This is a genomic window from Streptomyces sp. B93, from assembly GCF_018070565.1.
Lineage (GTDB): Bacteria > Actinomycetota > Actinomycetes > Streptomycetales > Streptomycetaceae > Streptomyces.
On the sequence record NZ_JAGPXL010000025.1, the window covers coordinates 1 to 57,000 of the forward strand.

Consider the following 57,000-nt stretch of genomic DNA (forward strand, 5'->3'; position numbering starts at 1 on the left):
CACCCAGGCTCTGCTGTCGCTTGCCCGTCGCCGGGTCGACGTGCTGTGGGCGATGCTGCGTGACAAGAGGCTGTTCACCTCCGCCCCGCCGCTCACGCAGACGGCTTGACACGATCATTGAGATTCCTCTCCCCGTGGTCCTGACGACCAGCACTTGCCTCTGACGTCAACGTCAGGTTTTAGCGTACGGGACATGGAGATCAACGACTCAGTTGCCCTTGTCACCGGAGCCAACCGCGGCCTGGGCCGCGCCTTCGCCCAGCGCCTGCTCGAGCGGGGAGCCCGCAAGGTCTACGCGACGGCCCGCCGACCGGAGACCGTCGACCTGGCCGGGGTCGAGGTACTGCCCCTGGACATCGCCGATCCCGCATCCGTGAGGGCCGCCGCCCAGGCCGCCCCGGACGTCTCGCTGCTCGTCAACAACGCCGGGATCCAGACGGGGACCGACCTGGTGGCCGGTTCGCTGGACGCGGTGCGGCGTGAGCTGGAGACCAACGTGCTAGGTCACCTGGGCGTGATCCGGGAGTTCGCGCCGGCGCTCGCCAGGAACGGCGGGGGCGCGGTCGTGAACGTCCTGTCCGCCATGTCGTGGTTCGGGGCGAAGGGCGCGGGTGCCTACCACCTGTCCAAGGCCGCCGCGTGGGCCATGACCAACGGTGTCCGCCTGGAGCTGGCGGAGCAGGGCACGCTCGTGACGGCCGTGCACCTCGGCCTGGCCGACACCGACATGTCCGCGGCCTGGCCGGTGGCCAAGCTCGCCCCGTCGGACCTGGCCGACGCGGCGCTGGACGGTGTTCAGGCAGACTCCGCCGAGGTCCTCGCCGACCAGTGGAGCCGGGACGTCAAGTCCCGGCTACCGCTGACGCCGGAAGAGTTCGACGCCGCGATGGACCGCGCTCTGGCAGCACTCATGACGGCCTGAACAGCGGCCCCGACCGCCGCCAGCGTGCTGGACGAGGTCGTGCGCGCGGCCGAGGCGGCGCCGGCAGGCCGATTGGCCGGGCTAGCGGACCCGCTCCCGTCAGCAGGTGGCTGTGCCGCATCGTGGGTCGCCGCGGCCCGTGCCCCGCGGCCGGGGCAGGACCGCCAGCGTGGTGTCCGCGATGCCTTGCAGGGTTTTCGAGGGCAGGCCGGCTTTGCCCACCGCCTCGATGCCGCGGAGCACTGTCAGCAGCAGTGCCGCCAGTTGCTCCGGGTCAGCATCGTCGTCGAGGTCGCCGTTGCGCTGAGCGGCGGCGATCTCCGTCCGCAGCAGCGCCAGGAGCGCCGCCATGGTTTCGGCGGACCGGTCGGCGACCGTCGGGTCGTGCTGGGCCAGTTCGGCCACGCCCTTGGCGAGCAGACATCCGCGGCGGTCCGTGTCGGCGACGGTGTTCGCGGCGACGAACTGCACGTAGGCCGACAGCCGGGTGAAGGCCTCGCTGTCCGGACCGCAGGTCAGTCTCTGCTTGGCCAGTTCGACGATCGCGGTGCACCACTCGTCGAACACGCGGTGGAACATCGCGCTCTTGTCGCCGAAAGCGCCGTAGAGGCTGCCCTTCCCAAGGCCGGTCGCCGTGGCGATGTCGTCCATCCGCGTACCCGCGTAGCCGGTGTCCCAGAACCGCTCACGGGCCAGTTCGAGGACACGGCGTTCATCGAATTTGCGTGGTCGTGCCATGGGTTGAGCCTACCTGTTCTTGACCAGGCCGTCCATAATCCTCTACGTTATGGACGTTCCATTCCATAACCGAGGGGCTCTGCCATGTCAGGTGTGCTGAACGAGAAGGTCGCCGTGATCACCGGAGGAAGCAGCGGGATCGGGCTGGCCATCGCCCGCCGCTTCACCCAGGAAGGGGCGCGGGTCTTCATCACCGGCCGCGACACCGACCGCCTCGAAGCGGCGGTGAAGGAGATCGGGACGGCCGCCACCGGGATACGGGCCGACGTCGCGGACCTGTCAGACATGGACGCGCTCTACGCGCAGGTGCGCGAGCAGGCCGGGCGCATCGACGTGCTGGTGGCCAACGCCGGAGTCGCCGCCGACGCCAGGCTCGGCGCACACACGGAGGAGAACGTCGACCTCACCCTGGCCGTCAACGTCAAGGGACCACTGTTCACGGTGCAGAAGGCCCTCCCCCTGCTGACAGAGGGCGCTTCGGTCGTGGTCATCGGTTCGAGCAACAGCGCACGCCCCGGCCAAGGCCTCGAGGTCTACAGCGCGTCGAAGGCGGCGGTCCGCAACCTGGTACAGAACTGGTCACACCAGTCGCGGGAGCGCAAGTTCCGGGTGAACGTCCTCAGCCCGGGACCCACGCGGACACCCGGCTTGATGGGCGCCGCGGGACCGGTGATCGACCAGGTCGTCGACGCCGTGCACCTGGGCCGGCTGGCCGATCCCGAGGAAATCGCCTCGGCAGCCCTGTTCCTGGCCTCGGACGCCGCGTCGTTCATCACCGGCGCGGAACTCTTCGCCGATGGTGGCCACTCCCACGTCTGAGCCACTCGACGAAGGCGGCGACTACGCTCGGCGACCCCGTCGCGGGCAATGCCACCCGCCATCCGTGCGCGGCGGCCACACGGACCCGGCGTTCTCCCGCCGCGGGGGCAAGGACGTGCTCGGGGACCACCCCGGCCCAGCCCCTGACCGCTGGCCACCGCGGTCGGCGAACTCGCGCGACCGGTGCGGGCGTTCTGACGTCCGGTACCACCTCGTTCGCCGCTTGGTGTCAGGTCCGCTGCCCGCGCCACCGGCGGTCGTTGCCGCTCTCCTCGTGGCCGCCGCGGTGGCGCGGGCGCGGGAGACATCCGTGACGGGCTCCGGTCCGGTGCACAGATCCGCGACCGTCGCTGGGGCGAACTGCGCCGCTTCACGGCGGACGAGGCGGAGTACGGGGCGGCGGTGCGGGCCCTGGAGTTCGGCGCGGACCACACGGAGGTGGACGCGGCCGTCCTGGCGGAGTTCACCGAGGAGCTGCTGGTGCTCCGGGTGGGCGACGTGGCGTGGTGGCTGCCGTACCGGGTGAACCGGTGGTTGCAGGAGGCCATGGCGATCTGAGCCCGGGGCGAGGTCCTGGGCGTGCCGGCCGGCGCCGGTCACCGATGCCGGGACACGGCCCCGCACTGCTGGGGGGCGGTCCCGAGGCCGTCGGCCCGGCGCGGCATGACCTCGGTGTGGTCCGCCGCGGTGGACGGCTCGCCCGGCCCTGTCACGCGGCGGAGGCCGGCGGCGCTGCTCCGACGCCGCCCTCGGCCGGGTCCGAGGCGCGGAACGTGCGCCGGTACGTCGACGGGGCCACCCCCGCCTGCGCGGCCAGGTGCCGCCGCAGTGAGGTGGCGGTGGCGAAGCCGACCTCGTGGGCGACCCGTTCCACGGAAAGGTCACTGGATTCCAGCAGGTGACGGGCCCGCCGCACCCGCTGCTGGGTCAGCCAGCGGCCGGGGCTCAGACCGGTCTCCTCCCGGAAGCGCCGGGCGAAGGTGCGGGTGCTCATCGCCGCGTGCTCGGCCATCTCGTCCAGCGACAGCGGCAGATGCAGCCGCCGCAGCGCCCAGTCACGGGTGGGCCCGGTCCCGGCCTGGCTGGCCGGTGGCACCGGCCGCTCGATGTACTGCGCCTGCCCACCGTCGCGGTGCGGCGGCACGACGCACTGACGGGCCACCTGGTTGGCCACCTCGCTGCCGTGGTCCTGGCGCACCAGGTGCAGACAGACGTCGACACCGCTCACCGCGCCCGCGGAGGTCAGCAGGTCACCGTGGTCGACGAAGAGCACGTCGGCGTCGAGTTCGACCCGGGGGAACAGTTCCCGGAAGTAGTCGGTGAGCGCCCAGTGGGTGGTGGCCCGGCGCCCGTCCAGGAGACCGGCGGCGGCCAGCAGGAAGGCGCCCGTGCAGATGGACACCAGGCGGGTGCCGGGGCGGACCCGGGACAGGGCGGCCAGGGCCCGCGGGTCCGGGGCGGCGGCCGAGGCCGGGGAGAGCGCGTAGGGCGGGATGACCACGGTGTCCGCCTCCGCCAGTGCCTCGGGACCGTGCCCGGGGGTGACGGTCAGGTCGGCGTCGGTACGCACGGGCTGCCCGTCCACGCTCGCGGACAGCACCTCGTAGCGACCGCCGGCGGAGCCCAGGACCCGGTGCGGGATGCCGAGTTCGAAGGGGTAGACGCCGTCGAGTGCCAGGACGACGACCGTGTGGGCACCGGGCCGCGGGGCCGGATGCGTGAGGCAGCGCGGTCCGCTCTCGCGGTCGGCGCTCGCGCGCGGCCGGGCGGACGCGGCGGACGCGGGGCGGGTGGTGGGCGTGTCGAAGGGCATGGCAGGAATGTATCGGAAGCTGACCTTCTGGCCATCGCGCGGGGACCGGCCGTACGGCCAGGATCGACGCATGACTTCGTTGGACGACCTTGAAAACCCCCGCTCCTCCCGGGACGGTGCCCCCGTGATGCTCGCCCTGCACCAGACGGTCCTCGGCGGCCCCGAGGTGCTGAAGCTGACCGAGTTGCCGCGGCCGAAGCCCGGCCCCGGTGAGATCCTCGTCGCCGTGCACGCGGCCGGACTCAACCCCACGGACGTCAAGCACCGCGCCCTGAGCATCTTCCTGCCGCCCCCGCCGCTGACCCTCGGCTGGGACGTCTCCGGCACCGTGGTGGAGACCGGCTTCGGCGTCACCCTCTTCCACCCCGGTGACGAGGTGTTCGGCATGCTGCCCTACCCGCACGGGGCGGGCTCCCACGCCGAGTACGTGACCGGCCCCGCCCGTGCCTTCGTCGCCAAGCCCGCCGGGATCGACCACGTCCAGGCGGCCGCCGTGCCGCTGGCCGCGCTCACCGCCTGGCAGGCCCTCGTCGACACCGCGGACCTCCAGGCCGGGCAGCGGGTGCTGATCCACGCCGCGGCGGGCGGCGTCGGTCATCTCGCCGTACAGATCGCCAAGGAGCACGGCGCGCACGTCACCGGGACGGCGAGCGCCCCCAAGCACGACTTCCTGCGTGCGCTGGGCGCGGACGCCTGCGTGGACTACCGTTCCGCGGACTTCGCCGACACCGACGAGCGCTACGACGTCGTCCTCGACACCCTCGGCGGCGAGACCGCGACCCGGTCCGTGGGCGTACTGCGCCCCGGAGGTGTCCTCGTCTCCCTCCTCCCGGGCGCCGAGGACACCCAGGCAGCGGCGGAGAAGGCCCAGGTCCGCGCCGTCACCCTGCTCGTCGAGCACGACCAGGCCGGGATGCGCGCCATCGCCGGCCTCCTCGGCCAGGGCAGGCTCCGCGTCCACGTCTCCGGCACCTTCCCCCTCGCCGAGGGTGCCCGGGCCCACGCCATGGGGGAGACGGGCCGCACCACGGGCAAGCTGGTCATCACCGTGCGCTGACGCGGGACGGCTGACGGGCGCGGCAGACTATTCGCAGCCCACGCCGTCGCCGTCACGGTCGAGGTGACGGCCGTATCCGGGGTCGCCCGCCCGCACCGGCGCGGCCCCGGCTGCACGGGCGGCGTCGCAGTTGGCGTAGTAGGCGCTCCCGCCACTGTCACTGCCGCCGGTGCCGCCACTGGTGCCGCTGCCGTACGTGTCCGCCGCAGGCTCGGCGGTGACGGTTTCGGTGACCTCGACCTCGACGGTCTCCGTCACGGTCGGCGCGGGCTCGGCCTCGGCGGTGGCGGTGGCGGTGGCCGTCATGGTGACGGTGGCGGTGGGCCGGGGCGCCGCCCCCACGGGCTTGGCGTCGTCCTGGGACTTCTCCCCGTTCCCTCCCATGCCCACCCCGATGACGAAGGCGACACCGAGTGCGGGAAGGACGTACCTCTTGCGCGCCCACTTGGGTGCGGTGCGCGGGGCCGAGGGCGGCGGCGGTGGCATGTACGGGTTGGTCATGACGTCCCCCAGGGCGTTCGTGTTGGGACGCTGACGGTAATGACGGAACAGGACTCCTGTGGCTCCTTGGGCCCCTTGTCACCAGTTCGCAATGCAATGTCACCCACACGAGTGAGCATCGCCCATCACACAGAAGTGCGAGGCCTGGTGACGACATTTTGGGAGCGCTCCCAGTCGTGGCTGAGATTCGGGGCTCCAGCGACGGCCGGAGCCCCGTCGTCCTCTCAGCTGGTGGGGAAGTCGTCCGCGGTGCTGATCCGGCTCTTGATCAGGGCGCCGGACTCGGTCAGTACGCCGCTGCCGCTGTAGTCGGTGCCGTCGCAGGTGCCCGGCTTGAACGCCGCGCTGCCCTCGTTGGCGTCGGAGTACGTCCAGTTCGCGTAGCTGATCTTCAACTGGTCGAGCAGGTCCAGCCACGCGATGCTGCTCGCCCGGTCCACCGCGCCGCCGCCGGTGGCGCTGACCGTGCCGAACTCCGAAACGAAGAGCGGCAGTCGAGAGGCCGCCCGGCTGACCGTGGCACGGTAGTTGTCCTTGTGACTGGCCGCGTAGAAGTGAAACGCGTACATGATGTTGGTCGCGTTCACCGGGTTGTTGACGATCTCGCTCTCGTTGGAGCCGTCGGAGACGCCCAGCGAGGACCAGCCGCGGGTGCCGACGATGATCACGGCGTCCGGGTCGGCGGCGCGGATCACCGGAATGACCTGCTCGGCGTAGTCCTTGATGGCCGTCCAGCTCACACCGTTGGGCTCGTTGGCGATCTCGTAGATCACGTTCTTCTTGTCGGCATTGCGGGTGGCCACGGACCGGAAGAACGTCTTGGCGCGGTCGAGGTTGTGGTTCGGGTCGCCCGGTGTCAGGGTGTGGAAGTCGATCACCGCGTACATGCCGCGCGCCTCGGCCATGTCGACCAGGCTGTTCACCCGGCTGGTGAAGCCTGCCGGGTCGGTCTCATAACCCTGCTCCTGCACGTACATGGCGACGCGGAAGAGGTCCGACTTCCAGTCCGTGGCCAGCGCGTCCAGGGACGCGTTGTTGTAGCACTTGCTGAACCACTGGATGCCGTGCGTGCTCATGCCGCGCAGCTGGATGGGGCGGTTGTACTGGTTGCACAGGTTCACCCCGCAGACCTTCAGTTGCCCGTTGATCCCCACCGGCGTGCCGGTCGCGGGCGGGTCGGTCGGGGGGTCCGTCGGCGGGTCGGTGATGGAGCCGGTGCAGGTCACGCCGTTGAGGGTGAAGGACGTCGGCTTGGGGTTGGAGCCCGTGAAGGACCCCACGAAGCCCAGGTCGGCCGACGCGCCGGTAGCCAGCGTGCGGTTCCAGTCGAGGCCGGCGGCACTGACCGTGGAGCCGGACTGCGACCAGGTGGCGTTCCAGCCCTGGACGAGCTTCTGTCCGGCGTCCGGCATGGCCATGTTCAGCGTCCATCCGGAGACGGGGTCACCCAGGTTGGTGACCTTCACCCCGGCCTGGAAGCCGCCCTGCCACTGGCTGGTGACGGTGTAGTCGACCCGGCAGCCGGTGGCGGCCGCCGCTTGGGGGCTGGCCACGGCCGTGAGGCCGAGGCCCGTCGCGGCGGTCGCCAGTAAGGCCAAGAGGCGTTTCAAAGCGTTCCTCCTCGTGCGAAGCGGAAACACGGAATGGGAGCGCTCCCAAACGCTCACCGGTCCGAGACCGTACACCGGTGGGTGGAGGTGCGTACAGGCATGCGACGGACGCGTTCGACAGCCCGGGCGCGGCGGCGCGGGCCGGTTCGCGCCACACGGACGAAGGCCATCCGTGCCTCACCCCGCTGTGGCTCCGCCATCCGCGCCGGAACCTGCGATTAGCTCGTGATCACCGCTCCCGCCGTGCCGCACGCAACCGGACCCGCGGGGCGCTCGTGAAAGGAACCGGACAGTGCTCAAGGGCTTCAAGAGCTTCCTCATGCGGGGTGACCTGATCACCATCGCCGTCGGGCTGGTCATCGCGCTGGCCTTCTCGACCCTGGTCAAAGCGTTCACCGACTACGTGATCAATCCGATCGTCAGCCGCTTCCAGGGCGGCACGTCCGTGGGGCTCGGATGGCAGCTGGGCGAGGACGGGAACGATGCGACCTATCTCAACATCGGGCAGTTCATCTCCGCCCTGATCTACTTCATCATCTTCATGGCGGTCATCTACTTCCTGATCGTCGTGCCGTACAAGCACTACCAGGCCCGCCACGGCATGAAGGCGTTCGCCGAACCCGGCCCGGTCAAGACCTGCCCGGCCTGCCTGTCCGAGGACCTGCCCGCCGCCGCCAGCAAGTGCCTCCACTGCGCCACCGAGCAGCCCCCGACCACGGGCGCCAGAACGACGACCGTGTAACCGTCCGGGTGTGCCGGTCGGGCGGCTGCGAGCGGGTCCGCCGTTGGTCAGGCGGTCGGGGCCAGTTGGTCGTCCTCGGAGACGGGGTTCGCCGGGGTCTTCTCCTCCCGGCCGGTGCCGAGCCTGAGCAACAGGGAGGCGGCGACCAGGGCGGCCCCGAACCACAGCACGCTCGTGACGCCACCCATGTGGTCGACGAGGAGTCCGCCGCACAGCGCCCCGAGCGCGCTGCGGGTGTTGTACGCCATGGTGTTGAGCGACATCGCCGCCTCGAACGTCTCCGGCGCGGCGGCGAGCGTCATGTTGACCTGCGACAGCTGTACGGCGCCGAAGGACAGTTGAGTCGTCAGTGGCACCTGAGCGCACCACGCGCACCGCACCCCCCACCGGGTGGTGCGCCCGTGCACGACGTGCAGGCCACGACCGCTGTCCCCGAGCAGCCCGTCGCGGCCCAGCCGCGGCCTGCCGTTGCCGGTGTCACCCACCTCGCAGAGCAGTCCCTGCCCGGTCCTGATCAGCCGTACGGTGATGGGGCCGGTCGCGAAGCGGACCGCGTTGGCGACCAGCTCACTGACCGCCGCCCGCCAGTGCCTGGAGGCCGCCGAGCGCGCGGTCGTCGAGGTCGCCGCCGCCGTCGGGGAGGTCCGCGGACGGCTCTCGGTCGGTCTGATCCCGCCCGTCGCCGCCGTCGACATCCCGGGCGCGCTGCGCGACTGCCGGGAGCGTTATCCGCAGGTGCGCGTCAGCCTCCGCGTCGGCGGGAGCGACGACCTCGTCGAGCAGGTCAAGCGGGGAGCCGTCGAGGTCGCCTTCCTGGGCCTGCCGGCCACGATGCGGCCGGAAGGGGTCAGCTACCGCGAACTCGCCCGGGACCGGCTCGTCGCCGTCATCGCGCCCGATCACCCCTTGGCCGGGGAGTCGGCGGTCGACCTGCGGCGGCTGTCCTCGGAGGTGTTCGTCGACCTGCCGGCACAGACCGCCGGCCGCGCCCAGTCCGACCTGGCCTTCTCCGCCGCCGGGCTGACCCGCGACGTGGCCTATGAGGTGACCAACGCGGACTTCCTGGCCCGGCTGGTCGCGCAGGGCCTCGGCGTGGCGATGCTGCCCGCCGCGTACGTGGCCCAGCTCAGCGGCGTGACCACCATCGAGGTGGTCGACGCTCCGGCGCGCGTCGAGTACATCATCCGGAGCCCCGGCAGCCGCACCCCCGCGGCGACCGCCTTCCTGCGCCTCCTCGGCGTCCCGGAAGCAGAGGAGGCGTCCTGACGTACGAGCGCCGCGCGTCCCTGACCGGGTACTGGGCCTCACCGCTGACGCGGCCGACTGGCAGGCCACGCGGTCCGCCGTGACCCGGACCGTGGAGCACTTCGGCGCACTGGACGCGGCCGTGGCGAACGCCGGGTTCCTGTCCGTCGACTCCCCGCGCACCCAGGGGCGACCGTCGCGGACGGCGACCCCTCGCTGTGGGCGCCCATGGTTCTCACCAACGTCCTCGGCCCCGCCCTGCCGGCGAACGCCGCCCTGCCGCACCTCGAGGCCACCGGTGGGCGGCTGGTACTCATCGGCAGCGTCGCCGGGGTGAAGAGCGCCTCCGCCAACCTGTACTCGGCGACCAAGTGGGGTCACCGGCCTCGCCGAGAACCTGCGCCTGCAGGACGCCGGTGCTCCCCCGTTCGCCCTGCCTCCCCAGCCCATCGCCGAGGCCGTCTGCTTCGCCCTCGACCAGCCGACGGGCGTCGACCTCAACACCCTGACCATCCGGCCGATCGGGCAGCCCGTCTGACGGACTGTTCCCGGCGCACTGCCGGCGACGGCACGGCGACCACCGGAGCGACTCACCCGTCGGTGAGGTGCGCGAGCGTACCGTCACATGCGGCCGGCGACCTCGTCGCGCAGGCGCGGAAGCATGTCGTGGATGACACCGGGGCACAGGGTGTCGCCGAAGTCCTTGTGGCCGTAGATCTGCGCCGCTGGGATGCGGTACTGGGCACATACGTACGCGCACATCAGGACCAGGACCTCCCACTGGGCCGTGGGAGGCACCGCGCCCGCGTGGTAGGAGCCCTCGTTGGCGATGCCGACGGCCTGGTTGTTCTGGCCCGAGGTGTGTGCGCCCTGGACGAAGGCCGACCCGCCGGTGAGGGTGCGCAGGCTGCCGTGCCTGCCCTCGGTGATCCAGCCGCCCCGGCTGACCAGGAAGTGGTAACCGGTGTCCACCCAGCCGTTCTTGTCCATGTGCAGGTCCTGCACCCAGTGGGCGTGGGAATGCGCCTGGGCGCGGGAGAAATCGGAGGTGTTGGCGCTCACCGTGTGATGGACGACGATCTTGGTCGGCCGGTACTGGAGGGTGCTGACGGTCCCGCGGGGCGGGCGCGCGCCCCAGGTCGCGGTGGAGTCGATGTCCGGCTCCACCGCTTCGGCACCGCGGGCCTGTGCGCGCTGGGCCGTGCCCAGGCCGACGGTGCCGGTCACCAGTCCGGCCGTGGCGGCGAGCAACAAGCGGCGGGGCAGGGCGTTCTCGGGTGTCACGATCACTCCTCGGAAGAGGGTGGGGAGGGTGGGGGGACGCGGTGGAGCCGCGCACGGGGCGGCTCCACCGTGTGATCGCGTGCTGGGCGGCGGCACGAGGGGACGACACCGCCGGGGTGTGTCAGGTGTTGTTGGCGAGTGCCAGGAGCCGGTCGCGGCTGCCGTTGAACTTGTTCCGGTCCACGTTGCCGGAGACACCGCTGACCGAGCCGGTGCTCGTGTACTGCCACACCGTCCAGGTCGGGAAGCCGCTCGGGATCGTCGGGGACGACGCGCTGGTCCAGTGCGCCACCCACAGCGGGCTCTTGCCGGACATGCCGGTCCAGTTGCCGGTGCAGGTGTTCCACCAGCTCGCCGTCGTGTAGATGACCACGTCACGGCTGGTGCGCGACTTGTAGGTGTTGTAGAAGTCGTTGATCCAGCTGCGCATCTGCGTCGTGGACAGGCCGTAGCACATCGCCCCGTAGGGGTTGTGCTCGATGTCCAGCACGCCGGGGAGGGTCAGGTTGTCGCGCGACCAGGCGCCGCCGTTCGAGGCGAAGTAGTTGGCCTGGACGGCCCCGCTGGAGATGTTGGGCCGGGCGAAGTGGTACGCGCCCCGGATGACGCCCGCGTAGTAGGCGTTGGTGTAGTTCGTGTTGAACCGGTCGTCCTTGTAGCTGGTGCCCTCGGTCGCCTTGATCCAGGCGAACTGGATGCCCGCGTTGCGTACGGAGGTCCAGTTGATGGCTCCCTGCCAGTGCGAGACGTCGATGCCCTGGACGCCGTCGGTCGGGGCCATGATGCCCATGGAGGGCTCGGTGGCGGCGGCACGGTCGCCCTCGTGGATGAGGGCGCCCACACCCATGTAGGCCTCGCCCTCGCGGATCTGGGGGCGGCCCTTGCCGGGGTCGGGGGCGGCGAAGGCGCCCGAGGTGGTGGCGGCGGTCAGCGCGAGGGCGGCGCCGAGCACGGTGAGGGCCGTGGCTAACCGTCTGCGGAGGGAGGCCGCGGGGCGTCGGAGCGAGAGCATGGCTGTCTCCTGGCATGTAGGGGATGCAGGGAACGAGGTGAGGTGACGTCGGCCGGGTGCCACCGGGACAGGTGCTGGGAGGGTCCCGAGAGTTGACGTGCGCGCGTCATTAGTTACGCACGTAGATTCAGCGGGTGTAAAGGGCCTCCAGAGGCCTCTGGTGGTCTGGCCCAATGTAAAAGCAGATGTGCAGGAAACTCGGCAACCGGCGGACGAAAACTTTCACGGGTGTGAAAGATGAGCCGGGCTCGGCTTCGTCCTGTGGGCCGGCCGGTCAACGCGTGTGCGCCTCGACTATCGCGTGGTGGCCCGACACGTCCAGCGCCGGAGCGGGCAGCGGAATCCGTACCGGCCTGGCGGCCCCTTTCGAGGTGCCGGGGTGCCCGGCGAGCGCCGCCGTGCCCGAGCCCCAGGCCCACAGTCCACCGTCGGTGTCGATGGCGTACCCCGTGAACCGGGAGGCGGAGATCCGGCGGATCCCGGGCAGCCCGGTCACCCGGACCGGCTTCGCGGAGACGTGGTCCGAGGTGTCGCCGTCGCCCAGCGCGCCGCTCACGCCCCGGCCCCAGGCCCAGACGGCGCCGTGCCGGTCCAGGGCGTACGCCACGTCCGAACCGCCCGCCACCTGTACGACGTTCTCCAGTCCCCGCACATGGACCGGGCGCGCGGACTGCCCACCGGTCGGCTCGACCGCCAGCAGGCCGTGCGCGTTGTTCCCCCACGCGCACACCGTCCCGTCCGCCTTCACCGCCACCACGGCCCCGCCCGCCGAGGCCACGTCGACGACACCCGAGACGCCCGGCACCGTGCCGATCCGGGTACCGTCCCGCTCGCCCAGCACGTCGGTGAGGTTGATCCCCCAGCCGAGGACCCTCCCGTCCGAGCGCAACGCGAAGGCGTTCGGGAGGTTCGGCCCCATCGAGACCACGTCCTCCGCGCGCTGAACCCGCTCCGGGACGGTCACCCCGTCGTGGCCCTCCCGCTTCCCTCCCCCGACCAGGAACCTGTCCGACCCCCAGGCCATCACGGAGCCGTCCCGCAGGACGACGTAGAACGTCGCCCCACCGCCGTACACCGCGTGCGCCGGGCCGATCCCCGTGACCTGCCGGGGCTCGGCCTCGTAGACCCGCTCGCGGGAGCCGTGCCCGAGGGAGCCGTCGACGTTGGTGCCGTAGGACCACACGGTGCCGTCGGAGCGGACGGCCACGACGGTGTGACCGCTGTCCGCGACCGACACGACACCGGTCAGGCCCGGCACCGGTCCTTCCCCGAAGTCACCGGCCGGGGCGTCGTACGGCGCCCCGAAGGCCCACGCCGTGCCCGGCGGCAGCTCTCGTTGCGCCGGGCGAGCGGAAGGTCCCTCGGGACACTCCGGCGCGAACATCACCGCACGGTCCGCCGCGCTGCACCCGGCCAGCGCGAGAACCGCGGCACCGGCGACCAGCCCGCACAGCAAGGACCTCGTGGTCATGCGACACTCCCCCCGAGAAGGGCCCCGCCGCACACCGCGACGGCCGGGGCCAGGCACACCGTCCGGCCCCAACCCTGCTCCTCACGGAGCCGTCCGCCCAGCGCGTAGCTGCTCGGACCCAGCGGGGCGAAGGGCGGGGTGCGGGTGAGTACGCGTACTCATGCGCCGCTTCGACGCTCGCCGGTCGGCGCCCCTGTGTCTCGAGCGGCAACAGCGTCGGACGTCTTGGCGCCCTTCACGTTCACACACTTGCCGGAGGCGGCCGCCGGCGCCGTACTCGGATCGGGTGAGGCGGTTCCGTCGGGGGCGCGGTGGCACGTCGTGGCGGCGTGGCCTGGGAGTGGGCCGGTGCTTTGCTGGCCGCGCCGGTCGCACCCCGTGACCGGCCTCGGTCGGAAGGGACACCGTGACGGCACAGGGCGAAGTGAACGAAGTCGGCGAACTCGACGAGGCGAAGGTCGAGGCCTTCATGGAGAAGGCGCTCGGCGACATCAGCGGGACGATGACCGTCGGCCTGTGCCACCTGGGCGACCGGCTCGGCCTGTTCAAGGACCTCGCGGAACGGGGTCCCGCCGGCAGCCGGGAGTTGGCGGACCGGCTCGGCCTCGACGAGCGCTATGTGCGCGAGTGGCTGCGCGGTCTCACCGCCGCGGGCTACCTGGAGGAACCGGAGCCCGGCCGCTTCCTCCTGCCCGCCGAGCACGCCCCCGCCCTGGCCGACGAGTCCGGGCCCATGTTCCTCGGCGGCGTGCACCAGATGCTGCCCGCCGCCATGGCGCCGTACGAGCGACTGATCGAGGCGTTCCGGCGGGGCGGGGGCGTGCGGCAGAGCGACTACCCGGAGATCCTCTGGGACGGCATGAGCCGGTTCACGGGCAGCTGGTTCGAGACCGTGATGATCGACGACTGGCTGAGCACCTTCCCGCACGTCGTAGAGAAGCTGGACCGGGGCATCGACGTCGCGGACGTGGGATGCGGCGCGGGCCGGGCCCTGATCGTGCTCGCCGAGGCGTTTCCCCGCTCCCGCTTCACCGGGTACGACAACTTCCCCGGCCAGGTGGAACGCGCCCGTGCGAACGCGGAGCGGGCCGGTGTCGCCGACCGGGTGACCTTCCGTACCGCCGACGCCGCCCAGGGGCTGCCCGACCGCTACGACCTCGTCACCACCTTCGACGTCATCCATGACGCGGCCGATCCGAAGCGGCTGCTCGCCGCGATCCGGGGCGCCGTGAAGGACGACGGCGACTACCTGATGCTGGAGATCAACTGCGCGGACCGTCCCCAGGACAACACCGGCCCCGTCGCCTCGATGTTCTACGGGTTCAGCGTCTTCTACTGCATGACCACCTCCCTCGCGAACGACGGGGCCGCCCTGGGCACGTGCGGTATGCCCGAGTCCGTCGTACGCGAGCTGTGCACCGAGGCGGGCTTCGGCAGTGTGGCCCGGTCCACGGCGGACGACCCGTTCAACGTTCTGTACGACATCAGGCCGTAGGCGCGGAGCCGCGGCGGGTGTCGGCGGGGCCGATGAGTTCGCCGGTTGTCCGAGGTCTTCCTTGACGAGGGTGTGGCGAAGGAATGGAGGACAGGATGGGCAATCCGATTCGGCTGTACATGTCGATGTCGCTCGACGGGTATGTCGCGGGGCCGGACGACCGGCCCGGGCAGGAGCTGGGACGCGACGGAGGGCGGCTGTTCAACTGGCTCGACGACCGTGAGTCCGACGGTCCGAGCGGCCAGGTCTACCGCGAGGCGCTGGCGACCGGCGCGCTGATCTCCGGCCGTCGCACCTTCGAACTCGCCAGGCGCTGGCAGGGCGACCACCACGACGGCGTGCCGATCTTCGTCCTCACGCACCACGTGGATGACGGGGACGTGCCGCCCGGTCACGCACGTTTCGTCACCGACGTCGAGGACTGCGCCCGTCAGGCCCGCGCAGCCGCCGGGGACCGGCCGGTCATGGTCCATGGGGCGGGAGCGGCGCAGGCACTGCTCCGGGCGGGGCAGCTGGACGAGATGGAGATCCATCTGGTTCCGGTCCTGCTCGGGGGCGGTCGACGGCTGTTCGACCATCTGGGGAGTGAGCACATCGAACTGGAGCTGGTTCGGCGGCTGGAGGCTCGGGACGTCACGCATCTGCGCTACCGGGTGCGTCGTCGTGAGGAGGCCGGGTGGTGACGGAGTCGGCGTGCCCTCTGCCGGTCCTCCCCCGGGCGAAAACCCCTGTCGCCGAAGCCGGAAAGGGCGCAGACTCCTCCCATGGCAGACATGGGTTCCTTCCGGGACACGGTCACCGCGTGGGCGGCGGGTGGCCCCGGTGACCCGGCGCGCGAACTGGCCGAGCGGCTGTCGCTGCGGGCGGCTGTGCTGCTCGAAGGTCTGAGTGACCTCGCGGCGGTCGACGCGCTCGCGGCGGCACGCGGCCGGAACCTGGAGGCCGAGGGCGTGTGCGTCGTACCGATGGGCGGCGCGATGAACGTCGGCCGCTTCGCCCGACTGCTCGGCCCGACCGGCCTCGGCCTGCGCCTGACCGGCCTGTGCGACGTACGGGAGCACGGCTTCTACGTCCGTGGCTTCGAGCGGACCGGTGCGGCGCGCCACGACATCCACGTCTGTACGGCGGACCTGGAGGACGAACTCATCCGCGCCCTGGGTGTCGCCCGGGTGACGGACCTCGTGCGCGCGGAGGGGGACCTGCGCCCGCTCCAGACCTTCCTGCGCCAGCCCGCGCAGCAGGGCCGCCCCGCGCAGCAGCAGTTGCGACGCTTCCTCGGCACCAAGAAGGGGCGCAAGATCCATTACGGCCGGGTCCTCGTCGAGGCCCTTGCCGCCGATCAGGTACCCGCGCCGCTGGAGGATCTGTTCGCCGCGGTGTGAGCGCGGGTGGCGTGGCTGTCGGGCGTTGTTCCCGGAGGGCACCACATGCCGAGCCACTGCTCGGCGTCCCAGGCCTCGAACCGCTCCACCTCGGTGAAGCCCAGCCTCGCCGCGAGGCGCATCGAACCCGCGTTGGCGGTCTGGGTGGTGAGTACCACGGGCTCGCCGGGGAGCGCGCCGACGAGCCAGCCGAGCGCCGCAGCGCACGCCTCGGCGGCGTATCCGCATCCCCAGGCCCATGGCAGGAACAGGTAGCCGAGGTCCAGCTTGCCTGCCGCGGCCCGGCGCCGGTGCCCCGTGGCCCTCCTGAGCAGGATCCGGCCGATCATCGCGCCGTCGAGTTCGACGACGAAGCTCCCCGGCTGCCGCCCCGGCACCTCGGGCAGCTCGCGCTCGAGTTCGTCGCGTGGCCGGGGGCCGCCGAGGTAGGTGTGGACCTCCGGGGAGGCGTGCAGCTCGATGAACGCCGCACGGTCCCGGGCCTCGGGCCCACGGAGCACGAGCCGTTCGGTCGTGATGGGTTGGGGCGGCCAGGTCACGGCTCCCAGATCTTCCATCCGCGCACGCTAGCAGGTGGTAACCGACCGAGCGGAAGCCCCCACCCTCCTAACTCTTAATTTAGTAATTAATATTGACGAGCGTCGGTGACCCCTGCACCATCTGACGGGCCCAAGGACGACCCCGCCGCAGCGAAGGATCCGATGTGAAACGACATCTCACCGTCCTCCTGGCTCTCCTGACCGCCTTGCTGGTCGTACAGACACCCGCCCACGCCGCTCCCCCGGTCGGCGACTCCGCCGCGACGGCGCCAGCGACTCAGCAGGTGCTGAGCCCGACGCCGTACATGGGCTGGAACACCTACTACGCGCTGGGCGGCGATCCGACCGACGCGGAGGTCAGGTCCATCGCCGACTTCCTGGTCACCAGCGGTCTGCGCGACGCGGGTTACGAGTACGTCTGGATCGACGGCAACTGGGCGGCGCCGACCCCGCGCAGCTCCGCCGGGGACCTCGTCGCCAACCCCGAGCAGTTCCCCGACGGACTGAAGCCACTGGTCGACTACATCCACGCCAAGGGTCTGAAGGCGGGCATCTACACCGACGCCGGGCCCTACATCCCGGGCAAGTGCGGGCTCGGCAGCCACGGTTACTACCAGCGGGACGCGGACCAGTTCGCCGCCTGGGAGTTCGACGCGGTCAAGGTGGACTACCTCTGCGGAATCGCCGCTGACCTCGACCCGAAGACCGTGTACACCGAGTTCGCGCAGGCGCTGCGGAACAACGCCGGCGGACGCCCCATGCTCTTCAACCTCTGCAACCCGGTGACGTCCCCCGACTGGGGCGACTACCCGCAGGAGCAGCAGTCGACGTACTCCTGGTCCTACGCACCGGCGATCGCGCAGTCCTGGCGGACGTACACGGACGTCGGTTTCGTCGGCGAGATCAAGTTCAAGGACGTACTGCGGAACTACGACGCGAACGCCCGGCACCCGGAGGTCGCCGGGCCGGGCCACTTCAACGACCCGGACTACCTCGGGCCCGAACTGGGGATGAGCGACGAGGAGTTCCGTACGCAGATGACGCTCTGGTCGGTGGCCGCCGCGCCGTTGGTGATCGGCAGTGACGTCCGCGCGCTCAGCCGGACCTCGCTCGGCATCCTCGCGGACCGCGACGTCCTCGCGATCAACCAGGACACCGCGGGCGTCCAGGCCGTCCGCGTCGGTCCCGCCGGTACGACGGAGACCTGGGTGAAGCGTCTGGCCGACGGTGACCGTGCCGTGGTGCTGCTGAACCGGGGCGACAGCCCGGCGACGCTGACCACCACGGCCCAGTCGGTGGGGCTGTCCGGGGACCGGTTCACCCTGAAGGACGCCTGGACCGACCGGGTCACCGAGAGCGCGGGCACCATCAGTGCGGCCGTCCCGGCGCATGGCGCGGCCCTGTTCCGGGTGGGCCCGGCCGCGGGGGCGCCCGGTGTTCCGCATGTCGTCGCCGGTCTGCCGCGAGTGACGAAGGTCGGTGACGACGCGGTGCCCGCCGCCGTCGCGCCGGTGGCCGCCGGCGGTGACCGGGCCCGTGTCGAGGTGAACGTGCGCAACGACGGTGCGCGACCGGTGTTCGCGCCACGGGTCGAGCTGACGGTGCCCGACGGATGGACGGCCCGCCCGCTTGGCAAGGCGCCGAAGCTGCTGACGCCCGACCACACCGTGACCCAGGCCTTCACGATCAGCCTGCCGGCCGACGCCGCGCCGGGCAGCGCCACACTGACCGCCACCACCTCCTACGAGGTGACCGGCAAGGGACGACCGCGGCAGGAGACGTCCTCGCCGCTGGTGGTCGCACCGGCACCGCCGGACGGCGACATCGTGCTGTCGCACCACGACTGGATCAGCGCCACCAGTGGATGGATGAGCCCGACGGTCGACCGTAGCGTCGGCGGCTGGTCACCCATCAGCATGCTCGGCCAGGAGTACCCGACCGGCCTCGGCGTCGCCTCACCCTCCACGGTCCGGTACTACCTCGGCGACCGCTGCACCCGGCTCACCACCACCGTCGGCATCGACGACGCGGTGCGCAACGTCGGCCCGGAGGGCGGCACATCGACCTTCCAGGTGATCGGCGACGGCCAGGTCCTGTTCGACAGCGGCGTCCTGACCCGCGACGACATCCGCCGGGCCGACATCGACCTCACCGGCGTCCGGGTCCTCGACCTGGTGGTCGACGACGCCGGTGACGGCGGCTACAACGACCGCGCCGACTGGGCCGGTCTGGACACCACCTGCTGATCGCCCGCTGACCAGCCGCTGGGCCGCATCGGCCACACCCCGCGATGACTCAGCCGGGTGCGGCCGATGCGCCATGGCAGGGGCATCACGCCGCGACGGAACGCGACCGCTCCTCGGGACGGTCGTCGTTTCGGCCGCCGGCGGTGACGTGCCGCGGGCCGACGTGGCTCGGATGCCGCGCGTCCGGACCCTCCGGACGGCCGCCCTCGACGAACGCGTCCCGTGGGTGCTGGACCGAGGCGAGGGAGACGAGGTCCCTGCCGAACAGGGCGGCCGTCAGCCAGACGGTGAGGACGCGGATCTTGCGTTCCCAGGTGGGGACGGCCAGGACGTGGTAGCCGCGGTGCATGAGCCAGGCGGGGAATCCCTTGATGACGAGGCGCTTGTACTGGAAGATGCCGCGGCCGATGCCCAGGGTGGCCACCACGCCCAGACTGCTGTGGCGGTAGTCCCGCGCCCTCTTCCCGCGCAGCGAGGCGGCGATGTTGCGGGCCAGGCGCTTGCCCTGCCGGACGGCGTGCTGGGCGTTCGGCACCGTGCGCACGCCGGGTGCGGCGGCGAGGTCGGGTACGGCGGCGTCGTCCCCGGCGGCCCAGGCGTCCGCCACGAGCGCCCTGTCGGTGCCGACGCGGAGGTCGGGGCGTACGACGAGCAGGCCGCGTTCGTCGACGGGCAGGTCGGTGTGGTTGTGGACGACCGGGTTGGAGCCGTTGCCCGCGGTCCAGACGATCAGCTCGGAGTCGAACTCGGCACCGTCGGAAAGCACCACATGTCCGTCCTCGGCGGACCGGAGCTGGGTGTTCAGGTGGACGTGCGCGCCACGGCGTTCGAGGGAGCGGACCACCCATTCGCCGGGCCCGTCGCTCACCTCGGGGAGGATGCGGCCCCGTGCCTCGACCAGGTGGAAGGAGAGGTCGTCCGGGCCCAGTTCCCGGTAGCGCTTCAGCATGGCGGTCGCCAGCGACAGCAGTTCGCCGAAGCCCTCGACGCCGGAGAAGCCGCCGCCGACGAACGTGACGGTGAGCAGTCTGCGCCGCTGGGGCCCGGGCGGCAGGGAAGCCGCCTGGTCGAAGGCGGTCATCAGCCGGTCGCGGATGGCCACGGCCTCCTCGACGTGCTTGAGGCCGATGGCCTGCTGCGCCACCCCGGGGATCGGGAAGGTGCGGGTGACCGCACCGGCCGTGATCACGAGGGTGTCGTACCGGAGTTCGTAGTCGGAACCGTCCACGGGCCGCACCGTGACCGCCCGGTCGGCGTGGCGGATCTCGACGACCCGTCCCGCGATCAGCCGGGTCCGGCGCAGATGCCGCCGCAGCGACACCGCCGCGTGGCGTGCCTCGACCGAACCGGCCGTGACCTCGGGGAGGAAGGGCTGGTACGTCATGTAGGGGCAGGGATCGACCACAGTGACCCGTGCCTCGCCCGGACGCAGCTTCTTCTCCAGGCCCCAGGCCGTGTAGAAGCCCGCGTAGCCGCCGCCCACGATCAGAATCTCACGCATGTCGTCCTCTGTTTCCATCGCTCGACACTGCTTGGACCAGACAGGGCCGGGAAATGTGACAGCCTCGGCGGAGCGGGAGTGTACGTTCGTACGCTCTATCGGTACGCTCGTGCGTATGCCGATGGATGACTACTTCGCCGACGATCCCCGCACCAACCTGGAGCGCATGCTCGCGGGTGACCTCTACATCGCCGACGATCCGGAGATCGCCCGGCGGCAGCGGCGCGCCATGCGGCTGGCCGCGCGGTACCAGGCCGCCTTCCTCGAGGAACCCGAGGCGGCCGGTGCCGTACTGACCGAGCTGCTCGGTGCCGTCGGTGAAGGTGTCGAGGTGCGGCCTCCCCTGTCCGTCGACTACGGCAGCAACATCGCGATCGGGGCCCGCACCTTCGTGAACTACAACCTCACCGCGCTGGACGTGGCGCCCATCACCATCGGCGAGGACTGCCAGATCGGCCCGAACGTGCAACTGCTCACCCCCACCCATCCCGTGGAGCCGGGGCCCCGGCGCGACAAGCTCGAAGCCGCACGCCCCATCACCATCGGGGACAACGTCTGGCTGGGCGGCGGGGCCATCGTGTGCCCCGGTGTGAGCATCGGCGACAACGCCGTCATCGGCGCCGGTGCCGTGGTCACCAAGGACGTGCCCGCCCATGTCGTCGCCGTGGGGAACCCGGCCCGGCCCGTGCGTGACATCTGACGGGCGCACCGCGATGGCCACCGGACACACCGACCCCCGGCGGCGCGAACGGATCCTCGCCGCCACGCTCGACCTCATCGCCGACGAGGGGGTCGCGGGCGTCTCCCACCGGAAGGTCGCCACCCGCGCGGGCGTGCCGCTCGGGTCGATGACGTACCACTTCTCCGGAATCGACGATCTGCTGCGCCAGGCCTTCACCCTTTTCGCCGACCACATCGTGGCCGTCTTCGAGCAGCACCTCAGCCGGGCCGGCGGACCGGAAGAGGCCCGGGAGGCCGTCACCGACCTCGTCCACGCCCTCTCCGAGGGCCCGCGTCGCGATCTCGTCCTCGCCCAGGAGCTGTACACCCTGGCCGCCCGTCACCCCGAGTACCGGCAACTGACCCGGGAGTGGACGCACCGCAGCCGCCGTCTTCTGGAACAGCACTTCGACACCGACACCGCCCGCCAACTCGACGCGCTCATCGAGGGGTTGACCCTGCATCGCGCCCTCGACGACTTCCCGCACGACCGTGAGCTGACCCGTGCGGCGGTCGAGCGTGTCACCACCGCTCGGCAGGTGTGACTACACTGCGGCGCTACGTCGGCCGGGAAGGGCAACGACCATGTCGGACAACAGCACCGCCGCCAGTGACCTGGCATCGCAGTACACCGCTCAGGTGACCAACGACCTCGAACGCAACATCAAGGAACAGGAACGCATCAGCGCGGAGATCGCCGTTCTCCAGGAACAGTTGACCGCACTCCAGAAGGACCACACGGTGTTGGTCAGCGTGCGGCAGGCGCTGGGCATGACGGCGGAGCCGGGGCCCGCCGCGCCCGAGCCCGCGGCCGAGGCGCCGCTCGTGCCCGCGCCCCGCAAGAAGAACTCCGAGCGCCCGGCGGGCGGGACCCGCTCGAAGAAGGCCAAGGCAGCCGGTTCGCCGGGCCGCCGCGCCAAGCCCGCCCGGTCGGCCACCCGCAAGGGGACCGCCGCCCCCGATGAGCAGCCGGAGCAGGCCAAGCAGCCGAGTCTGATCGACCTCGTCCGCGACCACCTCGGCGCCCAGAGCGAACCGCGCTCCGCCGCCGAGATCGCCACCGCACTCGACCGGGCCCACCCCGGCCGGAACATCAAGACCACCGTCGTACGCGGCACCCTCGAAACACTCGTGTCCAAGAGCCAGGCCCAACGGACCGCACAGGGCCGTTCCATCTTCTACACCGCCGCCGACAGCTCGGGCCCCGCAACCGCTCCCGCAGAGCAGGAACAGTGACGGCCCCTTCTCTCAGCGCGCCAACAGGTCGATCACACCCGTCAGGTCCTCCGCGCCGTCACCCTCCGAGAGCCGACGGCGCATCAACTCGAAGTAGGGCGTGAGCAGTTCGGCGCTGACTCCCTGCTGCTGCGCGGTGCTCAGGAACGTCGGTGTTCCCGCCACCTGCATGGCGAGGGGGGACACCACGTCCTTGGTGTAGTCACCGCTCCGCAGCTGATCGGCGGTCCGGCGCACGGCCGGTGCCATGGCGGCGAGCCAGTCGGCGAGCAGCGGGGCGAACGCCACGGGGTCGATGTCCTCCCGCCGGATCAGGGCGAACGCGTGGGCCGCCCCGGCGAACATGCCGTACATGGCACTGAGCAGGGCCACGTCGTGCAGGGCGGCGAAGCCCGCGTCCTCGCCGACGTAGGTGGTTGCCGCGGGGACGGCCAGTGTGTCGCGGTGTCGCTCGAACAGCTCCGCCGAACCGCTGTAGAACACGTAGCCGCCCGCTTCGGGCACACCGATCATCGGTGGTACCGCCATGATCCCGCCGTCCAGGTACCGGGCGCCGCGCCCGCCCGCCCACTCGGCGCGGGCCCGGGCCTGGGCGGGCGTGCTGGTCGTCAGGTTGACCAGGTCCTTCCCGGCGAGGTCGACGCCGGTGAGCGCCTCGCCCACGGAGGCGTCGTCGAGCAAGCAGACAACGACCAGCTCGCTCGCCGCCACGGCCTCGGCGGCGCTGTCGGCGGCCCGGCCGCCCTCGGCGGCGAGGGAGGTGGCCCGGGCCGGGGTGCGGTTCCACACGGTGAGGGGATGACCCGCGGTGAGCCAGGCGCGGGCCAGCGCGCCGCCCATCACGCCGAGGCCCAGCAGTGTGACGGGGGTCTTCTCAACTGCGTTCGTTTCCATGCCGTTTAGGCTGGACACCGGCCCTGGGCGTGATCAAGTACGCACTTCGGAGTGGGTGGTTACCCCGGGGTGAGTCAGCAGGTGGGAAGGGTGGGGACATGGCGACACTGAACCGGCCGGGAGCGCCGCAAGGGCACGTCTGCGGGATCGACACCGCGATGGAGGTGATCGGTGGCAAGTGGAAGGTGCTGATCCTGTGGGCCCTGCACGAGCACCCGCGTCGCCGTTTCGGTGAGCTGCGGCGGCTGCTTCCGGGGATCACCGAGAAGGTGCTCGCCTCGCACCTGCGGGAGATGGAGGCGGACGGTGTCGTGCACCGTGCCTCCTACGACGAGGTGCCGCCCCGGGTCGAGTACGCGCTGACCGAGAGCGGCAGGCGTCTGAACGAGGCACTCGAGCCGCTGGCCGCCTGGGGACGTGAGTGGCAGCGGGACGCCACGGCGCACACCGGGTGAGACCGGCGGGCGGTGGTCGTTCAGGGTTCACCCTCACGTCGGCAGTTGGTTCGCAGACACCCTCGTCGTCGTACCGCGGTGGCGACTAGCATGCGGGTGCGTGCGCGGGCCGCACCGGGGGGAGTTCGGGGGAGGACCCAATGTTCGGCAGTGCTCGTGTCGGCGTATCACAGGATCCACGGCGGCTGCCCCGGGGTGTGCGGCTGTACCGGCTGCGGCCGGACGGCTCCGTGGTCCTGGCCGACCGGGACGGTGCGCGGGAACTCGGCCCGGAGCGGGACCTGTTGCGATTCATCGACGACGGGCAGTTCGCCCACTATCTCGTCGGTGACGCCGCCACGTCCCCCGAGCGCCCGTCCAACGCCACCGTCAAGCTCGGCATCGTCGGTCCGCGCAGCGCCTTCACCCCGCATGCGCACGGCGGCGAGCACTTCGTCCTCAGCATGGGCTACGCGTCGTGCGGACTGTACGACGGCGAGCGCGGCGGCGTCGTCGAAGTGCCGTTGCTCCCGGGCGAGTTGATACGCATTCCGGAGATGATGCCGCACTCGTTCGCCAACCGGGACACCGCTGTGCTGACGATCCTCGCCGCCAACACCGGTTACGGCATCGACCACGAGGACTACGCGATCACCGCCCCGGAGGCCGACCGCAGGGCGGCGGCCGGGGTGTCCGACGCTCTCGCGGCCCCGACCGGCACTCTCGCCCGTACCGACTACCTCGCTCTCGCCGCCGCCCTGCGGGACATCGAGCGGGTGCAGCGGACCCGGGGGCCAGGTGTCACCACCGCGCGTGAGCGACTGGCCGCCCGGCTGCGGCGGCTGGCGCACCGTTGGGAGGGCCACCGGTGATCTGTCCGCACTGCGAGAAGTCCCTGCTGCGCAGGGAGCGCCCGGGCAATGTGTGCGGCAAGTGCGGGCGGAGGTACGCCCTGGACCCCAAGACCAACCCGCTCCGCCTCAACGACCTCCGGGTCCGCCGTATCACCGGGAAGCTGACCGGCGAGGGTCACCTGCCCTGTACGGCTGGCCAGTTGTGGTACGCCGTGTCCCGCGGGTCGTTGCGGGACACCCGGGTCGACACCGGCTGCGCCATCGCGTTGGCGTTGTTCGGCATCGTCCTCCTGCTGGTCGGCCTGTCCACGGTCGGTGTCTTCGCCGTCGTGGGCGCCCTGTTGCTGGCCGGTGCCCTCGGCTTCGTGGTCGCCGAGGCGAGGGGCGTGGGCCGGGGTGTGCCCCGGATCGCCCGGGAGGCCTTCCGCAGTGGCCCCCTTGCGGACTGGACGAGCGTCTACGGCTCGCTGCCGCCCGGCGTGCTCGACGACAGCCGGTACCCGTCCCCGCCCACCGAGCCGTCGGACGGCCTGGTGCTGGTGTGCCCGGACCCCTCCATCGCCGTGTTCCTCGACGCCGCGGGCCTGACCACGCGGTACGGCCTCGTCCTCGCCGCCGACCCGGGCGCGATCCCCGCGACGGGCCCCGTGCTGGTGCTGCACGACGCGGACGCCGGGGGTCTGCTGCTCGCGCGCCGGGTGCGCGGCGCGTGGCCCGGACGGCCGGTCGTCGACATCGGGCTGCCGCTGGCCGCCGTGTACGGCCGTCCGCGCGCCGTACCGGTGCGGGGCAGGCCGCCGGAGGCGAGTGTCATGGCGGCGCTGGAGGAGAGCGGGGAGTACGGGCCCGAGCAGTTGCGGTGGCTCCGCAAGGGCTGGGGGTTCCCGCTGGTCGGGGTGGAGCCGACGAGACTGCTGGCCGTGGTGTCCCGGGCCGTGGAGCGGGCCGGTGCGGCGGCCGACCCGGAGCGGCGGCGCGCGGCCTCGGTGGGCTTTTTGACCTGGCCCGAGGGAGGCGGCCCGTGATCTGCCCGAACTGTCAGACCGACCTGCCGCGGCGCACGGACCGTGTCGGCAGCGTGTGCCCCCGCTGTACGCGACCGTTCGCCCTCGATCCCCAGGTGCACGGCCCGGGCATGAACGACACGCGGATCCGGCGTGTCGTCGCGCGGGCCACCGACGGAGGCCGCCTCCAGGTCACCGTCACCCAGCTGTGGTACCTGGCCCGCACCGGCAATCCCACGTGGGAGGCGTCGGCGGCGAGCGGTCGCGCGCCGTGGGTGGGGCGCACGGTGGGGGCGGTTCTGGTGGCCTGGCTCGTGGTGTTCGCGGTGCTGCTGCGCGGGGTCCGTCACGGTTCCTACCTGTGGTGGGCCGTGGCCGGACTGGCCGGGCTCCTGTACCTGGTGGCGAAGGGCAGGCCGCGCCGCGCCGCGCACCCGGCCGGTGGGTATGTGGTGCCCCCGCTGTCCAGCTTCCGGACGATGATCTGCCAGCGCTGGGTGCAGGTGTACGGGGGTCTGCCGCCGGGGGTCGTGGACGAGGAGTCGTACGGCGATACGCGCGACGGCGCAGGTGGGGCATCGGTCGCGCTGCTCTGCCCGGACCGGGCCGTACGTGTCTTCCTGGCCGCCAACGGCATACCGCGACGGCTGGACGTGGCGCTCGCCGCCGGTCCCACGGAACTGTCCGGCGAGAAGCCGGTGGTGGTGCTGCACGACGCGAGCGCGCGCGGCTTCGAGCTGGTCGCCGGCCTCCGCGCGGACCGGCGGGGCCCCGTGGTGGACGCGGGACTGCCGGTGCGGGCAGTGCGGGGCAACCGCAAGGCCGTCAGGCTCCATGAGGTGCCGCCCGCCCACCTGGCTCCCGCGCTGCCCGACGCGCCGGAGCGGCCCGAGTGGCTGGACCGCATGGCGGCGGGCGCTCCCGAGGACGCCGAGTGGCTGCTCCGGGGCTGGGTCGGTCCGGTCACCGCCGTCCCGCCCGTGCTGCTGGAGTCGGCCGTCGTCGACGCCGTGGAGCGGGCCCGGCGCGCCGCCGACCCGGAGCGCCAGGAGGCCGCCGCGGTCGGGTTCATGAGCTGGCCGACGTCCGCACGGCCCACGGCGGAGGGCGGGAACTGACATGCCGAGGTCCACGACAGCCCTGCGCGCCGTCACCCGGCTGCTGCTGGAGCGGGCGATCACGACGGCCGCCCGGCGCGCTGCCGCCCCCGGCGGCATCCGCTTCACCGAGCGGCAGTTGTACTACGAGACGTGCCGCGTCCTGCGCCCCACTCCCCCACCGCTCCGGCGCGTACCGCACAGCCCGGCCCCGCCGCTCCGGCTGTCCCGGTTCACCGAGGTGCTGCGCGGCCGGGAACCGGCCGGAATGCTGCCGACGCCGACCGGCCCGGTCCCGGCGCTCGGCGGGCCCTCGGCCGAACCCGACCTGTACGCGTACGGGCTGCCCCGGCTGCTGATCTGCCAGGACCGTGCGATCGCCCACATGCTGCTGGCCAACCACGTCCATCTGGAGGCGGCGTGTCCCGTGCTGAGCGCCGGGGACGACCTGCCGCTGGACCCGCGGACCGTGGCGGCGCTGGAGCGGGCGGAGGGTGCCACCGTGCACGTCCTGCACGACGCCGGCGCGGCCGGGGTCACCCTGCCCGGCCGGGTGCGCGCGGCACTCGGGCCGGTGCCCGGTGTGCGGGTGGTCTCGCTCGGTCTGGTGCCCCGGCACGCCCAGGCGCTGCGGCTGGTGTCCGGGCGTCGGCCCGGCCCACCGCCCCCGGTCGGTGCGCTGCCGCCGGGGCTCAGGCCCGCCGAGGCGGACTGGCTCGCGGCGGGCCGGTTCACGGAGGTGGCCGCGCTGCCGCCCGCCCGGCTGCTCCGTGCCGTACTGCGGCTCACCCGCGGCCCCCGGCCCACGCGCCACTCGGTCTGGACCGAGCTGCGCGGACTGCGCGGCGCGGGCTTCCTCACCTGGCCCGAACCGTGACCCGAGTCATAACCGGAGCCTTGAGCCCAGTCGTCACCCGAGTCGTCTTCCCGCCTCCGAGTCCCGCATCCGAGTCGTGCCGACCACCCAAGGACCGAAGAGTATGATCCGCCCCCGCGAAATCGGCTACACGGACGAACTCCTCGCCGACGGCAGCGTCCACCGAACCTACGAGGACGGCAGACAGGAGTGGCGCCGCCGCGGTCCGGGCGGTGTGGTGCACTGGCACGACGACCGGGGCGGCTCCGGCACCGACGAACCGCTGGGCCGCCGGATCGTCAAGCGCGCCCTCGCCGACGGAAGCGTGACCTATGGGCGGGACATCGGCTACGGCCGGACCCTGTGGGGTGCCCGCGGCGACGTCCTCATGGTCAACCGGACGTCCTTCGGCGGCCGGATGGGCGCCATGCTCGTCGGGCTCGGCGTGACCGGACTCGCCGTCACCGCCTCCCAGTTGCCGCCGCTGCACCTCACCCCGGAGGAGGAAGAGGAGCTGCGGCAGCAGGCACAGGCCTCGTCGTCGTCCTCGGGCGGAGGCGGCGACACCTCCTACGACGGCACGGTCGACGATGACGACTGGGGCGGCGGGGACTGGGGCGACGACGACGGTGCCTGGAGCGACGACGACTTCGGGTGACCGTGCCGAGCTGTCCCGCCCCGGCCCACCTCAGGAAAGGACGCTTCATGGCGCGCTTCTGCGTCTGCCTCGCCCCGCGAACCGGGCACCCCGACGGCCGAACCGGCGCGGCCGGTGAGCACCTCGCCCGGATGGACGCCGCGGCCGTCGCACCGGGACTGGCCCTCGTACCGGACGAGCCCGGGCCCGCCGACGGGCCGTTCGAGGCGCACGGGATGCGGGCCGTCGGTGAGGTCACGCTGCACAACCGCGCCGACCTCCTCGCCGCGCTCACCGCCGACGGCGCCCCCGCCCCGCCGGGCTGCCCCGACGGCGAGGTGCTGCTGCGCTGCTGGGCGCGGCTCGGCGCACCGGGGATCGCGCTGGCCGAGGGCATGTTCGCGCTCGCCGTCCTCGACGGCGCCGGCCTGGTGCTGATCCGCGACCACGTCGGCGCCCGCACCCTCTTCTACGCCCGCGCCGTCGGCACCTGGGCCGCCGCCAGCTCACTGCGCGCCCTGCGCCGCTGGCCCGCGCTGGACACCCGGATGAACCTGCCGGCCGTACGCTCCTTCCTCACGTTCGCCTATCTGCCGGGCGACGAGACCCTGTTGGAGGGGGTGCGCGAGGTGCTGCCCGGGCGGGTGCTGCGGCTGGCGGCGGACGGGACCGCGACGGAGACGGTGTACTGGGAACCGGTGGAACGCCTCGACGGCGAGCGGGGGCCCGGTGCCGACGACCGCGATGTGCTCACCCTGCGCGCCCTGCTCGAACAGGCCACGGCCCGGCGGCTGCCGGAGGCGGAGAGCGTGGGGGTGCTGCTGTCCGGCGGGATCGACAGCTCGCTCGTCACCGCGCTCGCCGCGAAGCTGCACGCCCACCCAGTGCACACGTACTCCATCAGCTTCGGCGACGAACTCCCCAACGAACTCGGCTACTCGGGTCTCGTCGCCGCCCACTGCCACACCCGGCACCGGGTGCTGACGGTCTCCGGCACCGCCGTGGCGGCCCGGCTCGCGGACACGGCGGCCCTGCTGGACAGTCCGGTCGGAGATCCGCTGACGGTGCCCAATCTGCTGCTCGCCGAGGCGGTCGCGGGCGACGGGCTGCGGACCGTGCTCAACGGGGAGGGCGGGGACCCGGTGTTCGGCGGGCCGAAGAACCTGCCGATGCTGGTCCAGGAGATGCACGCCGGAGCACCGGGGGCGCCCTGGTACGAGGACCGGGCGACCGCCTATCTGCGGTCCTACCGCAAGTGCTGGACCGATCTGCCGGAGCTGCTCACCTCCGAGGCGCTGTCCGCCCTGGCGTCCGCCCCGGCGCCGGAGCGCTTCGTGGCGCCGTACCTCACGGGCCCGGACCGGATGGGCCAGCTGCTCAACCAGTTGCTGCACTGCAATCTGCGGACCAAGGGCGCCCATCACATCCTCACCAAGGTGGAGCGCCTCACCGCTTCGCAGGGGCTTGAGGGCCGCGCGCCGCTGTTCGACCGGCGGGTGATCGACCACGCGTTCGCGGTGCCCACGGCGCTGAAGCTGCGGGGCACGGCGGAGAAGTGGGTGCTGAAGGAGGCCGTCCGGGATCTGCTGCCCGCCACGGTGGTGGACCGGCCCAAGAGCGGGATGCGGGTGCCGGTGCAGCAGTGGCTGCGCGGGCCGCTGCGGGAGCTGGCCGGTGATCTGCTCCTCGGGCGGGCCGCGCGGCGGCGTGGACTGTTCCGGCCGGAGACCGTGCGGACCTGGATGCGCGGCGAGGGCACCCTGCTGCCCCGGCAGGGCGGCAAGCTGTGGCTGCTGCTCACCCTGGAGCTGTGGCTGCGGGCGTACGACCTGTGAACCGGCCGCGGGACGGCGACCGTTCAGGTGTCCGCGACGTGAAGCCCTCCCTGACGACCAGCACCGTGAGGACCAGCCCGTGAAGACCACCCTTGTGGACCCCCGAACCGGTGCCGTCCGCGGCACCTCCCCCATCGCCCGTGAGAGCGAGGTCCGTTCCACGGTCGCCGCCGCCCGCGCGGCCTGGCCGGGCTGGCGTGGCCGCACGCCGAGGGAGCGCGCACGCGCGCTGGAGCGGCTGGCCGCGCTGGTGGAGGCGAACGCGGCGGCCTATGTCGCGCGGGAGGCGGCCGGGACCGGGAAGCCCGACAGCGAGACGGCGGGCGAGGTGGAGCAGGTCGCCGACCTGTTCCGGTTCTACGCCTGCGCCGTCCGCGCCCAGTCGGCACCGGCCGCCGGACGGCTCGTCGACGGGCACGAGAGCTGGGTGCGCTTCGAACCCCTCGGTGTCGTCGGTGTCGTCGTGCCCTGGAACTATCCGCTGATGATGGCCGCCTGGCGGTGCGCGCCCGCCCTGGCCGCCGGCAACACGGTGGTGGCCAAGCCCGCCGAGACCACACCCGACACACTGGAACTCCTCGCCGCGCACGCCGCCGAGGCGCTCGGCCCCGCGGTCCTGACCGTCGTATCCGGCGACCGGCGGACCGGGCGGCTGCTGGTGGAGTCCGGCGTCGACATGGTCGCGTTCACCGGCAGCGCGGCGGCCGGGGCCGATGTGGCGGCGCGGGCCGGCGGGCGCCGGGTCAGTCTGGAACTCGGCGGCAACTCCCCCGCGCTGGTGCTGCCCGACGCCCCCGACGACACCTGGACCCAGCTGGCCCGCGCCTGCACCTACAACGCGGGCCAGAGCTGCGCCGCGCCCGCCCGGGTCATCACCCTGCGCGAGAACTACGAGCGGACGGTGGAGAACCTGGCCGCGGCGGCCCGGGAGTGCCTGGCGGGACGCGACTTCGGCCCGCTCAACAACGCGGACCAGCTGGCCCGTTACGACGGTATCGTCGAACGCTCCGCCGCCCGGCGGCACTTCGTGGCGGACATCGCCCCACGGCCCGGTGAGGAGCACGGCCTCTGGCGTCCGGCGCGGATCCTGGCCGATCTGCCCGACGACGATCCGGCGGTGGTGGAGGAGGTCTTCGGTCCGCTGCTCACCGTGCAGTCGGCGGACGGTGTGGAGGCGGCCGTGGCGCTCGCCAACGGCGTTCCGCAGGCGCTGGCGGCGAGCGTGTGGACCCGCGACCTGGGCACGGGACTGGACCTCGCCGCGCGCCTGGACGCGGGCGAGGCCTGGATCAACTGTCATCTGGTGCAGACCGCGGAACTCCCGCACGGCGGCCGCGGCGCCTCGGGCCACGGCACCGACCTGAGCACGCTGGCCCTGCACGAGTACCAGCGCCCGAAGACGGTCACCGCACGTCTGGTCCGGGAAGGCTGACGTCGGCCGCGTCGTCCCGGAGGCCGGCCAGGGCGTCGCGCAGGGCGGGCGTGGGGGTGACCTCGTACGCGGCCCGCAGGGCGCCGGTGAGGAAGGTGACGAAGAAGCCGACGAGGGTGTCGATGTCCTCCCGGCGTCCCTCCCGCAGCCATTGGAGGGCCATCTCGTCGCAGGCCGCGGTGAATCCGCGCAGTGGCAGTGCGAGCGAGGGCGTCCCGGCGTCGAGGCCGAGCAACGCGCAGACGGTACGGCGGCCCTCCCGCCGGGCCGACTCGAAGGCCTCCCACGCCACGTCGGTGGCTTCCGCCCGGCGCAGTACGAGATTGACGGCGGCGTGCTCGTGGTCGGCGAGGAAGCGCAGGTGAGCGGCGAAGTGGTGGCGCAGGCGTTCGGCGGCCGAGCCTTCGGCGGGCACCCTGGTGGCGTCCCTGAGTTGTCGGTCCATCTCCCGCACGGCCTCCGCGAAGAGGCCGTCCTTGCCGTTGAAGTGGTGGGACAGCAGTCCGTGGGCGACCCCGGCCGACCGGGCGATGTCGCCCACAGTGACCTCGGCGTAGGGCCGCTCGGAGAAGCTGTCGAGGGCCGCCCTGAGCAGCTTCTGACGCGTCTGCTCGGCGGCCAGCTGCCGCCGGGTGGGCGGCCTGCCTGAAGCGGACTGTGGCACGTGGTGTCCTTCCCGGCGATCAAGACAGAGCGCGCACCAGGCTATGCGACGAGCCCTGTCGGAGGATTCGATGGGAAAGCGTGTCAGTCCGCCGGGGCCTGGTAGAGGCCCCGGCCGACGCGCCGTGCGCGTGAGGTGGCGACCAGCCGGTCCAGTGTGCTGCGGACCGCGTTGATGGTGCCCGACGTCTGGGCACGGCCGATGGCCTCGGCGACATCCCGGGCGCGCAGCGCGGTGCCGGGGTCACGGGCGAGGACGGCGATCACCTGGTCGGTGAAGCGGCTCCCGAGGACTTCGGTGGCCGTGGGGGTGGTGTCGGGCTGGTCTTCCGTGGCGCCCGCGGTGGTGGTGGCGGGCGGTACGGCGCGCAGCGCGGCCAGCGCGCCGCGGATCGACTCGATGCGACCGGCGAGGCCGGACAGTTCCCGCTTGACGGCCCGCTGCCGTTCCTGCAACGCCGCCTGCTGCTCCTCCAGTTGCGCCAGTTCCGTCTCCAGCAACGCCGCCGCCGTCTCGACACCGCTCGGGCCTGTGGCTGACGTTGACATGGGTGCTCCCTGCTCATGAGGCGGATCGACGGGACGGCTGAGGCGGCGCTCGGGTCCTGATGAGCAGGATAGGGGCGCTGCGTGGCGTCCGCCGACCGGCCGGACGCGGAGAGCCGCGGAGACGGTGCCCTTGCGGGCGTCTCCGCGGCTCTCCCGGTCGGCCGGGCCGGACTCAGCGTCCGGTGGGGTTGTGCGGTGGCACGGGGACGCCGTCCTCGGTGACGTACTTGGTGCCGTCGTCGTACTTGGTGATGGTGAAGGCGTCCAGAACCTCACCCACCTCCTTGTCGGTGGTCGACCTGTCGTCCCACTTCGCGGCCACCACTGCCTCGTAGCGGAGCTGGTCGTCGGTGACCTTGATGCCCTGGAAGGTGGAGGTGTGACCGGCGCGGACCACCTCGGTGGCGCCGTTGCGCTTCCACACGCTGTCGGACTCCGGGGCCAGCTCGTAGTACTTGGGTCCGGAGACGGTGACCGTGTACACGGGGCCGGTGGTCATCCCGGGGGTGGCGGTGGCGTCGTCGTTGACGTGGCCGCGGGAGTACACGTGGTCGTGGCCCATGAGGACGAGGTCGATGTCGTTGCGCTGGAACACCGGCAGCCAGGCGTCCCGTACCGGCTTCTCGTCGCGTCCCTCGGCGGCGGAGAACACCGGCTGGTGGAAGACGGCTACGGCCCACTTGTTGGGGTTGTCGGCGAGGACCTCGTCGAGCCAGCGTGCCTGGAGGTCCAGCCACAGCTTCTCGGGGTCGGGGCAGTCCTTGCTGCACGCGGGCAGGTGGGCCGGGGTCATCAGGGAGCGGGCGTCGCCCGTGCTGGCGTTGAGGGTGATGAAGCGGACGCCCTGGTAGTCGGTGTAGTAGGCGGTCTCCGTGAGGGCCTCGGCCATGTGCGCCTCGTAGGCGGCGCGCTGACGGTCGGCGGGGGTGTCGCCCTGGTGGGCGGTGGCGTGTGGTCCGTTGTCCGGGAATTCGAAGGTCGACTTCCAGGTGCGCAGGAAGGTGTCGCCGGAGTACTCGTGGTTGCCGGGGGCGGCGATGACGTTGGTGGTCTGGCGGTAGCCGTCCATGGCTCCGAACCAGTCGCGCCACTCGCTGTCGTTGCCGCTGGAGTTGACGAGGTCTCCGGCGTTGACACTGCCGACGGCGTCCGGGTAGCGCTCGTAGGCCTGCTTGACCACCGGGGCCCACTTGGACGACAGGTCGTTCTGGGCGTCGCCGAAGTACAGGAACGTGAAGTCCTCGCCGGGCGGTTCGGCGGTGGTGAAGGTGTGGACGGGGCTGAACCAGCTGCCGGTGCCCACCTGGTACTCGTAGGCCGTGCCGGGGCGCAGTCCGGTGAGGACCGCGGAGTGGGTGCGGGTCGGGACTCCGGCGCTGACGAGTTCCTCGTTGCCGCGGGCGGTGACGGTGCGCCACTTCTCGGTGCCCGCGACGCGGACGCGTGCCTCGCCCGCGGTGACCGAGGCGCCGGTGCGCCAGGTGACGGCCTGGGAGAGGTGCGCGGTGCCGGTGGGCGTGAGCACGATCCGTTCCGGTGTGGTGCCGGGGACGTCCAGGTCGGCCTTGGTGGTGAGGGCGACGTCGAAGATGTGCATGACGCCGCGGTCGGTGCCCTGCGGCAGGACGACGGCGGCGACCCGCTTGTCCGGGTCGAGCAGCCGGGGCACGGTGCCGAACACCTTGGTCTGGACGGTGTCGGTGCCGCCGTCGGCGCGGTTGCGGCCGGTGGTGGTCACCAGGGGCTGGTTTCCGAACTGGTGGTTCGTGCCCGGTGTCCAGTCGGTGAGCTGGACACCGACCTCCTGGGTGGAGCCGTCGGTGTACTCGACGACCGCGGTGCCCGAGGAGGGGCCGTTGGTGGCGAGGCCGAGGAAGGAGATGCCGGTGGCGCGGGCGCCGCCCATGTCGATGCGCTGGCCGTGCGGTATCCAGTTGTCCGGCTCGCCGGGCTCGGTGTCGGGCCAGGTGAAGCGGATGCCGGTGTCGCCCAGCGGCAGCCGTGCGCCCGGTGCGGCGCCCGCCTCGGCGAGCCGCTCGCGCGACAGGGAGTTGTCGCTGAGGTCGAGGGAGCCGGTGTTGCCCGCGCCGTTCGGTGTGACACCGACGTTGTTGCGGGCATCGGCGCCGTCCGTGTAGGACGGGGGCACGTCGGTGGGCCTGGTGCCCCAGGTGCCGGGGGTCGACGACATCGTCAGCCGGATCTCGCCGCCCGCGCGGGCGAAGCCCTCGCTGAGCCAGGAGCGGGTGACGGGCTTGCCGTCGACGGTCATGCCCTTGATGTAGGGCTTGCTGCCGGCGCCCCGCGCGGAGATCTCGATCCTGCGGTCGCCGCCCGCGCTGTCGATGACGACCTCGTCGAAGGCGGGCCCGCCGACGAGCAGGTTCGCGGTGCCGTACACGGCCGGGTACAGGCCGACGTTGGCCCACACGTACCAGGCGCTGAGCGAACCGAGGTCGTCGTTGCCGGGCAGCCCCGTGGGCGTGGTGCCGTACATCTCGCTGGCGGCGCGGCGCAGCACGTCGGTGGTGCGGTGCGGCTGGCGCAGCCAGTGGTGGACGTAGGGGGCGCCGAAGCTGGGCTGGTTGCTGAGGTAGGCGCCGCGGGTGTTGTAGACACCGGCGTCGAGTGCGCTGAGGTGTTCGTCCAGGGCCGCGGTGGCCGCCTTCACCCCGCCCCGCTTCTCGATGAGGGTGCCGAGGTTGTGCGGGACCATCCAGCCGTACTGGTAGCCGGTGGCCTGCTCGAACTGGTCGCCGCGCTCACCGAGGTTGAACCCGCGGTCGAAGCCGCCTCGGTCCCGTGGCCGGATGTGCTGGGACTGGACGTCGAAGACGTTCTGCCAGTTCTGCGCCCGCGCCATGAACCGGTCGTGGGTGGCGCGGTCGCCGAGCCTCCTGGCGAGCTGGGCGATGCCGAAGTCGTCGACGGCGTACTCGAGCGTCTTGGAGGTGGCGGAGTCGCCCTTGCGGTTCTCGATGAAGCCGACGCTGGTGTACTGGTAGGCGTGGCGCCTGAGGGTGCCGTCGGCGGGCAGCTTCTGGGTGTCCTTCATCGACTCCAGGGCGGCCCGCCGGTCGTAGGCGGTGCTGCCGAAGGCGTCGATCGAGGCGAGCACCGACTGGAGGGAGTCGCCGCTCATCTTCTGCTGGGGCTGGTTCAGGTGCGGCCAGTTGGGCCACTTCCCGGTCTGCGCGACCATGTCGACGAGGGACTGGTTGATGTCGCTGCCGACCTTCGGGAACAGCAGCGCCACGAGCTGGGCCTGGCTGCGGTAGGTGTCCCACCCGGCGTAGGTGACGTAGTGGTGGCGGCCCTTGGCGACCTTGTGGACCTTGCCGTCGTAGCCCTGGTACTCGCCGTTGACGTCCTCGAAGACGTTGGGGTGCAGCAGGGCGTGGTAGAGCGCCGTGTAGAACTTGGTCCGCTCGGCACGGGTGCCGCCCTCGGTGCGGACCGTGCGCAGGGCGTCCTGCCACGTCCGCTTCGCCGCCCTGCGTACGTCGTCGAAGTCGCGCCCGCCGGTCTCGTGGGCGGCGTTCTTCGCGGCGCCCGCGGTACTGACGTAGCTGAGGCCCACCTTGGCGGTCACCTTGGCACCCCGGTCGAAGACGAGGTAGGTGCCGATGCCGTGCTTGGCGTCGGCGCCGCGCGCGGTGGAGGCGCCGGGCTTGACGGTGCCGCCCTCCCAGGTGCCGTGGGAGCGGATGGGCTTGTCGAAGGTGGCGGAGAAGTGGGCGCGGTAGCGTCCGCCCTCGTCGCAGACGGACGCGGCCTCCACCCAGCCCTGGACGGTGTTGCCCTGGACGGTGACCTCGCTGCCGAAGACCCGGTTGTTGGACCCGGCGGTGTCGAGGATGAGCGTGGAGCTGCCCTTGTCGGGGAAGTCGAAGCTGCTCACGGCGGTGCGGGTGGTAGCCGTCAGCCGGACGTTGACATCGTTGTCAAGATCAACGGAGTAGTACCCGGGTTCCGCCTTCTCCTTGGCGTGGTCGAAGCCGAGGTAGTAGTCCTTGATGTCGCTGCCGGGGCTGGTGGGCAGCGCGCCGTCGGTGAGCGCGCCCGTGTAGGGCAGGACGGGGAAGTCGAAGCCGCTGAACCGGCCTTCGCAGCCGGTGCCGGACAGCCGGGTCATGCCGAAGCCGCGCAGCCGGTCGGCGGTGTACTCGTAGCCGCCCTTCTGGTCGCCGTCGCCGGTGCGGTAGGTGGTGGGGCTGGACTGCACCATGCCGAACGGGACGGTGGCGCCGGGCCAGGTGTTGCCGTAGGCGCTGTTGCCCTTGTTCTGGGAGGTGTCGAGCTGGGTTCCGATGAACTGGTCGACCGCCTGGAACGCGCCGATGTCGGAGGGCGCGTCCGCTCCCCGGGCGGGGGCGGGCGCTATGGCCAGGGCGCTGAGGGCCAGGGTGGCCGCGGTGACGCGGCGTCGGAGTGGGGATCTGGAAGGGGCGGCGGGCCGGCGTCGCCCGCGCGTGTGCCCGGTGGGAGTCCACATCAGGGATGCGGTGCCTTTCGGTGGGTGGGTGATGCGTCGCTCGCTTGGGCGACGTCACGACGGGGCCACCCTCACGGTGTCAGCGAGCTGACACAAGACGTGCGGGGGACATTGTGGTGAACAGCTGACCCGTCCTAGTCGTCGAGGAGCATGAACTCCCTCGGACTGAGGGCCCGTTCGACGAGGCGGGTGTCACCGATCCAGCCGTAGAAGCCCTGGCCGAACTTCTCGTCGAACTGGGTGCCGCCGATGACGAACGGCTTGCCCAGGGTCTCGATGCCGGTGGCGGGCTGGGACGGGTTGCGGGCGATCTTCGAGCCGTCCACGTACATCACCGTGCGCCGCCCGTCGTTGACGACGGCGATGTGGGTCCAGCGGCCGACCGGGAGGGCGTGGCTCCACGAGGTGGGGTCGGCGTCCTGGACATCCGGGTAGAGGACGAACTGGAGGAACCGCTCGGGGGTGACGTTCAGGCTGCACGTGGGCTCGTCCTTCGACCAGCCCGTGGTCTTCCCGGCGTCGCCGTTGCGGCCCTCCCAGCTGAGGATGCCCATCCAGGCGTGGTCGCCCTCGTAGGGGTCGGGGAGCTTGACGAACGTCTCGATGGTGAAGCCGTTGCGGAACTTCAGGCTGTTGAGCGGCGCCGTGGCGCTGGTGGTGAGCACCGCGCCGCGGTCGGGCTGCTTGCCGCCGTCGAAGCGCAGACTTGCGTGGGCGGGCTGGTCGGTGTGGTGGTCGGCGGACCAGGTCAGCACCTCGGCGGCGCTGCTGTGCAGCAGCCGTACCGTCAGGTCGTTGCCGTTGCCGGACAGGTCGCGGGCCACGGTCCCCGCGGGTACGGCGGTGCCCGGACGGCCGCCCGCGGCGAGGCCGTCGGCGTCGAAGCGCCAGTAGGCGACGGTGCCCCGGGGCATCACGCGGTGCGCCGGGCGCGGCTTCGGCGGGACGACCGGGGCGAACCCCTTGAAGCGGTCGGCGAAGTCGATGCCGAGGCTGAAGCGGTCCGTGGGCCCGGTCAGTTCGATGGTCTCCTCCTCCAGCGCAGTCCGCTTGGCGGGGTCGCGGTCGAGGAACCAGGGCGCGAAGGTCTGCACGTCGACGGTGTCGCGCGCCAGGTCGAAGGCGTAGAGCCGGATCATCCCGGCGCCGCCGTAGTAGCGGTCCTGGTAGTTGGTGATGTGGATGTGTACGTCGTTCCCCGCGTCGTTGGTGAGCACGGTGCGGCCGGGCGGCCAGTAGTGCCCGCCCAGGGCGAGGAAGACCTGGTCGTTGCCCCGGATGATCCGGTCCCACAGGCGCCGCCCGTTGTCGGACAGCCGTGCCTCGCCGTCGTCGTCGGCCCAGGCGAGGTCGTGCGTGGTGAGGACGGCGGGGAGGGTGGGGTGGGCGTCGAGTACGTCCTGCGCCCAGGCCAGGCCCTTGTCCGAGGCCCGCCAGTCGAGGGCGAGGACCAGCCAGTCCCGTCCGGCGGCCCGCAGCAGGTGGTAGCTGTTGTAGCCGTCCGGGGAGGCGCCGCCGAAGGTGGGCATGGAGCGGAACCGGCGGGGGCCGAAGGCCTTCAGGTAGGCGGTGTCGCCGCGCTGGTCGTCGGTGCCGCCGGAGATGTCGTGGTTGCCCGCGAGGACGCTGTAGGGGACCTTGCCGTGGATCGTGCGGAAGGTGTCCGCGGCGAGTTCGATCTCGTCCGGCGTGCCGTGTTCGGTGACATCGCCGAGGTGGGTCATGAAGGCGATGTTCGCCTCCCGGCGCTCGGAGACGAGGTACTTGAAGGTGGCTCTGAGCGGCTCGGGGTCGGAGCTGTCGGCGTCGAAGAGGTACTGGGTGTCGGGCAGCACGGCCAGGGCGAAGCGCGGTGACTCGGTGTCGAATCCGCCGTGTGCCGCGGCGCCGGAGGGGGGTGCCGCGGCGGCGGCCCCGGTGCCGAGCACGGTGGCGGCGGCTCCGACCGCGGGGACCGCGACGGCCGCCTGGAGCAGGCTGCGGCGGTCGGGCCCGGGGTCGGTGGACTTGCTCATGCGATCTCCTAGGGTGAGGAACAGTCCCCCCGTCAGCGGAGATCGTGGGCGCCGGTGGCGAGCACCGGGAGAATCAGCGCTGAACACCCGACGCCCCGTGCGGGTCGGGACCGCCAACTCGGCGCGTGGGGTGTGCGGGTGTGGGGCACTCGGCGTGTGGGTGTGCGGCGCACGAACGCCCTGGCCTCCCGGTCGTGACGACGGGGAGGCCAGGGCGTTCTGGTCGGACTGGGCCTCAGGCCCTGGAGCGGCCCCGGCCGCGGCGTGCGGCGCGTACCGGCCGCTGGGTGCCGGCGGGGTCGGCGGCCGTACGGTCCGCCAGCTCGCGTTCGAACGCGTCGGCCTGCCGGGCGAGGGTGAACAGCACATCGAGGAAGACCTGCCGTGACGTCTCGGGGACACCGGCGAGCAGCCGTCGCTCGACCTCCTCGACGCGGGAACTCAACTCGCCCCACAGTTCCTCCCCCTGAGGGGTGGCGAGAATGTGACGGCTCCTGCGGTCCGCGGGATCGGGCTTGCGCTCGACGAGACCGGCCTCTTCCAGGTCGTCCAGCAGATAGGTCATGACCGTCCGGTCGATGCCCATGCCGTCGGCGAGGGAGCGCTGGCTGCCCGCCTCCCCGCGCACGGCGGCCGTCAGGATGAAGTATCCGCGCGGGCCGCCGGGGAGGTCCGCGACCGCCGCTTCGACGCCCTTCGCGTAGGCGCGGAAGAGGACACCGATGGCGTATCCGAAGACGTCGTCCATCAGTGGGGGCCGGGCTGTCGAGCTGTCGGCTGCGCCTTCCGCACGTTTCGAGGTCACGGGGGACACCCTACGACATGCAGGTCGGGGCGTTGCGGCTCGACCTGGCCCGCTGTCAGGGGAGGTGAACAGGGGTTCGTTCAGCAGTCGTCGGGCTGTCCGAGCACCTCGTCCACGGCGGCGCACGGGTCGGTGCCGCGTGCCGTCATCATGATGGCCTCGGCGGCTTGTTCGACCGTGGCGCAGAAGGCGGCGCGCTGCTGCGCGGGCAGTCCGCGCAGGACCTGGTCCTGGGCGTGGCCGACCTGCCGCTCGGCGTCGAGGAGGGCCCGTCGGCCCTGTTCGGTGGCGACGATGCGGCGGGCCCGGCGGTCGCGCGGGTCCCGTCGCCGTTCGATCAGGCCCGCGGCCTCCAGGTCGTCGATGACGTACGTCAGGACGCTGCGGTCGATGACCAGGCGGCCCGCGAGGACGGCCTGGGTGGGGACCTCCTCGTGCACCACCACCGACAGGAGGTGGTAGCCGCGGCTGCCGTGCGGGATGTGGTGCAGGACCTCCTCGACACACTCGTGCCAGTGACGCAGGACCATCCCCAGCGACCATCCGAAGGTGGCGCTGCGGCGGCCGGTCGCCGCCCGCTCGGTGGAGGGCTCCGCAGAGGTGGACATGACCACACCATACCCGATATCGCGCTGCTCTGCATATGATTTGCATTACAGATGATTACTCGCATCCCCCTGGCACGACAGACCCCGGCCGGAGCTCGGGGGGTGCTCGACGGCCGGGGCGGGATTGATCATAAGCCGGATCGGACACTGCGTCCAACGAGTCGTCCGATATTTATTGATCGCAATTCAATGACTTACAGTCAACAACGAACCTCATCCGAGAAAGGACCGCGACATGGCTCTCCACCTGCCCCTCCCCGACAAGGACGACCCCGTCTGGACGGCCGCCAACGGCTTCGTCGTCCGCAAGGACGGGGGCGTCATCCGGCTCACCGGGCACGAGACGTTCACCGTGAAGGTCACGGGCGAGCAGACCGACGGCGCCTTCGCCTTCATGGACGGCATGATCGAGCCGGACCACGGCAACGTCCCGCACATCCACTCCAAGGAGGACGAAGCCTTCTACGTGGCGTCCGGGACCTTCGAGTTCATCAACGGGAACCAGAAGATCGAGGCCGGGGAAGGTGACTTCATCTACATCCCCAAGGGCACCCGCCACGCCTTCAAGAACGTCGGCTCGGAACCGGCCCGGCTCCTGGTCTTCTACACGCCCGCGGGACCGGAGTCGTTCTTCATCGAGCACGGCGAGACGGACCGCGCCCCGCAGCCCTGGCCCGACGAGAAGTTCAACGAACTGGTGGACATCCTGGGCGCGCACAACATCGTGCTGCTCCCCGGGGACCACGACTGGGACTAGCCCCAGGAAGCTGCCCGGGGCCCCGGAATACCCCGGCCCGAGGTTGCGTTGTCATGCTTACCATCTGCTAGACAGATGGATTGTCTGACAACGCAACCAAGGACCCTCGATGCCCGACTACGGCCATGAACTCCTGCTCGGCACCTTCATCACCCCGACCGCGCACGACCCGGAACAGGCCGTGGCACTGGCGGAGCTGACCGAAGCGGCCGGACTGGATATCGCCACCTTCCAGGACCACCCCTACAACGCGGACTTCCTGGACACCTACACCCTGATGTCCTGGGTCGCGGCCCGCACCAGCCGCCTGCGGGTCTCTGCGAACGTCACCAACCTGCCCCTGCGGCCCCCGGCGACGCTCGCCCGCACCGCGGCCAGCCTCGACCTCCTCTCCGGCGGCCGGTTCGAACTCGGACTCGGCGCGGGCGCCTTCCCGGACGCCGTACGCGGCATGTCCGGACGTCGCCCGACGACCGGACAGAACATCGAGTCCCTCGACGAGGCGATCGACGTCCTGCGCGGCGTCTGGGACACCGACCAGCCCGGTCCCCTGCGCTTCGACGGCAAGCACCACACGATCCCGTCGATGAAGCGGGGCCCGCGCCCGGCGCACGACATCGGCATCTGGCTCGGTTCCTACAAGCCGCGCATGCTCCGCCTGACGGGACGCAAGGCCGACGGATGGCTGCCGACGCTGGAGTACCTCCAGTCCCCCGGCATGGCCGAGGCGAACGAGATCATCGACGAGGCGGCGGTCGCGGCGGGCCGTGATCCCCGGGAGATCCGGCGGCTGCTCAACCTCTTCACCGTGGACTTCTCCGCCACCCGCCGCGGCCATCTCCAGGGCCCGCCGGAGCAGTGGGTGGAGGAACTGCTCCCGCTCGTCCTGGAGCAGGGCTTCTCCGCCTTCCTCATCGGCCGCGACGACCCGCGGCTGATCCGCACCTTCGGCGAGGAGGTCGCCCCCGCGCTGCGCGAGGCGGTGGCGCGCGAGCGCGCGGCGGCCGGGACGAGCACCGCGCCCGTCCGCCCGGCCGCCGTCCTCGCCGCACGGCACGACACGATCAGCTACGACGACATCCCGGCGTCCCTCGCGGGCAAGGTCGTCGAACCGGGCGACCGGGGCTACGAGAACGTACGGCACAGCTACACCCGTACCGGATCGCCCGCGCTGGTCGTCCGGGCGGAGAACGCCGACGACGTCGTCGCGGCCCTCGCCTACGCGCGGAGCCAGAACGTCGACATCTCGGTGCGCAGCGGCGGTCACGGCATCAGCGGCCGGTCGACCAACGACGGCGGCATCATCATCGACCTGCGGAAGATGAACTCCGTCGAGGTGCTGGACCGGGAGTCCGGCCGCATCCGGGTCGAGCCCGGGGCGCGCTGGGGCGACGTGGCCCGCGAACTGGCGCCCTACGGCCTGGCCATGAGCTCGGGCGACTACGGCGACGTCGGCGTGGGCGGTCTCGCCACGGCCGGTGGCCTCGGCTACCTGGCCCGCAAGTACGGCCTGACCATCGACCACATCACCGCCGCCGAGATCGTCGTCGCCGACGGCCGCAAGCTCCGCGTGGACGCCGAGCACCACCCCGACCTGTTCTGGGCGATCCGGGGCGCGGGCGGCAACTTCGGCATCGTGACCGCCTTCGAACTCCAGGCGTACGAGATCGAGAACGTCGCCTACGCCACCCTCGTGGTCGACGCCACCGACACCGCGGACTTCCTGATGGAGTGGGGGCGCCTGGTCGAGGAGGCCCCGCGCGAGATCACCAGCTTCATGTCCCTGTTCCCCGCCCGGCGCGGTGGACCGGTGACCGCGCGGGTCACGCTCGTGCACGCCGGGGACGACGTCGAGGAGGCACAGCGCGCCCTCACCCCGTTCCTGGGCACCGGGCCGGTGATCGACCAGCAGGCCCAACTCGTGCCGTACCACATGGTCGTCGCGCCGCCGGACAACCGGCACCAGGGTCAGGGCCTGGAGGACACGCGCAGCGGACTGCTGGAGCACATCACCCGGGAGGCCGCCGAGGTCATCGAGGAGACCATGAAGTCGGGCGACGTCATGATCATGCAGTTCCGGTCGATGGGCGGCGCCGTGCACGACATCCCCGCCGACGCCATGGCCTGGTCGCACCGCACCCAGCAGTTCTCCGTCCTCGCCGCCACCGCGCCGGAGTGGCTCACCCGGCTGAACAGCCACTGGGCCCGGCTCTACCCGCACCTGAACGGCATGTACCTCAGCTTCGAGACGGACACCGACCCCGCCCGGCTGCTCGACGCCTTCCCGGAGCCGGTCCTGACCCGGCTGCGGGGTCTGAAGGCCGAATGGGACCCGGACCAGGTTTTCAACCGCAACTTCAACATCCCGCCGGCGCCGCACGAGGACGCCGTGCCGCCCCAGGACGCGGACCTCGCCGCGTCGAACAGCTGAACCGAATCTCACGGAAGACGGCATCACCACCATGAACACCTCCACCATCGCCCCGGGCCGCACCGTGACCCGGATCGGCAGCAAGGCCGCACTCGGCCCCACCGCCACCTCCGACGACAGCGCCATGCTCTTCGCCCCGCAGGACCCACGGCTGACGGACCCGTTCCTGCTCGCGGGCGAGGAACACTTCTCGGCTCCCGGCTTCGAGTGGCACCCGCACCGCGGCATGGAGACGGTGACCACCGTGCTGAACGGTGTGCTGGAGCACGGCGACAGCAACGGCAACTCCGGGCTGCTCCAGGCTGGTGACGTGCAGTGGATGACCGCGGGCCGCGGCATCATCCACCGCGAACTGGCCTACCGGGACGAGCACGCGCACATCGTCCAGCTCTGGCTCAACCTGCCCGCGGACCGCAAGCTCACCGAGAGCCGCTACCAGGACCTGACCGTGGCGGCCCGGCCACGGGTGGTCAAGCCCGGCGCCGTGCTCGACGTGGTCTCCGGCACCGTCGAAGGAGTCACCGGCCCCGCCCTCAACCATGTGGAGGTACAGGCCGTCACGGTGACCCTGGAGCCCACGGCGACCCTCACCTACACCCTGCCCGCCGCGCACCGCGCCCTCGTCCTCGTCGTCTCCGGCCGCGCGACGGTCGCCGGACGCGAACTCACCGCCGGACAGACCGCCTGGTCCGACCCGCTGGCCGACCCGGCGGGCGACAGCGTCCTGCTGCTCGGCGCGCCGGACGGCGACGACACCACCCAGCTGATGATCTACAGCGCCACTCCCCTCGGCGAGCCCGTCGCCTTCGGCGGTCCCTTCGTGATGAACCGCCAGGAGGAGATCGAACAGGCCTACTCCGACTTCCGCACCGGCGGTTTCGGTGAGGTGCCCCGCCTGGCCCGGATCGCGTACGACCGCTGAACCCGCCCCACATCTCTCAGAGAGGACCCCCCTCATGCGCATTCGCGCGGCAGTAGCCGAATCGGAGAACGCACCGCTCGCCGTCGAGGAACTCGAACTCGACGAGCCGCGGGCCGACGAGATCCTGGTCAGAATGGTGGCCACCGGTATCTGCCAGACCGACGCCCACGCCTGGCACCAGCGCATCCCGTCCCCGCTCCCCCTCGTGCTCGGCCATGAGGGCGCCGGGGTCGTGGAACGCGTCGGCCCGGCCGTCACCGGCCTGGAGCCCGGCGACCACGTCGTCCTGTCCTTCCAGGCATGCGGAGAGTGCGACCAGTGCCTGAGCGGCCACCCGGCCTACTGCGACAAGGCGTTCCCCGCCAACTTCGCGGGCGCCCGGCTCGACGGCAGCGAGGGTGTGCACCGCACCGACGACGCGGCCGAGGAGACCGAGGAGGTGCACGGCCACTTCTTCGGCCAGTCCTCCTTCGCCACCCACGCCCTGACCACCCAGCGCAACACCGTCAAGGTCGACAAGGACGTCCCGCTGGAGATGCTGGCTCCGCTCGGCTGCGGTCTCCAGACCGGCGCCGGGTCCGTGCTGAACACCTTCGACGTGCCGACCGGCGGGTCCGTGGCCGTCTTCGGTGTCGGTGCGGTCGGCTTCGGCGCCCTGATGGCCGCCCGGGTGGCGGGCGCGTCGACGATCATCGCGGTGGACGTCAACCCGTGGCGCCTCGCGCTGGCCGAGGAACTGGGCGCGACCCACACCATCGACGCCACCGGCACCGACGTGGCCGCGGCGATCCGGGACATCACCGGCTCCGGTGTCGGCTACGTCCTGGACACCACCGGCCGCGCCGAGATGATCACCCAGGCGGTGGCCTCCCTGGCTCCGATGGGCCAGGTCGGCCTGGTGGCCGGTGCCGCGCCCGACGCCGCGGTGCCCCCGGCCGAACTCGCGCTCGGCAAGTCGGTGCGCGGCATCGTCCAGGGCGACGCCGTGCCCCAGCTGTTCATCCCCAAGCTCGTCGAGCTGTACCGGTCGGGGCGGTTCCCGATCGACCGGCTGGTGCGGTTCTACGACTTCGACGACATCAACACGGCGTTCGCCGACGCGGCCAGCGGCGATGTCGTCAAGCCGGTCCTGCGCATCGCGGACACCGACGCCGAGTGACGAAAGGGCCGCCGGGCACGACGACCGCGCCCGGCGGCCCTACCGGCCCGGCCCCACGAACCACCTCATCCCCGAACACGCAACACCTCATCCAGAAACCAGAAAGCGGATACAGCAGACATGCGAACCATCGACCACGTCTACATCGACGGGCAGTTCGTCATCCCCCACGGCACCGAACTCGCCCCCCTGTACAACCCGGCGACCGAGGAGATCATCGGCCAGGTCCGGCTCGCCGACGAGACGGACGCGCACGCGGCCATCGCCGCCGCCAAGCGCGCCTTCGCGACCTTCTCGCGGACCAGCAAGGAGGAGCGCATCGCCCTGCTGCACCGGCTCAGCGCCTCGTTCACCGAGCGCCTGGACGACCTCAAGGCGGCCATGACCGAGGAGTACGGCGCCGTACGCGGCATCGTCGACGGCCTCATCCCGCTGGCGCCCGGCATGTTCGACGCGGCCGCCAAGCTGCTGGAGAACTACGAGTTCACCCGGACCCAGGGCACCAACACCATCGTCATGGAACCGCTCGGTGTCGCCGCGGTGATCACCCCCTGGAACCTCAACATCGTCTTCATCGCCCAGAAGCTCGCCAGCGCCATCGCCGCCGGTACCACCGTCGTCGTCAAGCCCAGCGAGATCAGCGCGATCCAGACGCAGGTGCTGACCGAGGCCATCGACGCGGCGGACCTCCCGCCCGGCGTGGTCAACATCGTCACCGGGCGCGGCAACGTCGTCGGGAACGTGCTGACCTCGCACCCCGACATCGCCAAGGTCGGGTTCACCGGGTCGACCGCGGTCGGCCAGCAGATCATGCGCAACGCCGCCGAGACGTTCAAGCGCCTCACACTGGAACTCGGCGGCAAGGGTCCGAGCATCCTGCTGGACGACGCCGACCTCTCCTCGGCCGTCCCCGCGGCGCTCGCCTCCGGGTTCCTCAACAACGGTCAGACCTGCTTCGCCGGGACGCGGATCCTCGCGCCCCGCGACCGGCTGGACGAGGTCGTCGAGGCCATCGAGAAGGCCATGCCCGCCTTCCAGGTGGGCGACCCGACGGACCCGGCGACGGGCGTCGGGCCGGTCGTCAGCCAGCAGCAGTTCGACCGGGTGCAGCACTACATCCGGCTCGGCCTGGAGGAGGGCGCCAAGCTCCTCACGGGCGGTCCGGGCAGGCCGGAGGGCCTGGAGAAGGGCTGGTACGTCAAGCCCACCATCTTCACCGGGGTCACCAACGAGATGCGGGTCGCCCGTGAGGAGATCTTCGGGCCGGTGCTCGTCGTCATCCCCTTCGACGACGACGATGAGGCGGTCAGCATCGCCAACGACACGCCCTACGGGTTGCAGGCGCAGGTCTTCTCCAGTGACACCGAGCGGGCGCGCGGTGTGGCCCGGCAGGTGCAGGCGGGCACGGTCCTGATCAACCGGATCTTCGCCGACGAGGAGGCACCGTTCGGCGGCATCAAGCAGTCCGGCATCGGCCGCGAGCACCACACCTACGGGCTGGAGGCGTACCTGGAGCCGCGAGCCATCTCCGAGTGACCACCACCTGAATCCCAAGAGGGGCCCTGGACGAATGAGTCCAGGGCCCCTCTGCCGGTTTCCGCCACGGCGTGGCCGACCTCACCGCGTCGTGGCGGCGCCGCGTCCCGGTACGCGGGTGGCGGCCACCAGCGCGGCGACACCCGCGACGCCCAGGACCGCGAACCCGACGGTGTACCCGGTCTCCGTCGGGAGTCCGCCGCCGACCGGGGTGTGCGCGCTGACGATGGCGCTCATGACGGCGACGCCGAGCGAGCCGCCGATGGTGCGGACGTTGGCGGTGACACCGTTCGCCACTCCCGTCTGGTCGGGGCGTACGGCGGCGACGATTACGTTCGCCATGGTGGAGAACGCCGTGCCGAGCGCGATGCCGAGCAGGGCCAGCGCCAGCGGGATCTGCCACTGCCGGTCATGCTGGAGGGCGAGCATGGCGACGGCGGTGGCGTTCAGCGCGGAGGCCGTGACGAGCACCGTCCTGGGACCGAACCGCCGGGCCAGACGCGCCGAGGCGAGACCGGCGAAGAACATCGTCACGGTCATCGGCAGGAGCAGCAGTCCGGACCGGGTGACGCTGGCGCCGAAGCCGTAGCCCGCCTCGGGCGGGGCCTGGACGAAGCCGGGCAGGAACACCATGACGGCGAACAGGCCGACGCCGAAGAGGAGGGAGACGAGGTTCGTCGTCCAGACCGCGGTGATGCGCATCATCCGCATGTCCACCAGGGGCCGGTCGGAGCGGCGCTCCGTCACCACCCAGGCGACGGCGAGCACGACGGCGGCGGCCAGCGAGAGGATCACCCGCGGGGAGGTCCAGCCCCACCGGGACGCCTGTGCCAGCGGCACGAGCAGGGCCGTCAGCCAGGCGGCCATCAGCGCGGTGGCGAGCCAGCTGATGGGGCCCTTGCTGCGGGACGGTGAGGGCGGTACGACGACGCGTGCCGCCACCGCGGCGACGGCGATCAGGATGGCCGGCGCCCAGAACAGGGACCGCACGCCGAGCGCGTCGGTCAGTGGTCCGGCGACGACGATCCCCACTCCCCCGCCCACCGCCGCGAGGGCCGCGGCGGTGCCGATGGCGCCCGGAGCGCGCTCGCGGGGCAGTTCGTCGCGGATGATGCCGAACGCCAGGGGGAGGACGCCGCCGCCGACGCCCTGGACCACCCGGCCGACGATCATGAGTTCGATGCCCGGTGCCAGGGCGGAGACCGCCGCCCCGGCGGCGAGCGCGACGAGGGACGCCACCAGCACCCGGTCCTTGCCGTACCGGTCGCCGAGGCGGCCGAGGAGAGGGGTGCTGATTGACGCCGACAGCAGGAAGGCGGTCATGACCCAGGCGATGAGGTCCTGGGTGGTGTCCAGTTCGGTGCGCAGGACCGGCAGTACGGGGCTGATCAGCGACTGGAGCAGGGCGAAGGCGAAGACGGAGAGGAGGACGACGCCGAGGACGAGCGTCGGGTGCGCGGTACGGGTTCTTGCGTGCGAAGCCATGGAAGGGCCTGGTTCGTGATGAGCCCGGGTGGGCTGGGCGGAGAAACGACCGCGGCTCGTGCCCGCGTGATGCGGGGCACGAGCCGCGGTCGGTGTGTTCGATGTGTTCGGCGTGTTCGGTGTGTTGGGTCAGGCTCTGGGACCGGAGGCGTCAGGCGATGTAGAAGTCGCCGCCGTTGCCTTCCTTCTGGTAGCCGAAGTGGGTGCGCTCGGTACGGAAGGTCTCCGCGACCGTCCAGGCGTGGTACTTGGTGAAGACGGTGGCACCGGCCAGCCGCTCGGGCCAGGTCTGGCCGTTGGACGTGACCTTGGTGAGCGTCTTCTCCGTGGCGTAGTTGGCGATCGAGTTGATCCAGTTCTCCGCGCCGACCATCTGGTACTCACGGCCCAGGCCGACCACGAAGCCCTGCAACGCCTCCGCGTTGCTCATCTCCCGCAGGGCCTCCTCGGCGTAGAACAGCAGGTCGTGCCAGTACTCGCGCACGATCTCCACGTCCTCGCGGGTGCCCCAGCGGGAGATGTGACCGCCGATGAGGGCCTTGAAGTCGTAGGACAGGATGTCGTCGTGGGCCTGGTAGAACCCGCTGATGTTCTCCGAGACGTCGGCGTGCATGAAGGTCACCGAGCCGGGGCTGACGATGTCCACCTTGGTGAGGACCTTCTGGTCCGGGCCGTAGATGTAGATGTTGCCCGGGCAGTGGTCGGCGCCCTTGTAGGACAGCTCCAGCTTGGTGCCGCCGACCTCCAGGGTGGCGTCCGTCCTGAACGTCTCGGTGGGCAGCGGGCGGTACTTGTCCGGGAAGCGCGCCAGCAGCTCCCGGGTGATCTCATGGGCGACGATCTTCACGTCGGGGCCGAACTGGGACGCCGCGCCGATGTGGTCGGAGTGCCAGTGGCTGTAGATCAGGTGGGTGACCGGCTCCTTCGTCACCGAGCGGATCGCCGACTGCATGTTCTCGCCGAGTCCGGGCGGGGCGTCGATCACGATCACACCGCTGCCGGTGACGACGAAGCCGCCGTCGTAACCGGCGGGGCTGGTGACCCAGTAGAAGTTGCCGCCGTCGCCGACGTTCTCCAGGTGGTAGCCCTTCTCGTAGAACGACGGGTCGTTCAGGTACTCGGGCATGAAGTGCTGCGGTGAGGGGATGTGCTCGTCGGCCTGGGCCTTCGGGAAGCCCCACTTGGTCGCGTAGAAGTCGCCGTACTTGTTGGACATGACGTGGGTTCTCCTGCGAATGCATTGTTGAGTGGATCGTTTGCTCCACAATCGTGCGTCCGAACCAATCGTCTTGTCAACAGACTATCTCCTGAATCACAGATCATCTTGTGCGGCTGCCGACGGGCGGGCATGACGACGTGTGGCGAGGAAACATGTCGTTTCCTCGCCACACGGGTCGGGGTGGTGCTCAGAGCAGTTGATCGATGGTGAACGGCAGCGCCCGCAGCCGGCGGCCGGTGGCGTGGTGGATCGCGTTGCCGATGGCCGCCGCGACACCGACGAGTCCCACCTCGCCGACTCCCTTGGTACCGACCGCGGTCGCCCGGTCCGGCCCGCCGCAGAAGATGACCTCCATGTCCGGGACATCCGCGTTGACGGGCATCAGATAGTCACCGAACGTCGCGTTCGCGATCCGCCCGGTCCCCGCGTCCGTCGCCGTCTCCTCGAACATCGCCTGACTGATCCCACCGACCGTGCCACCGATGATCTGACTCGTGGCCGTCTTCTCGTTCAGAATCCGGCCACCGTCGATCGCCGAGACGACACGCGCCACCCGCAACAACCCCAACCCTGGGTCGATGCGGACCTCCACGAACTTCGCCCCGAAGGCGCCGGAGGTGGCCATGCCGATCTCCTCGGCCTGCGGAGGTGTGCTCCGGCCGTCGGCACTCAGTTCCTCCAGGCCATGGCGGGCCAGGATGTCGGTGTACGACTCCCCCTGCTCGGGAGAGCCGACACGGTGGATGCGGCCGTCGGTGACGGTGACGTCCTCGGGAGCGGCGCCCCGCAGCGGCGAGGCCTCGTCGTCGCGTACGACGTCCAGGAACTCCCGTACCAAGTTGCGGCAGGCGGTGTGGACGGCGTTGGCCAGCGCGCCGGTCAGCCCCGACCCACCGGCCTGCGGCGAGTACGGCATGTCCGAGTCACCCAGATCGAACCGCACCCGGCCCACATCAAGTCCCAGCAACTCCGCCGCGAGCTGTGTCATCACCGTGTACGTGCCCGTACCGATGTCCGTCGCCGCGCTGCGCACATACGCCGAACCGTCCCGCCGCAGCGACGCCCGCGCCTGACACGGCACCTGGTAGAACGGATACGACACCCCGGCCATCCCATAGCCGACCAGCCAGCGCCCCTCCCGCATCGACCCGACCTCCGGGTTCCGCCGCGACCAGCCGAACCGCTCCGCACCCTCGCTGTAACACTCCCGCAGCGCCTTGCTCGACCACGGCAGACCCAGCAGCGGATGCTCCTCCGCGTAGTTGCGCAGCCGGAACTCCAACGGATCCATCCCGATCGCGTACGCCGCCTCGTCGATCGCACACTCCAACGCGAAGTTCCCCTGCCCCTCCGCCGGAGCCCGCATCGAACCCGGACACGGAATGTTCAGCCGGGCCTGACGATCCTGCGTCAGCACGTTCGGACAGGCGTAGGCCACCGCCGAACCGAACGACACCGGCTCGTAGTCGTCGTCCTCCATCGCCACCGACGACATCCCGTAGTGCTCGATCGCGACCAGATCACCGTCCCGCGTCGCACCGATCTTGATCTGCTGCACACTGTTCGGCCGATGGCCGACCGAGGTGAACATCTGCGGCCGGGTCAGCACCAGCTTCACGGGGTGCTTGACCTCACGGGCCGCGAGCGCGGTCAGGATGACATGGGACCAGACACGGAGGCCAGCGCCGAAGCCGCCGCCCACGAACGGGGCGAGGACCCGGACGCCGCTCTCCGGCACCTGGAAGACCATCGCGAGGGTGGTGCGTACGTTGTGCGGCCACTGCGTGGAGTCATGCACCGTCAGCGCGTCACCGTGCCACGAGGCGATCGTCGCCATCAGGCCGAGCGGGTTGTTGGTGTTGTCAGGGGTCGTGTACGTCCCCTCCACGACCACGTCCGCCCGCGCGAACCCCGCCGCGACATCCCCGCGCTGGGTGTCCAGTCCCCACGGGTTCTCCACGATCTGCGCCCGCGGATCGTCCACGTCGAGCACGGCCTCGGCCGGGTCGTACTCCACCCGCACCAGGGACGCCGCGTGGCGGGCCTGCTCCGGGGTGTCGGCGACCACGATGGCGATGTGCTGCCCGTAGTGCAGGATCCGGTCGTCCTGCATCGGGGCGGGCGGGGACGGCCCGAGCAGGGTCATCGGGCCGCGCTCCAGCTGGGGTGCGGTGAGATGGGTGATCACGGTGAGCACACCCGGGGCCGACTGTGCCTCGGAGGCGTCGATGCTGCGGATGCGTCCGGCGGCGATGGTGCTGCCGACCAGGGCGGCGTGCACCATGCCGGGGTAGCTGAAGTCGTTGGGGTAGTGGGCCGTGCCGGTGACCTTCAGGGGGGCGTCGACGCGGTTCAGGCCCTCACCGACGACCCTGCGAGTCTCCAGTGTGGTCATGACTGGGCTCCTGCGACGGTCTCGAGGGTGCGCACCAGCGTGCGCTTGGCCAGCTCCACCTTGAACGCGGTCCCCGGCAGCGGCCTGGCACCCTCCAGGGCCGCCTCCGCCGCCGCGCGGAAGTTGCCCGCGTTGGCCTCGGCGCCGTTGAGCACCTGTTCGGCGCCCCAGGCCCGCCACGGGATGGTACCGACGCCGCCGAGGGCGATACGGGCCTCCCGGATGACACCGCCGTCCATGTCCAGGGCGACTCCGGCCGAGGCGAGGGCGAACTCGTAGGAGACGCGGTCGCGCACCTTCATGTAGTGCGACCTGGTCCCCTCGGGCAGCAGCGGGATCTCCACCTCGGTGATCAGTTCGCCGTGGTGGAGCACGTTCTCGATGTGGGGTGTGGTGCCCGGCGGCAGATAGAACTGGGTCAGTGGGATCTGGCGCGGGCCGTCCTGTCCCTGGACGTGCACGATCGCGTCGAGGGCGGCCAGCGGGACGGCGACGTCCGAGGCGTGCAGGGCGATGCAGTGGTCGCTGGTGCCCAGGATGGCGTGCATCCGCTGGATGCCGTTGATGGCGGCGCAGCCCGAGCCGGGTTCACGCTTGTTGCACGCGGCGACGGTCGGGTCACGGAAGTAGCGGCAGCGGGCCCGCTGGAGCAGGTTGCCGCCGATGGTCGCCATGTTCCGCAGCTGCGTCGAGGCACCCAGCAGCAGGGCCTCCCGGACGAACGGGAGCCGCTGCCGGAGCGGCTCGTCCGCCGCCATTTCCTCCATCGTTGTCAGCGCGCCGACGTGTGCCGCAGACCCGGTGTGCATGATGCCGCGCAGCGGCAGCCGGGTGATGTCGACCAGCCGCTCGGGCTCCAGGACACCGTCCTTCATCAGGTCCAGCTGGGTGGTGCCGCCCGCGAGGAACGACGCTCCCGGGTCGGCGGACACCAGGGCGACCGCCTGCTCGGTGTCGCCGAGCCGCATGTACTCAAAGGGATGCATCGTGCCCCTCCGTCACCACTTCGCGGATCGCCGCGCGGATATTCGGGTAAGCGCCACAGCGGCAGATATTTCCGCTCATGAACTCGCAGACGTCGGCTTCCGTATCGGCCCGGCCCTCGGCGATCAGCGACACCGCGGACATGATCTGTCCCGGGGTGCAGTAACCGCATTGGAACGCGTCATGGCGGGCGAAGGCGTCCTGCATCGGATGCAACTCCCCGTTGTCGGCGAGCCCCTCCACGGTGGTGATCTCGCGGCCCTCGTACTGAGCGGCGAGCCCAAGACACGACACCACGCGCTTACCGTCGACGAGGACCGTACAGGCACCGCATGCGCCCTGGTCACAGCCCTTCTTCGCCCCGGTGAGCCCGAGGTGGTCACGGAGGGCGTCGAGGAGGGTCACCCGTGCGTCGAACCGCATGCGATAGGTGTCGCCATTGATGTTCAGCGTGACGTCGACGCTCGGGGTTTCGGGCGTTTCCTCGCTGGGGCGCGCCGAGATCTCGACATGCTTCATTGCGCCTCGATTCGATAGGTTTCGGGCCCATGCTCAGAGCATGGGAACAATTCACCACCCGGCGGTCTGCTCGATGCTAGCGCTGCGTTCGGGAGCCCGCATTTCGCGGGGAATTCCCCGCCGACGGACTCCCGACAGCGCGCTGTTCGCCGTTCTTCGGTGAAGTGACCCTTTCGATCGGGCGGTTCATGACCCCCGTGGGGTCACACCATGAGGGTGACCGGCTCCTCGATGCCGAGGAGGGTCTTGCCGTACGCCTCCAGTCCGACGGCCGGGACGAGACCGGCGTGGCGGGCCGCGACGTTGGCGTCGCGCCAGATCCGCTGGAGGGGGTTGGCGTCGGCGAAGGCGCCCGCGCCGTGCACGTTCAGCAAGGTGGTGATGGCCGCGAGGACCTGCTGGGCGGCCAGGCCCGCCTGTGCCCTGACCTGGGTGCGGGCGGCGTAGTCCAGGGAGCTGGAGCCGTGGTCCACCAGGTCCACGGCGTCGTAGACGTGCAGCCGGGCCGTGCGCAGGGCCAGCGCCGCCTCAGCGATCTGGGTCTGTACGCCGACGGACTCCGCCTGCCTGCCGTGCACGGTGAAGGACAGCGGCTTGTGCCGGGCCGCCTCCGTCACCGTGTCGAGGGCCGCCCTGCCGAGGCCGAGCAGCGGCCCGGTGAGGCAGAGCAGCAGCATGGAGCCGAACACCGACGAATACAGGGGCTCGTCCGCACGGAACGTGCGCGGGTACGTGCCCTGGGCGGCCGCCGGGACCGACAGCACCCGGTGCTCGGGGACGAAGACGTCCCGGGCGATCAGGGTGTTGCTGGCGGTTCCCTTCATGCCCGCCGTGTGCCAGGTGTCCTCGATGACCAGCTCTGAGGCGGGGACCAGCACCAGCGCCTGGTCCACGACGGCGCCGGTGTCGTCCTTGAGCAGGGCGCCCACGGCGGCCCAGGTAGCGTGCGGGGCGCCCGAGTTGTAGGACCACTTCCCGGAGACGGTGAAGCCGCCGGGCACCGCGCAGCCGACGCCGGTGGGCGCGGCCACGCCGGTGACCCTGGCGTCGGGGTCGGCTCCGAAGACCTCTTCCTGTGCCTTGTCGGGGAAGAGGCTCGCCAGCCAGTTGGTCACCGAGATGATCATCGCGGTCCAGGCGGTCGAGCCGTCCGCCTCGCCGAGCACCTCGGAGACCTCCGTCAGGGTGCGCAGGTCGGTCTCGTATCCGCCGTAGCGCCTCGGCGTCAGCAGCCGGAAGACACCCGCGGCGGTGAGTTCGTCCACTATCTCCCGCGGTACGACGCGATCGGCCTCGGTGCGCTCGGCGTGCGCCCGCAACAGGGGCTGGAGGGCACGGGCCCGCTCGACGAGGTCCGTCCTCGGCCGGTCCGTGGACGGCACGCCGCTCGTGCCCTCGCGCTCGCTGTCGCTGGTGGTGGTCACCACGTTCTCCTATGCGGATGGGGGGTATTCACCACCGAGACTAATCCATCCATCGGACAGTCTGTCCAACAGATTGTCCGCTCAGCGCACTCCGAACGCCCTGTCGATGCGCTGTTCGACGCTGTTGCCTCCCGCGTCCCGTGCCGTGGCCCGCAGGGTGACGAAGCGTGCCGAGCGCGGGGCGTCGAGCCGGGTGCGCCAGCTGTCGCCGGCGCGCTTGAGGGTGGCGCGGTGCCAGGTGGCGCCGTCGTCGTAGGAGAACTCCAGGCCCGCCGTGCGGATGGCGGCCGTGTCGACCGACCGGGAGAGGTGCGAGGGGGTCAGGGTGAGGTCGGCGTGGCGGCTCGCCCGGCTGTCCGGGTCGAGGGTGACGTCGTAGTCGAGTTGGATCAGCGGCAGTTGGTCCGCCGCCTCCGCCGTGCCGCCGGTGCCGGAGGTGAAGCCCCACTCGGTCCTGGTGGCGGTGGAGTAGGGCGCGGGCCACTCCGCGTCCCGGGTGTTCTCCGAGACCAGGCGGTACGGCAGCCGCTCGCGCCGCAGTCCCGACACCGCCATCCACAGCTGGTAGCGGTTCGCCTCCTGTACGAGGGTGTCGCCCTGGTAGAGCTTGAGGACGTTGCTCACGTGGAAGTTGCCGTAGGTGTCCCCCACGTGGTCGGTGCCCGAGTCGCCCCAGCCGGGGACCAGGACGGCCATCTCGTCGCCGTACCGGCGGGCTCCGATGCCGTCCGCGAGGCGGGGCCGCTGGACGGGGCCGAAGAAGCCGGCCGTGTGGACGGTGCCGGGCCGGTAGGTGACCGGGCTGCCGGTCTGCCCCTGCTCCCGGGCGATCATGGCGGTGTCCGTCCACTCCTCCCCGGCGGTCACCCAGTCCGTGCGCTCTCCGATCGCGGGGGCGGACGACGGGTTCATCCCGGCGGGTCCGGTCAGCGAGACGTCGCCCCGGTAGTGCATCGCGCGGCCGGGGCGGAAGTTGCGGAAGGACACGTCGACCCTGGCCAGTTCGTGCGGGGCCGGGCGGTGGGTGAGGTCGGCCGGGACCGTGTCGCGGTAGTCGCGGGTCAGGTCGTAGACGTACTCGGTGACGGGCCGGGAGGTGACATCGAGCCGGACCCGGTTCTCACTGGTCAGCCGTCCGATCAGGGCCTCTCCCTCGTCGCGGGTGAGGGTGGCCACCGGCAGCGGTGCTGGGGCGGCCAGCGACCAGGGCGAGTCGTTCCACGGTTCCAGCCGTCCGGTGCCGTCGTGGACCACCAGCAGCAGCGCCGCTCCGGCGGCGGACGCGGCCGCCGCCTGCTGCTCGACGGATACGGCGCCGTCGCGGCGCACCACGGCCGCCTTCCCGCGGGCGCGCAGCCGGGTGTAGGCGTCCGCGCCGCCGTCACCGGCGAACACGGCGTCCAGTCGGTGGTTGCCCCGGGGCAGTGGCCGGGCTCCGACGTGGGCGCGCAGATCGTCGTAGGCGCGTCCGGCCGAGCCGATGGTCAGCGCGGGCTGGCTGAGCCGCCAGCGGGTGCCGAACCCGAACTCGCCCTCCGTGACCTTCTCGCCGGTGGGCAGCGTCCATACGCTGTCGTAGGTCTCCATGGGCCACCGTGAGGAAGCCGACCAGTCGTCGGCCGCGAAGCCGCGGTGGACGTCGAAGCGGGAGCCGTCCG

Annotated in this window: 49 protein-coding genes and 2 pseudogenes (1 of these 51 only partly in view); 27 read left to right on the forward strand and 24 right to left on the reverse strand. The window is 71.4% G+C overall.

Annotated elements, in window-relative coordinates; genetic code table 11:
- Nucleotides 1–193 precede the first annotated feature (193 nt).
- Nucleotides 194–922 (forward strand): SDR family oxidoreductase, encoded by a 729-nt coding sequence (locus KBY47_RS22600; protein ID WP_210923532.1) that lies wholly within the window; start codon nt 194–196, stop codon nt 920–922.
- Between the two features lie 99 nt (nt 923–1,021).
- On the opposite strand, the gene KBY47_RS22605 is transcribed toward KBY47_RS22600, so the two are convergent.
- Nucleotides 1,022–1,660 carry a TetR/AcrR family transcriptional regulator gene (locus tag KBY47_RS22605; protein ID WP_210923535.1) on the reverse strand — a complete coding sequence of 213 codons (639 nt, stop codon included), beginning with the start codon at nt 1,658–1,660 and terminating at the stop codon, nt 1,022–1,024.
- A gap of 84 nt (nt 1,661–1,744) precedes the next feature.
- On the opposite strand from KBY47_RS22605, the gene KBY47_RS22610 reads away from it, so the two are divergent.
- Together KBY47_RS22610 and KBY47_RS22615 are read left to right on the forward strand one after the other, a co-directional pair.
- The gene (locus KBY47_RS22610) at nt 1,745–2,479 is read left to right on the forward strand and encodes an SDR family NAD(P)-dependent oxidoreductase (protein ID WP_210923537.1); all 735 of its coding nucleotides are present in this window, start codon (nt 1,745–1,747) and stop codon (nt 2,477–2,479) included.
- Between the two features lie 336 nt (nt 2,480–2,815).
- The gene (locus tag KBY47_RS22615) at nt 2,816–3,037 is read left to right on the forward strand and encodes a DUF5825 family protein (protein ID WP_308405248.1); all 222 of its coding nucleotides are present in this window, start codon (nt 2,816–2,818) and stop codon (nt 3,035–3,037) included.
- Nucleotides 3,038–3,188: 151 nt separating this feature from the next.
- On the opposite strand, the gene KBY47_RS22620 is transcribed toward KBY47_RS22615, so the two are convergent.
- A complete protein-coding gene (locus KBY47_RS22620) occupies nt 3,189–4,292 on the reverse strand; it encodes a GlxA family transcriptional regulator (protein WP_210923541.1) in 1,104 nt (367 codons plus the stop codon).
- Nucleotides 4,293–4,362: 70 nt separating this feature from the next.
- Here KBY47_RS22620 and KBY47_RS22625 point away from each other — a divergent pair, with 70 nt between their 5' ends.
- Nucleotides 4,363–5,349 (forward strand): NADP-dependent oxidoreductase, encoded by a 987-nt coding sequence (locus tag KBY47_RS22625; RefSeq protein ID WP_210923543.1) that lies wholly within the window; start codon nt 4,363–4,365, stop codon nt 5,347–5,349.
- Between the two features lie 27 nt (nt 5,350–5,376).
- Here the strand turns inward: KBY47_RS22625 and KBY47_RS22630 are convergent, their stop codons facing one another.
- Nucleotides 5,377–5,850, reverse strand: a complete 474-nt coding sequence (locus tag KBY47_RS22630; protein ID WP_210923545.1) for an excalibur calcium-binding domain-containing protein — start codon at nt 5,848–5,850, stop codon at nt 5,377–5,379.
- A gap of 224 nt (nt 5,851–6,074) precedes the next feature.
- Nucleotides 6,075–7,460, reverse strand: a complete 1,386-nt coding sequence (locus KBY47_RS22635) for a cellulase family glycosylhydrolase (RefSeq protein WP_210923546.1) — start codon at nt 7,458–7,460, stop codon at nt 6,075–6,077.
- Between the two features lie 292 nt (nt 7,461–7,752).
- Between KBY47_RS22635 and KBY47_RS22640 the strand changes: the two genes are divergently transcribed.
- Nucleotides 7,753–8,202, forward strand: coding sequence for an MscL family protein (locus KBY47_RS22640; RefSeq protein WP_210923548.1), 450 nt, complete (start codon nt 7,753–7,755; stop codon nt 8,200–8,202).
- 374 nt (nt 8,203–8,576) lie between these two features.
- Here KBY47_RS22640 and KBY47_RS22650 read toward each other — a convergent pair.
- A pseudogene (locus KBY47_RS22650) lies at nt 8,577–8,834 on the reverse strand (ATP-binding protein); the annotation flags it as partial.
- Here KBY47_RS22650 and KBY47_RS22655 point away from each other — a divergent pair.
- Together KBY47_RS22655 and KBY47_RS36655 are read left to right on the forward strand one after the other, a co-directional pair.
- Nucleotides 8,731–9,468 (forward strand): LysR substrate-binding domain-containing protein, encoded by a 738-nt coding sequence (locus KBY47_RS22655; protein WP_210923552.1) that lies wholly within the window; start codon nt 8,731–8,733, stop codon nt 9,466–9,468. The pseudogene KBY47_RS22650 and the gene KBY47_RS22655 sit on opposite strands and share 104 nt — an antisense overlap.
- 207 nt (nt 9,469–9,675) lie before the next feature.
- A pseudogene (locus tag KBY47_RS36655) lies at nt 9,676–9,765 on the forward strand (short-chain dehydrogenase); the annotation flags it as partial.
- Between the two features lie 303 nt (nt 9,766–10,068).
- On the opposite strand, the gene KBY47_RS22665 reads toward KBY47_RS36655, so the two are convergent.
- The 3 genes from KBY47_RS22665 to KBY47_RS22675 all read right to left on the reverse strand — a co-directional run bounded on the left by KBY47_RS22665 (nt 10,069) and on the right by KBY47_RS22675 (nt 13,214).
- Nucleotides 10,069–10,731, reverse strand: a complete 663-nt coding sequence (locus KBY47_RS22665) for a peptidoglycan recognition family protein (RefSeq protein ID WP_374103095.1) — start codon at nt 10,729–10,731, stop codon at nt 10,069–10,071.
- Between the two features lie 121 nt (nt 10,732–10,852).
- Complete coding sequence (locus KBY47_RS22670) at nt 10,853–11,743, reverse strand: lysozyme (protein ID WP_210923556.1); 891 nt, start codon at nt 11,741–11,743, stop codon at nt 10,853–10,855.
- 274 nt (nt 11,744–12,017) lie between these two features.
- Entirely contained in the window at nt 12,018–13,214 is a 1,197-nt protein-coding gene (locus KBY47_RS22675) for an RCC1 repeat domain-containing protein (protein ID WP_210923559.1), read from the reverse strand.
- A gap of 406 nt (nt 13,215–13,620) precedes the next feature.
- Here KBY47_RS22675 and KBY47_RS37245 point away from each other — a divergent pair, with 406 nt between their 5' ends.
- The 3 genes from KBY47_RS37245 to KBY47_RS22690 all read left to right on the forward strand — a co-directional run bounded on the left by KBY47_RS37245 (nt 13,621) and on the right by KBY47_RS22690 (nt 16,091).
- Complete coding sequence (locus tag KBY47_RS37245) at nt 13,621–14,709, forward strand: class I SAM-dependent methyltransferase (protein WP_210923561.1); 1,089 nt, start codon at nt 13,621–13,623, stop codon at nt 14,707–14,709.
- Between the two features lie 95 nt (nt 14,710–14,804).
- Nucleotides 14,805–15,392, forward strand: coding sequence for a dihydrofolate reductase family protein (locus tag KBY47_RS22685; RefSeq protein ID WP_210923563.1), 588 nt, complete (start codon nt 14,805–14,807; stop codon nt 15,390–15,392).
- An 81-nt stretch (nt 15,393–15,473) separates the two neighbouring features.
- A complete protein-coding gene (locus KBY47_RS22690; protein WP_210923565.1) occupies nt 15,474–16,091 on the forward strand; it encodes a TOPRIM nucleotidyl transferase/hydrolase domain-containing protein in 618 nt (205 codons plus the stop codon).
- Here the strand turns inward: KBY47_RS22690 and KBY47_RS22695 are convergent.
- Nucleotides 16,049–16,648: a GNAT family N-acetyltransferase gene (locus KBY47_RS22695; RefSeq protein WP_210923567.1), complete on the reverse strand. Its 600-nt coding sequence runs from the start codon at nt 16,646–16,648 to the stop codon at nt 16,049–16,051. The two genes, KBY47_RS22690 and KBY47_RS22695, sit on opposite strands and share 43 nt — an antisense overlap.
- Before the next feature lie 146 nt (nt 16,649–16,794).
- Here KBY47_RS22695 and KBY47_RS22700 point away from each other — a divergent pair, with 146 nt between their 5' ends.
- Nucleotides 16,795–18,876, forward strand: coding sequence for an NPCBM/NEW2 domain-containing protein (locus KBY47_RS22700; RefSeq protein WP_210923570.1), 2,082 nt, complete (start codon nt 16,795–16,797; stop codon nt 18,874–18,876).
- A gap of 85 nt (nt 18,877–18,961) precedes the next feature.
- On the opposite strand, the gene KBY47_RS22705 is transcribed toward KBY47_RS22700, so the two are convergent.
- The gene (locus tag KBY47_RS22705; protein ID WP_210923572.1) at nt 18,962–20,377 is read right to left on the reverse strand and encodes an NAD(P)/FAD-dependent oxidoreductase; all 1,416 of its coding nucleotides are present in this window, start codon (nt 20,375–20,377) and stop codon (nt 18,962–18,964) included.
- Nucleotides 20,378–20,498: 121 nt separating this feature from the next.
- On the opposite strand from KBY47_RS22705, the gene KBY47_RS22710 reads away from it, so the two are divergent.
- The 3 genes from KBY47_RS22710 to KBY47_RS22720 are packed head-to-tail and all read left to right on the forward strand — an operon-like array spanning nt 20,499 to nt 22,333.
- Nucleotides 20,499–21,077, forward strand: a complete 579-nt coding sequence (locus KBY47_RS22710; protein ID WP_374103098.1) for a sugar O-acetyltransferase — start codon at nt 20,499–20,501, stop codon at nt 21,075–21,077.
- A gap of 13 nt (nt 21,078–21,090) precedes the next feature.
- Nucleotides 21,091–21,642 carry a TetR/AcrR family transcriptional regulator gene (locus tag KBY47_RS22715; protein ID WP_210923577.1) on the forward strand — a complete coding sequence of 184 codons (552 nt, stop codon included), beginning with the start codon at nt 21,091–21,093 and terminating at the stop codon, nt 21,640–21,642.
- Nucleotides 21,643–21,682: 40 nt separating this feature from the next.
- Nucleotides 21,683–22,333 (forward strand): hypothetical protein, encoded by a 651-nt coding sequence (locus KBY47_RS22720; RefSeq protein ID WP_210923579.1) that lies wholly within the window; start codon nt 21,683–21,685, stop codon nt 22,331–22,333.
- Between the two features lie 12 nt (nt 22,334–22,345).
- Here the strand turns inward: KBY47_RS22720 and KBY47_RS22725 are convergent, their stop codons facing one another.
- The gene (locus KBY47_RS22725; RefSeq protein WP_210923581.1) at nt 22,346–23,227 is read right to left on the reverse strand and encodes an NAD(P)-dependent oxidoreductase; all 882 of its coding nucleotides are present in this window, start codon (nt 23,225–23,227) and stop codon (nt 22,346–22,348) included.
- Nucleotides 23,228–23,325: 98 nt separating this feature from the next.
- Here KBY47_RS22725 and KBY47_RS22730 point away from each other — a divergent pair, with 98 nt between their 5' ends.
- From KBY47_RS22730 to KBY47_RS22765, 8 genes are all read left to right on the forward strand, one after another.
- Complete coding sequence (locus KBY47_RS22730) at nt 23,326–23,682, forward strand: helix-turn-helix domain-containing protein (RefSeq protein WP_210923584.1); 357 nt, start codon at nt 23,326–23,328, stop codon at nt 23,680–23,682.
- Between the two features lie 140 nt (nt 23,683–23,822).
- Entirely contained in the window at nt 23,823–24,533 is a 711-nt protein-coding gene (locus tag KBY47_RS22735; protein ID WP_210923586.1) for a cupin domain-containing protein, read from the forward strand.
- Nucleotides 24,530–25,540 (forward strand): hypothetical protein, encoded by a 1,011-nt coding sequence (locus tag KBY47_RS22740; RefSeq protein ID WP_210923589.1) that lies wholly within the window; start codon nt 24,530–24,532, stop codon nt 25,538–25,540. Before KBY47_RS22735 ends, KBY47_RS22740 begins: the two co-directional genes overlap by 4 nt.
- 110 nt (nt 25,541–25,650) lie before the next feature.
- Nucleotides 25,651–26,637, forward strand: coding sequence for a hypothetical protein (locus KBY47_RS22745; RefSeq protein WP_210923598.1), 987 nt, complete (start codon nt 25,651–25,653; stop codon nt 26,635–26,637).
- 1 nt (nt 26,638) lies between these two features.
- Nucleotides 26,639–27,493 carry a hypothetical protein gene (locus KBY47_RS22750; protein ID WP_210923601.1) on the forward strand — a complete coding sequence of 285 codons (855 nt, stop codon included), beginning with the start codon at nt 26,639–26,641 and terminating at the stop codon, nt 27,491–27,493.
- 103 nt (nt 27,494–27,596) lie between these two features.
- A complete protein-coding gene (locus KBY47_RS22755) occupies nt 27,597–28,130 on the forward strand; it encodes a hypothetical protein (RefSeq protein WP_210923603.1) in 534 nt (177 codons plus the stop codon).
- Between the two features lie 47 nt (nt 28,131–28,177).
- Nucleotides 28,178–29,944 (forward strand): asparagine synthetase B, encoded by a 1,767-nt coding sequence (locus tag KBY47_RS22760; RefSeq protein ID WP_210923605.1) that lies wholly within the window; start codon nt 28,178–28,180, stop codon nt 29,942–29,944.
- 79 nt (nt 29,945–30,023) lie between these two features.
- On the forward strand, nt 30,024–31,376 hold the full coding sequence (locus KBY47_RS22765; RefSeq protein ID WP_210923607.1) for an aldehyde dehydrogenase family protein: 1,353 nt from the start codon (nt 30,024–30,026) through the stop codon (nt 31,374–31,376).
- Here the strand turns inward: KBY47_RS22765 and KBY47_RS22770 are convergent.
- From KBY47_RS22770 to KBY47_RS22795, 6 genes are all read right to left on the reverse strand, one after another.
- A complete protein-coding gene (locus tag KBY47_RS22770; protein ID WP_210923609.1) occupies nt 31,348–32,040 on the reverse strand; it encodes a TetR/AcrR family transcriptional regulator in 693 nt (230 codons plus the stop codon). The genes KBY47_RS22765 and KBY47_RS22770 overlap by 29 nt on opposite strands.
- An 83-nt stretch (nt 32,041–32,123) precedes the next feature.
- Nucleotides 32,124–32,588 (reverse strand): hypothetical protein, encoded by a 465-nt coding sequence (locus tag KBY47_RS22775; RefSeq protein ID WP_210923612.1) that lies wholly within the window; start codon nt 32,586–32,588, stop codon nt 32,124–32,126.
- Nucleotides 32,589–32,760: 172 nt separating this feature from the next.
- On the reverse strand, nt 32,761–37,083 hold the full coding sequence (locus tag KBY47_RS22780; protein ID WP_210923621.1) for a GH92 family glycosyl hydrolase: 4,323 nt from the start codon (nt 37,081–37,083) through the stop codon (nt 32,761–32,763).
- A gap of 134 nt (nt 37,084–37,217) precedes the next feature.
- Complete coding sequence (locus KBY47_RS22785) at nt 37,218–39,098, reverse strand: LamG-like jellyroll fold domain-containing protein (RefSeq protein WP_210923623.1); 1,881 nt, start codon at nt 39,096–39,098, stop codon at nt 37,218–37,220.
- 235 nt (nt 39,099–39,333) lie between these two features.
- Nucleotides 39,334–39,903, reverse strand: a complete 570-nt coding sequence (locus KBY47_RS22790; RefSeq protein ID WP_210923625.1) for a MarR family winged helix-turn-helix transcriptional regulator — start codon at nt 39,901–39,903, stop codon at nt 39,334–39,336.
- Nucleotides 39,904–39,983: 80 nt separating this feature from the next.
- On the reverse strand, nt 39,984–40,511 hold the full coding sequence (locus KBY47_RS22795) for a MarR family winged helix-turn-helix transcriptional regulator (protein ID WP_210923627.1): 528 nt from the start codon (nt 40,509–40,511) through the stop codon (nt 39,984–39,986).
- Nucleotides 40,512–40,746: 235 nt separating this feature from the next.
- Between KBY47_RS22795 and KBY47_RS22800 the strand changes: the two genes are divergently transcribed.
- The 5 genes from KBY47_RS22800 (at nt 40,747) to KBY47_RS22820 (ending at nt 47,316) form a co-directional block, all read left to right on the forward strand.
- A complete protein-coding gene (locus KBY47_RS22800; RefSeq protein ID WP_210923629.1) occupies nt 40,747–41,268 on the forward strand; it encodes a cupin domain-containing protein in 522 nt (173 codons plus the stop codon).
- 109 nt (nt 41,269–41,377) lie between these two features.
- A complete protein-coding gene (locus KBY47_RS22805) occupies nt 41,378–43,699 on the forward strand; it encodes an LLM class flavin-dependent oxidoreductase (protein ID WP_210923632.1) in 2,322 nt (773 codons plus the stop codon).
- A gap of 31 nt (nt 43,700–43,730) precedes the next feature.
- Entirely contained in the window at nt 43,731–44,621 is an 891-nt protein-coding gene (locus KBY47_RS22810) for a pirin family protein (protein ID WP_210923634.1), read from the forward strand.
- A 34-nt stretch (nt 44,622–44,655) separates the two neighbouring features.
- Nucleotides 44,656–45,780 carry an NAD(P)-dependent alcohol dehydrogenase gene (locus tag KBY47_RS22815; RefSeq protein WP_210923636.1) on the forward strand — a complete coding sequence of 375 codons (1,125 nt, stop codon included), beginning with the start codon at nt 44,656–44,658 and terminating at the stop codon, nt 45,778–45,780.
- A 120-nt stretch (nt 45,781–45,900) separates the two neighbouring features.
- Nucleotides 45,901–47,316 carry an aldehyde dehydrogenase family protein gene (locus KBY47_RS22820; RefSeq protein ID WP_210923639.1) on the forward strand — a complete coding sequence of 472 codons (1,416 nt, stop codon included), beginning with the start codon at nt 45,901–45,903 and terminating at the stop codon, nt 47,314–47,316.
- A gap of 81 nt (nt 47,317–47,397) precedes the next feature.
- On the opposite strand, the gene KBY47_RS22825 is transcribed toward KBY47_RS22820, so the two are convergent.
- From KBY47_RS22825 to KBY47_RS22855, 7 genes are all read right to left on the reverse strand, one after another.
- On the reverse strand, nt 47,398–48,801 hold the full coding sequence (locus KBY47_RS22825) for an MFS transporter (RefSeq protein ID WP_210923641.1): 1,404 nt from the start codon (nt 48,799–48,801) through the stop codon (nt 47,398–47,400).
- 151 nt (nt 48,802–48,952) lie between these two features.
- Nucleotides 48,953–50,017, reverse strand: a complete 1,065-nt coding sequence (locus KBY47_RS22830) for an MBL fold metallo-hydrolase (RefSeq protein WP_210923643.1) — start codon at nt 50,015–50,017, stop codon at nt 48,953–48,955.
- Nucleotides 50,018–50,207: 190 nt separating this feature from the next.
- Entirely contained in the window at nt 50,208–52,304 is a 2,097-nt protein-coding gene (locus KBY47_RS22835; RefSeq protein ID WP_374103096.1) for a xanthine dehydrogenase family protein molybdopterin-binding subunit, read from the reverse strand.
- 107 nt (nt 52,305–52,411) lie between these two features.
- A complete protein-coding gene (locus KBY47_RS22840) occupies nt 52,412–53,401 on the reverse strand; it encodes a xanthine dehydrogenase family protein subunit M (protein ID WP_210923647.1) in 990 nt (329 codons plus the stop codon).
- Entirely contained in the window at nt 53,388–53,918 is a 531-nt protein-coding gene (locus KBY47_RS22845) for a (2Fe-2S)-binding protein (protein WP_210923649.1), read from the reverse strand. The genes KBY47_RS22840 and KBY47_RS22845 overlap by 14 nt, the downstream gene beginning before the upstream one ends.
- 203 nt (nt 53,919–54,121) lie before the next feature.
- Nucleotides 54,122–55,342 carry an acyl-CoA dehydrogenase family protein gene (locus KBY47_RS22850; protein ID WP_308405239.1) on the reverse strand — a complete coding sequence of 407 codons (1,221 nt, stop codon included), beginning with the start codon at nt 55,340–55,342 and terminating at the stop codon, nt 54,122–54,124.
- Nucleotides 55,343–55,423: 81 nt separating this feature from the next.
- Nucleotides 55,424–57,000 carry the 3' end of a S8 family serine peptidase gene (locus KBY47_RS22855; protein ID WP_308405240.1) on the reverse strand. Its footprint extends 2,185 nt past the window's final position, so only the last 1,577 of its 3,762 coding nucleotides appear in the window; its start codon lies off the right edge, out of view; it ends in the stop codon at nt 55,424–55,426.

Bases quoted from the DNA above. Each gene is read 5' to 3' on its own strand.
- KBY47_RS22830 (WP_210923643.1), bottom strand. From the start codon at position 50,017: ATGTCCAACAAGTACGGCGACTTCTACGCGACCAAGTGGGGCTTCCCG.
- KBY47_RS22735 (WP_210923586.1), top strand. From the start codon at position 23,823: ATGTTCGGCAGTGCTCGTGTCGGCGTATCACAGGATCCACGGCGGCTG.
- KBY47_RS22845 (WP_210923649.1), bottom strand. From the start codon at position 53,918: ATGAAGCATGTCGAGATCTCGGCGCGCCCCAGCGAGGAAACGCCCGAA.
- KBY47_RS22780 (WP_210923621.1), bottom strand. From the start codon at position 37,083: ATGTGGACTCCCACCGGGCACACGCGCGGGCGACGCCGGCCCGCCGCC.
- KBY47_RS22625 (WP_210923543.1), top strand. From the start codon at position 4,363: ATGACTTCGTTGGACGACCTTGAAAACCCCCGCTCCTCCCGGGACGGT.
- KBY47_RS22825 (WP_210923641.1), bottom strand. From the start codon at position 48,801: ATGGCTTCGCACGCAAGAACCCGTACCGCGCACCCGACGCTCGTCCTC.
- KBY47_RS22795 (WP_210923627.1), bottom strand. From the start codon at position 40,511: ATGTCCACCTCTGCGGAGCCCTCCACCGAGCGGGCGGCGACCGGCCGC.
- KBY47_RS22760 (WP_210923605.1), top strand. From the start codon at position 28,178: ATGGCGCGCTTCTGCGTCTGCCTCGCCCCGCGAACCGGGCACCCCGAC.
- KBY47_RS22675 (WP_210923559.1), bottom strand. From the start codon at position 13,214: ATGACCACGAGGTCCTTGCTGTGCGGGCTGGTCGCCGGTGCCGCGGTT.
- KBY47_RS22840 (WP_210923647.1), bottom strand. From the start codon at position 53,401: ATGCATCCCTTTGAGTACATGCGGCTCGGCGACACCGAGCAGGCGGTC.
- KBY47_RS22670 (WP_210923556.1), bottom strand. From the start codon at position 11,743: ATGCTCTCGCTCCGACGCCCCGCGGCCTCCCTCCGCAGACGGTTAGCC.
- KBY47_RS22620 (WP_210923541.1), bottom strand. From the start codon at position 4,292: ATGCCCTTCGACACGCCCACCACCCGCCCCGCGTCCGCCGCGTCCGCC.
- KBY47_RS22730 (WP_210923584.1), top strand. From the start codon at position 23,326: ATGGCGACACTGAACCGGCCGGGAGCGCCGCAAGGGCACGTCTGCGGG.
- KBY47_RS22775 (WP_210923612.1), bottom strand. From the start codon at position 32,588: ATGTCAACGTCAGCCACAGGCCCGAGCGGTGTCGAGACGGCGGCGGCG.
- KBY47_RS22835 (WP_374103096.1), bottom strand. From the start codon at position 52,304: ATGGTGCACGCCGCCCTGGTCGGCAGCACCATCGCCGCCGGACGCATC.
- KBY47_RS22815 (WP_210923636.1), top strand. From the start codon at position 44,656: ATGCGCATTCGCGCGGCAGTAGCCGAATCGGAGAACGCACCGCTCGCC.
- KBY47_RS22745 (WP_210923598.1), top strand. From the start codon at position 25,651: ATGAACGACACGCGGATCCGGCGTGTCGTCGCGCGGGCCACCGACGGA.
- KBY47_RS22750 (WP_210923601.1), top strand. From the start codon at position 26,639: ATGCCGAGGTCCACGACAGCCCTGCGCGCCGTCACCCGGCTGCTGCTG.
- KBY47_RS22600 (WP_210923532.1), top strand. From the start codon at position 194: ATGGAGATCAACGACTCAGTTGCCCTTGTCACCGGAGCCAACCGCGGC.
- KBY47_RS22805 (WP_210923632.1), top strand. From the start codon at position 41,378: ATGCCCGACTACGGCCATGAACTCCTGCTCGGCACCTTCATCACCCCG.
- KBY47_RS22715 (WP_210923577.1), top strand. From the start codon at position 21,091: ATGGCCACCGGACACACCGACCCCCGGCGGCGCGAACGGATCCTCGCC.
- KBY47_RS22710 (WP_374103098.1), top strand. From the start codon at position 20,499: ATGGATGACTACTTCGCCGACGATCCCCGCACCAACCTGGAGCGCATG.
- KBY47_RS22800 (WP_210923629.1), top strand. From the start codon at position 40,747: ATGGCTCTCCACCTGCCCCTCCCCGACAAGGACGACCCCGTCTGGACG.
- KBY47_RS22685 (WP_210923563.1), top strand. From the start codon at position 14,805: ATGGGCAATCCGATTCGGCTGTACATGTCGATGTCGCTCGACGGGTAT.
- KBY47_RS22655 (WP_210923552.1), top strand. From the start codon at position 8,731: ATGGGGCCGGTCGCGAAGCGGACCGCGTTGGCGACCAGCTCACTGACC.
- KBY47_RS22605 (WP_210923535.1), bottom strand. From the start codon at position 1,660: ATGGCACGACCACGCAAATTCGATGAACGCCGTGTCCTCGAACTGGCC.
- KBY47_RS22725 (WP_210923581.1), bottom strand. From the start codon at position 23,227: ATGGAAACGAACGCAGTTGAGAAGACCCCCGTCACACTGCTGGGCCTC.
- KBY47_RS22820 (WP_210923639.1), top strand. From the start codon at position 45,901: ATGCGAACCATCGACCACGTCTACATCGACGGGCAGTTCGTCATCCCC.
- KBY47_RS22705 (WP_210923572.1), bottom strand. From the start codon at position 20,377: ATGCGTGAGATTCTGATCGTGGGCGGCGGCTACGCGGGCTTCTACACG.
- KBY47_RS22690 (WP_210923565.1), top strand. From the start codon at position 15,474: ATGGCAGACATGGGTTCCTTCCGGGACACGGTCACCGCGTGGGCGGCG.
- KBY47_RS22720 (WP_210923579.1), top strand. From the start codon at position 21,683: ATGTCGGACAACAGCACCGCCGCCAGTGACCTGGCATCGCAGTACACC.
- KBY47_RS22810 (WP_210923634.1), top strand. From the start codon at position 43,731: ATGAACACCTCCACCATCGCCCCGGGCCGCACCGTGACCCGGATCGGC.
- KBY47_RS22630 (WP_210923545.1), bottom strand. From the start codon at position 5,850: ATGACCAACCCGTACATGCCACCGCCGCCGCCCTCGGCCCCGCGCACC.
- KBY47_RS22755 (WP_210923603.1), top strand. From the start codon at position 27,597: ATGATCCGCCCCCGCGAAATCGGCTACACGGACGAACTCCTCGCCGAC.
- KBY47_RS22785 (WP_210923623.1), bottom strand. From the start codon at position 39,098: ATGAGCAAGTCCACCGACCCCGGGCCCGACCGCCGCAGCCTGCTCCAG.
- KBY47_RS22695 (WP_210923567.1), bottom strand. From the start codon at position 16,648: ATGGAAGATCTGGGAGCCGTGACCTGGCCGCCCCAACCCATCACGACC.
- KBY47_RS22610 (WP_210923537.1), top strand. From the start codon at position 1,745: ATGTCAGGTGTGCTGAACGAGAAGGTCGCCGTGATCACCGGAGGAAGC.